Source organism: Myxococcaceae bacterium, assembly GCA_016000045.1.
Classification (GTDB): Bacteria; Myxococcota; UBA727; order UBA727; family JABDBI01; genus AER2-1.
The window spans coordinates 57,672-115,342 of record JAECQY010000002.1; the positions used below are offsets into that span (position 1 = coordinate 57,672).

Consider the following 57,671-nt stretch of genomic DNA (forward strand, 5'->3'; position numbering starts at 1 on the left):
TGATTTTGAACATAGCCCTAGAATAAAAAAACCCGCTCTTAATAAGCAAACCCAAGAGCGTTTTTTTTCATCAAAAGCCTACAAGAAGCTGTCCAGATACTGCCAACGCTCATAGAGCTCGGCTATTTTTTGCTCAGATGACTCCAATGCCTTGGTAGCCTCCGCAAATTCCCCATGCCTTGCAGAATGGGAAAGCGTTTGTTCGAAGACTTGCTTTCGCTCTTCCTCCGCCAAAATCAAGGCCATGATGCTTTCGTATTCTCTTTCTTCGTGGTAGCTGCGTTTTTTCTTTTCGCGGATTTTCGAGGCATGAGACGAAGTAAAAACCTGTGATTCTTGGACAATCGATGGCTTCGTCGACGTTCTCAATCGCTGATAGGTCGTGAAATTACCCGGATAATGGGCAATTTGATCCTTTTCAAAGACCAACATTTGGTTGCAAACTCGATCCAAAAACATTCGATCGTGACTCACAATAAAAGCAACCCCAGATTGCTCCAAAAGCATCTCTTCTAAGATTCCCAACGTAGAACTATCCAAATCATTCGTGGGTTCATCCAGCAATAAGCAGTTGGCCCCTTGTTTCATGAGAAGAGCCATTAAAAGCCGATTCTGCTCTCCTCCAGAGAGGGTACTGACTTTTCGATTAGAGTCCGAAGCCGCAAACAAATAGCGTTCCAGGTAACTTGCAACGTGCAAAGATTGCGTACCCAAAAAAACCACATCGCCTTCATCTGCAAGCGTTTCTTTCAAGCTTTTTGCTGGATCCAGCTGTCCACGATGCTGGTCAAACTGAACCATCTGCGTATGATGTCCGCAAACAATCTCACCCGAACTGGGTTGTAACTTGCCAGAGATCAACGACAAAAGCGTTGTTTTTCCGACACCATTTGGCCCCAATATCCCAAATCTTTGACCTTCGGTGACAATCAAATTAAGGTTTCGAAAAAGTGGTTCAAAAGCAAGTGCTCGAAGCTCCAAAACCGTCTTTGCTAAGCGCCTCGCTTCGGCCGACTCGATTTGAACCGTCTTCTCTTGCGTACGGCGATATTCTCGATCGACTTCATCGATCAAATCCGTAGCCCGAGAAATTCGAGCGCTTTGCTTGGTGGTTCTTGCAGGGGTTCCTGCCCGAAGCCAGACTAATTCTCGAGCCAGTAAGCGATCTTTTTTCTGCAAAGTCCGTGCTTCAATATCGGTTCGAATCAGCTTATTTTCAATGAAGTTTTCATACGAAGCGCCATGAAGAAAAAACTTTCCAGAGTCGAGCTCAAAAATTCGAGTCGCAACTTCGTTAATGAAAGCTCGATCATGAGAAACAAATAATACCGGTTTGGGAGCGCTCTTTAAACGGGCAGCCAAGTAAGCGATTGCTTCAAAATCCAAATGGTTGGTTGGTTCGTCCAACAAGAAAACATCTGGGTCTTCCAATAACACTCTGGCCAGATCAACGCGTCTCTTTTGTCCCCCAGAGAGAGTCCCCACAGTCGCTTGCCGATCGACTATCTGAAGCTGAGAAAGCACACTCTCGATTTCGTAATCTTCTCCCGAAAAGCCTTCTCGCAAGGCCTCCCAAACGGTGTCACTCGGTTGCAACTTCGGTGTTTGAGACAAGTAGCCTATCTTAAGCCCTTTTTGACGAACCACTTCACCAGAATCAGGCTCCAGAAAACCGGCTAAAATATGGAGAAACGTCGACTTCCCCGAGCCATTTTGACCTACCAAAGCGACCCGCTCACCTTCTAGAAGAGTGAATGAAGCTCGGTCCAAGATCCGTTTTTCTCCATAGGAAGCAACTATCTCACGTGCACTTAACATGCTTCCTGTTTGGCATTGCTGAGCGCATTTTAAAAGCCCTGGAAGCAAAACTCAACCAGAAGGCTTCCTAGTGACTGGACTCAAAGCTCGCTCGCATACCGAATCTATGCTAGACTGCGGGATTGTGCGTTTAACTGCAACCGAACAAAATGCCATCAAAGAAGCGCTTCGCAAAGAAGACCCGGTGTTCAACTATGAATTCGCGGATTTGTTTGAAAACACTCCCTTGCTGTTAACCATGGATACAGGCCACCCTGAACTATTGCCAAAAATTCAACAGCTCCGTTCATTAAGCGTTTCTAGTTCCAAGGCGAATTGGTCGAATAAAAGCCAAGGGTTGGCTCTTGAGCTTTTCAGGCTTTTATCCAGCTTCAAGAGGCTCGTCAGTCGTTCAATTTGACGATCAGCGTCTAATTGCTTGGCCATTCGCAGCGCAAAATCCAAGCGATCTCCAAAAAGATGAAGTTTGCTTCCGACTTCTTGCGCCGTTTCCCCTTCGTCAAGCATGAGGCGAGCCCGCAAGACCACACGAAATTGCCAAGCCAACACGCCCAAAAGCCGCAAGGGAACTTCTTGAGCGGCCTTGAGATGAGCCAAGCTCTTTGCGACTTGCGATCGATTTCCCATCAAAATCGCTCGAGCCAAAACAAAGGCATCCTCGTACGAAATTTGAGCCACTTGTTCAAAGACTTGCTCGGCAGTAACGACGTGATCTTGGTAAGCAAGCTCAAGTTTCTCCAAAGCCCTGTCCAGCAAAAGCAAATTGGGGCCCAATTCCAGCTGCAACTGCTGAACTGCGTCTGGGTTCAACCGCAGCCCTCTGGTCTGAGCACGCATTCGAATGATACTGGCCATTTCACGATCTTTGGGGTGGTCAAATCGGTATAAATCGCAAGATGCATCCAGCAACTTCGGTATTTTTTGCCGAAAATCGATTTGTTCAAAGATCAGCACCAAAACCGTGGTCGGATTTTTTTCCAAAAGATATTGCTGCAGAGCAGGCAAATGCTCTTCTTTAAGAGTTTCCGCATCTTTTAATAAAAGCAAACGTTCTTTGGCCATGAAAGGGTGCTGTCGCGCAGCCAACAAAGCTTGCTCGCAGGAAGCTCTTCGCAGAGAAAGAATCTCACGATTAAACTCATCGAAGGGCCCTTGAAAGCGGCTCTTGATTTCTTCAATCGCTTCGTCAACAAAAGCCCGCTCTTCCCCTCCAAAGGCAAGAACGCGCGGCAAATCTGGTTTCGTCAGTTGTTTGAGCCAATCGGCGTAAGTTTTCGGCATTCGTCGCTTCTCTCAGTGGGCCCAACGACCCTTGTCGCTTAAAAACGAACCCTCTCGCCAGGACCCCAATGAAGGTATCGTATCTACGATCGTTCATCCCTGCAACCGCTGTTCTTGAAAAGCGTGCTGAGAAATCTTCAATGATCGCCAAAGCCTTTTCTTGCTTTCTCTCTTGCGGTAGCAATTGCGAATGGTGGTGAGGAAAAATCTAAAAACCCAAGCACGGTATTTTAGGCCGGCAAGGCTTTTGGTGTTCTTTATTTGGGGACAAGCCGCTGTTGCTGCCTGGCTCAATCAAAGCCAGATAACGAATGCCGTGGCCAATCAGGCACTAACGCAGCTCGTTTCGAACCGGACATTGCCTGCCGCCCAGCAAAAACAGTTGTTCTCGACCGGACTGAAGGCCTTGTTTGCCGAGCTAACTCCGGCGATTCAAGCGATACCGGATTATACAGGCCAGTTTGTGGCCAATTGTTCCATTTTCATGAACACTTACATCGAGCGCGTTTTGTGTGAGATCAACTCCACGACCGCTTGGGGGAGACCCGAGAGTTGCGGAGAAAGTTCCTTACTTCCTTTGGAATATGAGCATCAAATTACCGAAAGCGCAATTTTGTTGGTGAGTCTTTACGCCGATTGGACGGGCAAGTCGTCTTTATCCTCCCAGTCTTATGCCGTTCGTTTGTTCGATCGATTGCCAACATGCACCGTGTCTATGAGCGTTTCACGAACCAAGCCAACGCTTAGCCAAACCTTGAGCAAAGCCTCTTTTCGGAATACTTTGAGTTTGCTGGGTACACTCAGTCATTCTTTCGCCCAAAGCTTAAGCCCGAGTCAAAAGCGTACTCCTACGCTGAGCGATGTGGAGTCGGTCACTGGAAGCTCAAGCAGGACTCTTAGTGCGTCTGAGACTTCTTCTTGCACGAGCCAAAGCTTGTCGTACTCCCAAACCTTGAGTCCTACCGAAAGCCCAAGCGCTCCGGTGATTTGGAATCCCGATTGGGCGAATTGGCAAGTGACAACCGGTGTCTATCGAGACAACGCCAATCAAACAGGCCGCTACCTTGAATCGGTTCCGGGGGTTATCACGGATCAGATGACGGGTTTGCAGTGGCAAAAGGTAGGGAGTGCGCCTGCTAGCAATTGGACGGCTGCACAGGCCTATTGCGCAGATTTGTTTGAGTCTGGGTTTGGGGACTGGCGCTTGCCCACGCACATCGAACTTCAGACTTTGGTGGATTATACGATGGATTGCGCTGGTCCCAGCGTGGATCTGAATTTTTTCCCAGGCACTCAAAGCAGTTACTATTGGTCCTCCGACGCTTTGCAGGGTTACCCTGGGAGTGCTTGGTGGGTGAGTTACGGCAGCGGTGCCTATTACGCGGGCCTTGTTTGCAGCCAGGGCTATAGCATCGCTTGTCCTTCGGTGCCCGCGAGCGGTTTTACCCGTTGTGTGCGACCTTCGTCGGCAGAACGAGAAAAGGATCGTTATGCCTTCAATAGCACCCAGGTGCTGGACACCGTAACGGGCTTAATTTGGCAACGGGTGGTTTCCGGAACTTACAACTGGAGTGCAGCTCAGGCTTATTGTGCTGGCTTAAATCTGGACGGTTTGAGCTGGCGCCTTCCGAATGTCAAAGAGTTATCGACGCTTCTGAATGTTCACGTGGCATTCCCGGGTCCGACCATCAACGCAACGGCTTTTCCGAGTACACCGCAGACTGCGTTTTGGACATCAACACCTTATTCATGTGTGTCCTTGTCCAAGTGGCGTGTGGTTTTCAATAGTGGCAACGTCGGCCCGCTTAGCGTCAATAATACAGGCGATGTTCGTTGTGTGCGTTCTCCTCAGGTCTACAATCCCGAGTGGGCAAATTGGCAAGTGACAACGGGTGTTTATCGAGACAGCGCCAATCAAACGGGCCGCTATCTTGAGTCCGTTCCGGGAGTTATCACGGATCAGATGACGGGTTTGCAGTGGCAAAAAGTAGAGAGTGCGCCTGCAGGCAATTGGACGGCTGCGCAAGCCTATTGTGCTGATTTGTTTGAGTCTGGATTTGGAGACTGGCGTTTGCCCACGCACATCGAACTTCAGACTTTGGTGGATTATACGATGGATTGCGCTGGCCCCAGCGTGGATCTGGATTTCTTCCCAGGCACGCAAACCAGCAGTTATTATTGGGCCTCCGACGCTTTACAGGGTTACCCTGGCAGTGCCTGGTGGGTGAGTTATGGCAACGGTGCCGGTTACGCAGGCCTTGTTTGTAGCCAGGGTTATAGTAGTTGTTCTGCAATGCCTGCGAGTGGCTTTACGCGCTGTGTGCGGCCCTCGTCGACGAATCGAGAAGTAGATCGTTATACCTTTAACAACACACAGGTTCTGGACACCGTGACGGGCCTGAACTGGCAACGAACGGTTTCCGGAACTTACAACTGGAGTTCGGCGCAAGCTTATTGTGAAGGTTTAAACCTGGACGGTTTGAGCTGGCGCCTTCCGAGTGTTAAAGAATTATCGACGCTTCTGGATGTTCGTGTGGCATACCCGGGTCCGACGATCAACGCGACCGCTTTTCCGAGTACACCGCAGAGCGCCTTCTGGACATCAATACCTTATTCGTGTGCGTCTTCATCCAACGCTTGGTTGGTCGCTTTCACCTTTGGTAATGTGGTCAGCAATGGCATGGGCGGTAATAACTGTGTCCGTTGTGTACGCTCTCCTCAGGTCTACAATCCCGAGTGGGCGAATTGGCAGGTAGCGACCGGTGTCTATCAGGACAACGCCAATCAGACAGGTCGCTATCTTGAATCGGTTCCTGGGGTTATCACGGATCAGATGACGGGTCTGCAGTGGCAAAAGGTAGGGAGTGCGCCTGCGGGCAATTGGACGGCTGCCCGAGCTTATTGCGCAGATTTGTTTGAGTCTGGTTTTGGGGACTGGCGTTTGCCCACGCACGTGCAACTTCAGACTTTGGTAGATTATACGATGGATTGTGCTGGCCCCAGCGTGGATCTAGATTTCTTCCCAGGCACTCAAACCAGCAGTTACTATTGGTCCTCTGACGCTTTACAGGATTACCCCGGCAGTGCCTGGTGGGTCAGTTACGGCAGCGGTGATTACGCGGGTCTTGTTTGCAGCCAGGGCTATAGCGGTTGTCCTTCAGTGCCTGCGAGTGGCTTTGCCCGTTGTGTGCGACCTTTGTCGGTGGATCGAGAGGTAGATCGCTATACCTTTAACAGCACGCAGGTTCTGGACACTGTGACGGGCTTGATTTGGCAACGAATAGTTTCTGGAACTTACAACTGGAGTGCCGCGCAAGCTTATTGTGCGGGTTTAAATCTGGACGGTTTGAGCTGGCGCCTTCCAAATGTCAAAGAATTATCAACGCTTCTGGATGTTCGCGTGGCATACCCGGGTCCGACAATTAACACGACGGCTTTTTCGAGCCCGCCTCCGGCTCCGTTTTGGACATCAACGCCTTATTCGTGTGCGTCTTCGTCGATCGCGTGGGTGATCGGCTTCGTTAATGGTCAAGTCTACGGCTATTATATGAGCAATACTTACTATGTTCGTTGTGTGCGTTGAAAACAGGATTTTTACTTTAGCGAGACCCGTGCGAAGGAGCACAAAGTTATGAAATGATTTGATTCGCAAGAATTTTATGCGATACCTTTCACCATGGAGACACTTAACGATCTTGGAAAGTTGGCCCTTCGCTTTGGTTTCGGATTGCCCATGGCTTTTGGGCACGGTTTCACTAAACTGTTTAGTTTTACAGAGCAATCTCATTCTTTCCCCGATCCCTACGGAATCGGGCCAGTTCTCAGCATGGGCTTAGTCATTTTTGCAGAGTTAGTCTGCTCTTTGCTCGTGGTTTTTGGCGCTTTTACTCGCCTGGCAGCCATACCGCTTCTCTTTACGATGGGGACCGCTGTCTGGAAAGTTCACTTCGGTCAAGCCTTTAATACTTTTGAACTGCCTTTCATTTACGCAATCGGATTTCTTGCGATTGCTCTTCTCGGCGCAGGTTCTTACTCCTTTGACCGTCTTATTCTAGAAAAGCGCTAATTGATTCCGAGCACGAACCGCAATCGGTAAATGCTCCAGACACTTAAGGGCGAGTTGCTCTTCTTCGGCCAGGCGAATTTCGACTTCTGCCAGGCAAGGAAAGTAACAATCGCGCTGAGCCAAGGCATGCAAATGGCGCAACCAGACTTCTTTTCCTAAAAGCCCTTGATGCCAATCTTTTGCGAAGGATCCCAAACCGTTTCGAAAACCGAACAAGCCCCAAAGCATGGGAACGATAATATCGTTGGTCCCGCTATGATCCAGATTCTGTCGAACCAGCTCTTCGATATCTTCGGACTCCTGAACCGCTTTGAGGCAATAAACAACGAGCTGCTCGGGCGAATCGCGTCCATCAAAACCGATCGGAACTTGAAGACTCGAATAATCGTCTGCCCCTTTCGCCAAGGCAACGTAATATTGCAGAGCTTGTCGAGCCCCTAAGATTGTTTGAGGCGTGTCCGCTTCACGTTTTTCAAAAAGCAGATGCAACACCTGCTCAGCCAATGCTTCGCCTTGCAACAACTGGGTTTCAAGGGACGCCGTAGAATCTTCTAAAAAGGCTTTCATAGCCCCTACCAACAAGGCAACCGATGCAATAACGCGAGGATGTCGATGCGTCACATGCACCATCTCAACCACTTGACTGGCAAGCTCTTTCTCTTTCTTAAGACTAAAGCTCAAGGGCATCATCGCCGGCAAAATATCAGCAACGAGCTTGAGGGTTGGATGGTGATTAAAGACCTCCATCAACGTTGTTCCTAAAGAAGGAAGGCTCCCACGCAGTGCTAAACCGTATCTGGGGGAAGCAAGCAAATCGAGCTTGAGTGAGAGATCGCAATGACTAAAAAGAGCTTGATACGTGGCTAAAAACCAAGTTCCTGTCGCGGAATGAAGATAATGAGGAGGATTTCGAAATCGGTGCATTCGGTTTCTCGAGTCTCCTCGTGCAACTCCCCATACCAAGCCTTCCAAAGATTTCAGATTCGAAGCAATCATGTCATTAAAGTCCCAAGAGCCAAAGTGCTAACACCCTGCGCGTCGCAGGGCTACATCGAATTTAGAATTTCGACTGAATCGTCTCAAGAAGCCGCTGATGAATACCCTCAAAAGGCCCATTCGACATGCATAACAAAACCGTATTCGGGAGCACACCCTCCCGCACTGCCCTGATCAGAGCATCCACAGAGTCAAAAGCTTCTGCCTTAGAACCAATCTGTGTGGCAAGCTTCGCTACATCCAAACTCAGTTCGGGCTCTAACGAGCGCCCAGGAGGCGCTAAAAGCACGCGATCAGCCGAATCGAAGCTCTGCGCATAGGCATCTTGAAAAACACGTCGACAACTGCTTGCAGAGCGTGGTTCAAACAAGGCCCAAATGGATTGATTTTTAAAACGCTTTCGAGCTCCTTCTAAAGTAAGCTGAACTGCCGTGGGATGGTGAGCAAAGTCGTCAATGACCGTAACGCCGCCGAATTGACCCACCACCTCCATGCGCCGCTTGACTCCTTGAAACGCTTCAAATCCATCTCGAATTTGATCATGGCTTAATCCCACGGCTTGCAAAATGCGATAGCAACCCAGCGCATTCTGCGCGTTGTGTCTGCCGGACAACGGAATCCGGATGGCTTGCCCATCCACCGTAAATCTCAAACCTTCTTCATTCTCCCAACAATCCTGAGGCTCTGCGTAAGGGATCAGTTTCGCTTTCAGAGTCGCCTTTTCCAAGGCTCGTTGAAGTTCAGGGTAAAGCGTATTCAATACCACCACTCCTTCTTCTGGGACTAGAGACAGAACCTGAGCAAAACGTTCAACAATCTGATCCACGTTGGCGTAGATATCCGCGTGGTCATGCTCCAATGAACTACACAGCAAGTATTTGGGCCGATAGTGCAGAAATTTAGGCCCTTTATCAAAGTAGGCCGTATCGTATTCATCGCCTTCCACCACAAAGTGAGCGCCTTGCCCTAAGCGAAAGCTTTCGTTAAAATTTTTAGGGATTCCTCCGATCAAAAAGCTCGGATCGAAACCAGCGTGTACGAGCGTGTGCGCCAAAAGAGCGCTAATGGTGGTTTTGCCATGCGTTCCTGTTGCAACAATCGATTGACGATCTTGTAAAAACAAATTGGATAAAGTTTGCGGAAATGAAGCGTACGCAAGTCCCAGGCTTTGCAGAGCCTGGACTTCAGGGTGAGATTGGCTGATGGCGTTGCCAACGACCACCCAATCCAAGTCCATGGATAGGTTCGCAGCCTGGTACGGTGTTTTGACAGGAATCCCCCACTCTTGAAGCTTGGCGTCCATGGGCGGATACACTCCCGAATCCGATCCTTCGACTTCATGCCCGGCTGCTTTTAAAAGACCTGCAAAAGCACCCATAGCGGTTCCAGCCACTCCTATGAGATAGATTTTCATGGCTTTTAATTAGCGTAAAGCTCATAGAAAGCCAAGCTTTGAAGCGTTTTTCATGAATCCAGCAAAAAATTTTCTGCTTTGATCTATAGTCTTAATATGATTCATTTCATCCGCCGCAATTTACAAACCCAAGATCCTTCAAAATTAAGGCCTGAGCATTCAAACACCCCCTCTTTTCGAGACACATTTCATCCGAGTTCAATCCATCGAAATTCTCAACAGAGGGAACCCGCCAAGTTCCAGCCCTCTCGCATTCACGCGTTTTTCAGCTGGCTAGCAGATCGATTCAACCGAAAAACGTCTAAGCCCGTATTGAAGCCATCCAGCCCCATCTCAGCTCAGCCAGAGCTTACAAGCATTAAATCCACGCCCAACCCAGCAGACCTGCAATCCACAATAGCCCCAAGCAAAGCCGCCACTGCCTTCCAAGTCTCAGAAAATCTCAGGCCGAACGAAGAATTCGAAAAAACCGATCGCGTGGAGTGGCGAGCTCCCCAAGATCCGGCAGATATCACGCGATTTAGACAACATGAACTTTTTATCACTAAATCTGAAAAAGACGCTTTATTCCGAGCAGTAGATGAAAATAAATTCGAAATCGTCGTTGATCTCCTCAACAAGAGACCGCTGGTTGAACTGGATTATCTTTTCGACGATCAAGGGCGCTCCATTTGGAAGGCAGCGGAAAATAAAGCCAAAATCACGCAACTGCTGGGAGAATCGAAGTATGCCACTTGGGGAGTCAGCCCCATGGAAGAGCAGATCCTCTCAGAAGCATTTAAGCTACCCTACGGGCAAGTCAAACAAAACGACGGACGAGAGAAAAAAAACTACGAAGTGATGTCTGAGATCCTAGGTAAGCGACCTTACGCAAGCGATCAATTATCCTTGATCAGCGCTATCAAGCTATTTTTGCAATTACGCATGATGGACTTAGGGAATGAATCAAAGCTTCAAATTTTAGCGAAAAAATCACCTAAAAATAAACTCAGCAATGGAGAGAGAAAATTATTTGAATTCGCTTTGAAAAATAATGATCTAGATATTATTAAAAAACTATTTCGACTAAAACCTGCATTTAACTTCCGAAACGCCATCGCCGATCCTTACTCGATTAAGAATCCCGCCATGCGAAAAATTTTAGGACTTGATCGTCGTTAATTTTTATTTTTATCAATCATTTTATCATTTTTGCAAAAATTAATACTTTAAATGTTTTATTGAGTTGTTTCGAATAGAAATTACTCAACCTAGACTGTTCTAATAATTTAATTTTAATGCCTTTTTCTGTTTTTTCATCGACAATCGCGAACCATTGTTCCCCGATTCTTAGATAAAGAAATGGATCTTTTTGAATCCGTTCGCTAACCACACCTTCATGAACTTTCTGAGCCCCTATTTTTGAGGCACCAGCCAGACCTTTGGGGGGAACGGTTGCTTTTTGAGCCTCTGCAGCATGAAGGCTGAGTCCCCATAAAAATAGCACTCCCAATCTCATATTTTTTCCTTGCTTTTAAAGAGTTAAGTGAAAGTCTTGCACCAACGCACCGGGCATATGAGCACTGGCCGTTGATCGTTGTTCATACGTTTGCGCATCCAAAATGAAATCACGCTCTTGAGTGAATGCAAGTAAATTGGACCCCAATAAATCATACAAACAATCGTCAAAGCGCATCACACTCAGAGGAGCCACAATTTGACCTTTCTCCACCCAAAAGGTGGCAAATCGAGTCATTCCGGTAATTCGAGCGGATGAGCGATCCGAAAAATTCAAATACCAAAGATTTCCCACAAAAATCCCGGTTCCAAGCTCCTGCAAGACATTCGCCCGAAAAAGTTCTCCAGGAGCTACAGAGTAAGCTTCAGGGGATTCTTCGAAGCTCGCTCCATTGGTTCTCAGACCGTACTCTTGAGCCGTTCTTGGAGATACTAAGCTTCCCACCAGCCTTCCTTCCCGAATGAGCGGTATCTCAGCAGGCTTGATAAATCCTTCGGATTGAAACAAAGGCCCAATTCCTTGAGCCGTAGCTTCGCTGATCGAAAGCTTTGAGCTTAATTTGAAACCTTGGTCACGCATCTTCACTAAACAAGAGTGCTTGGTTTGCAAGCTTCTTTCGCTCAAGCCACCCCACCCAAGCATTCCGATTAAATCCGAAAGCGCGGAGGGTGTAAAATAAGCCCGATAGCGTCCAGGAGATAGGGTCTGAGAAGGCAGCTTTAAGATGTGAAGCTTTTCTTGAACTTCGACGAGTTCTTGTTCAAAATGCTTTGGATCAAACAAAAAACCCGCGTAACTTGCCTTAACCGCCTTGTCTTTCTCATGGTACACGCTGAAATCAAAATTAAAGCTGGACTTACTCATCCAGTTTCGTTGCCCTGAAGAACTGGCAAAACCGCGATCGATGGATCCTTGAGCGTAAATTCCGACCAAATCCAAATTCCGCGCGAATGTTAAAATTTCGGAAATCGCCGTTTGAGTATTTCCCAACTGAGATTCAGGAGACGATTCGCTGGAATGATTGGCATCTGAAATCAGCAAGAATGGGTCTCTTGGAAGCACTGGAATCATTTCTCGCTGCTGCTTGAGCTGTAAACCAAGTTGCTCGACATCTCGCTCCAACTCTCCAGTCAGGCCAAAAGTCGCACGCACTTGTTTTCCTTCTGCTACCAAACAAAGGCTTAAGAATCTCTGCGACACGCAGCCCGCCTGACGAATGCAAGCTTGATTGATGCGAACAAAATCCGAATCCTCCCCTGAGTACCAAGCCGTGAAACGCTCTCCAGCCAACAGGTTCTGCTGAATACGGTCTGCAAGAACGTAAAAATAATCTCTTCGTTTCATTCTTGGCCCCCGAACACGTCGATACCCGAAAACAAGCAAGCCGGAGAGGCATGACCCACACGAATAGCTTGATTGGGCTCACCCTTTCCACACGTAGGAGTTCCATACATACCGCGCGTTTGTTGATCTCCCACCATCGCTAAATTCTGCCAAAAAGAACTGGAAATCCCACGGTAATTAGGGTTTCGAACCACTCGAGTTAAACGTCCGTTTTCGATGAGCTGAGCCCACTCGCAGCCAAATTGAAATTTATTGCGAGAATCATCAATCGACCAGGACAGATTGGACTTCATGTACACCCCTTTTTCCACGGATTGAATCATGCTTTCCAAAGAGCTGCTTCCGGGTTCTAAGTTGAGATTGGCCATTCGATCAATCGGTGGCCGATTCCAATTGCAAGCTCTTGAATTCGCAACACTGGCTAGACCCGTACGAGCTCCAGACAACGCACTACCCAGTGGGCGTTTGAGAACCCCTTCTTCGATTAAGTAAATTTTTTCAGCCTTCGATCCTTCATCATCAAAGGCATAGCTTGCACATTCACCCGATTGACTCGGATCAAAAGTAACATTCAGCAGTTTAGAACCATAGTGAAAGCTGCCAAACATCTCTTGAGTCACAAAGCTGGTCCCCGCGTAATTGCGCTCATCTCCCAGGATGCGATCGAGTTCCAGAGGATGACCGATGGACTCATGAGTTTGAAGCATCATTTGATCCGGAGCGAGGAGCAAATCCAGAACGCCGGTCGGACAATTTTCAGCCATCACCAATTCCAAAGCTTCTTCCGCCACACGATTGGCAGAATGCAGCCAATCCAATTCCTCTAAAAGCTCTAAACCAGCCTGCCTGGCAACACCATGCCCCGCTAAAGTTCGGGTCTGAGTTTTTGAATTGTGATGCGCAGTGGCACTTAAGGCCGGGTCAAAATAATCAAACTCTTGCACAATTTGGGCTCCCAAAGAACTTTCGAACCGCTGCGTCGAACGAACGTAAGAAAACTGGGTCATCCAGTCGATCACACGAGCATCGTGTTTCAATTTCTGAGATGCCTGAAGCAAAAGATCGATGCGATCCGATAAACTCGCTTGATGCCAAGGCTTTCGAATCGGTGTTTGATAGATGCCCAGCTCCGCGGATTGGGTCATGCAATCGGGTCTAAAAAGACCCTGAGAAGCTGCAACTTCAGCCCAAGATTTGGCACGCTCAAAAGCACTTCGAAGCCCCGCTTGGCTGCTATCTGGCACACACGCGTAACCGGCGCCTCCTCGGTTTAGCACGCATACGTAAACACCTTCGTCCCATCCTTGATAAGGCGGTTCTAAAACACCCTGGCGCACCGTCAACGTTTCCGAATGACGGGTCACTTTTCGAACAGACCAAAAATCAACATCGGGCTTGAGAAAGTGGAGCATTCTCAATCTTTAAATCAATGCTTCTCAATGCACAAGCTTGTACGAAAGGCAGAAGGAACTGGAAATGTTTCGCCGTTTCACTTAAGTTTCTCTGATGCTGCTCTCTAGTTTTATCGCGGGTTTTTTGAGTTGCCTGACTCCCTGCGTCTATCCTCTAATCCCAATGACGCTGAGCGTGATCGGAGTTCGACGCAATGACTCTCATTGGAACGGCTTTCTACTCACAAGCACCTATGTCTCAGGAATGGTCCTGCTCTACTGCACATTGGGAATTTTATTCGCCTCTGTGGGTTGGCTAGCGGGATCCCTCTTGCAAAGTCCCTGGATCAACTTAGCTCTGGCTTCCTTTTTGTTGGCCATGGCGGCCAACTTGTTTGGCCTCTATTCTTGGGCTTTGCCTCCTGCATGGCATGAACGCTTGGATCGCTTAGGCCCGAAGTCTGGCTATCTTCATGCCTTCACAATGGGCCTCTTTGCCGGGTTGATTGCAGCCCCTTGCACAGGACCTATTCTGGCTTTGATTCTTACCAGCATTGCGAGCAAGCATCACTTAGCTCAAGCCATTTACGATATGATCGCGTATTCCCTGGGCATGGGCTTTCCCTTTCTCATACTCGGCACTTTCTCTTCGGCTATTCGCTATCTGCCCAAGAGCGGACACTGGATGAACCGCATTAAATTTGCACTCGGCGCTTTGTTGATTTTTGCGAGCCTGGGATACGGGTTTCGAGCCTACAAAGGATTCTCTTCGCGCTCTCTTCAGGCTTTTGAACAGGTCGAAGCGGAAATACGTCTTGCGCGAAGCCAAAATAAGAAAATCATCCTCGATTTTTGGGCAGAATGGTGCACTTTATGCCAAGAGCTTGATGAAAAAACTCTGAAAAACCCAGAGGTTCAAAAAGTTCTTGAGAATTTTGCTCTGATCCGAATCGACGTGAGCCACGAGACGCCTAAAAGCCTTGGGCTTCAAGAAGCGTACAAGGTCGTAGGTCTCCCGACCTTGGTTTTTTTGGATTCTGGAAGAAAGGTCAGCGGATTTGTAGAACCCAAAACTTTCTTAAAACTGCTCCGACGTAGCTTAAGGCACTAGTCCGTTGTGAGAACAGCTCCCGGCTCTGTGCCTGCTATGAAGGCTTCTAGGATAGCAGACTTGTGCTGGATGGGGTCATCGGATAGAGATTCGCTTTCATCTCGAACGCTTGCAAGAGCTTCTGGATCGTAGGTTTGATTCGATTTGGCCAATTCTCCAGTCTGTTGGTCAATCAGACGCCAAACAATTCCTTCAGGCTGAATAAACTCGCGAGCTGGCATGACTTTCAAGGCATTTCCCATAAACCGCCCCCAGATAGGCAAGGCTGTCCGAGCCCCATATTCCGCAACTCCCAAGGAGCGATTGTCATCAAAACCCACATAGACGCCTGCCGTTAAATCCTGCGAAAAACCTAAGAACCAGGCACTCCGGTATTCATTGGTGGTGCCTGTTTTTCCGGCCAAAGCATCCGTCAAACCCGTGATTCGCCGCCCGGCTCCTGCCATCATTCCACGCATCATATTGGTCATCACGTAGGCGGTGGCTGGTTTGACGACTTCCGATTCTTCTACCCGAGCTTGAAAAAGCAAATTCCCGCGTTGATCGAATATCTTATCCACAAGAACCGGCTTCGCTAACAATCCCGCATTCGGATACAGCGTAAAAGCATTGACGTGTAAAAGTGGAGTGACTTCTCCGGAACCCAAGGCCAATGTCAAATCCTTTGGCATCGAATTATTTTCCGTTATCTCCCCGGCCCGTTCTGCCAAATCCAGGACGGAAGAAACACCCGTTCGCTCCAGCAAATCAATGCTGCACATATTCACCGAAGAAATCAGACATTGTCTTAATGTGATCTTTCCTCGAAATTTGCCATCTGCATTTTTGGGTTTCCAGGATCCATAAACTTTGGGTGCATCGTTGATTAAGGTAGCTGGAGTGACCAGACCGTCTTCCAAAGCAGCTGTATAAACAAAAGGTTTAAACGAAGAGCCGGGTTGGCGTCTGGCTTGCGTTGCACGATTGTAATTGGAAGCTGCAAAATCATAACCACCGACCATCGCAACAATGCGATGACTTTGCGGGTGAATCGCAACCAGAGCTCCTTCTACAATCGGACGTTGCTCCAGAGAAAGCTCAATCCCGGATTCCTTTATCGAATCAACACGAACCCAGATAATATCGCCTACTTTAAACAGGGCCGAAATTTCTTTGGGAGGCAGTGTGTATCCATTGGGATTGTATGGCCTCGCCCAGAGGACTTTCGAAAGGGGAAGGAATCCCTTTTTTCCATTGGCGACTAAAACGCTCGCCCGCTGAGTCGCAGCAGAAACGTTCTCAACCACTCCCATGACGATGGTATCTACTCGGAGATGGCGAACTTTTTCAATTCTCTCGACTGCTTGCTTAGCATCCTCAGAAGGAAATCTAGCAATTGGCCCTCGGTATCCATGGCGCTTGTCAATCACGCGAAGCCCCCATCGCAAAGCTTCATTCGCCGCTATTTGAATGCTTCCCTGGATCCCAGAATGAATCTGAAAACCCTGTTTATAAAGAGCCTCTTCGCCAAATTTTTCGATCATAAACTGCCGCACTTCTTCCGCAAAATAAGGAGCGCTATTGAGGTAAGGGTGCGTTTTTGGATGCACCACAATCGGTTCCGCTCGTGCTTTATGCGCAACGGCTTCCGTGATGAATTTGTGACTCACCATCTGATCCAGCACATAATCTCGACGCTGACGAACGCGTTCAGGATCTTTGATCGGATTAATTTTATTGGGGCTTTTGGGAACCGAAGCCAGCGACGCCGCCTGGCACAAGGTCAGATTTTTAGCAGATACGCCATAATAGGTCATGGCTGCTTCTTCCAGTCCATAAGCTCCATTTCCAAAATAGATTTGGTTTAAGTAGAGATTCAAAATCTCATCTTTCGTTAAAGCGTCTTCAATGCGCTTGGCCATAATGAACTCTTTGATTTTACGCGTGTAAGTTCTCTGGCGTCCCAAAAGCATGGTCTTGGCGGTTTGCTGCGTGATGGTACTCCCCCCTAAACGTTGCCCACCAACAAACTGGTATTTCACTTCGTTTAAAATCGCTCTGGCTATACCAAAATAATCGATGCCTTGATGTCGGTAAAAATCGGCATCTTCAGCCGCTAGAAACGCGTTTCGAACCAATGGAGGAAGAGATTTAATCGCGATGAGCGTCCGTTTTTCAACGTAGAACTCCCCGATCAGTTGATGATTGACATCGTACAGGCGGCTTACCTGGTAAGGCTGATAATCTTCTACTTGATCCAACCTCGGTAAACCGTTCAATATCGCTTCGATGACCGCAACCGATGCCCCTAAAACGAACGCGAAACCCATTCCCAAAACGAGTAAAATTTTTTTTAATTTCTTACTTTTCACTGGCACTGTCTTAGGACGAATCAGCTAACATGATCAAGTACCTGGGCTCTCAGCAGCCCCGAATTCGAAATGAATCACGCCAGGTTCAAGCCCAAGGCGTCGGTATCTGCGACCAATAAAGCAGGCGAAAATTTGAGAAAATCACAGGCCAATAAACGATATTCCACGCCTCGAACCTCTCCCTGGACTGCGGTTCGATGCGATCGTTCACCATGCAAGTGACCATAGACACACAAACGCACAGCGTATTTTTCAAGCAGCTCGGAAAATCCGGTTGGACCATGATTCGCAGCAAAAGGCGGGTAATGGATTGCAGCAATCAAAGGGCGACCCTTCGCGATTTTTTGAGCTGCTTCCAGAGATAAATGAAGCCGAATGCATTCTCGTTCGTAAATTTTTTGATCCTGAGCAGAGTAATCAAGCCCTCCTGGAGCAGCCCAGCACCGACTGCCCGCCACCACAGTAAACCCTAGATCAACACAGTCGTTCTGAAGGGCAACACAGCCACTGGGCAAACTCGCTCGCACTTTGCTGATGCTGCTCCACCAATAGTCGTGATTTCCGCGACCTAATATTTTTTGGCCTGGCCGAGCTCCAATCCACTCTAAATCGGCTTTCGCTTCCTCTAAGCGCATCGCCCACGAAAGATCTCCTGGGCACAGGACAATGTCTTCTGGGGAAACGAGAGCATCCCAGGCCTTGGCCATCTGATCGGCATGACCTCGCCAATGATGGCCAAACACATCCATCGGTTTATTCGTTGAAAAAGAAAGATGTAGGTCGCTAATACCCCAGACTCGCACCATATCCCAGGCCAGTACCCCCTTTGCAAGAATCGAGCAACGCGGGATTTGAAAAGAAATGGTCTGAATTTTCCAGACCCTTGGTGGAAGAAGAGTAACACAAGAAACGGCTTGTACTGGATGAGCGCTTTCTTCAGAAACTCCTCGTTTTGCTCAAGCCTAAGCCAAGAGACTACTTTATGGCGATGGTAAAAATCGGTCACAGGAGCGAACTTTTTCAGCGGATTCAAAATGAAAAGTAAGAAAATCTCGTTTGCAGCGCACAAACCGGACACAACCTGTATGACCGAAATCACTTGAGCTGACGAAGCCAAAATCGAGATTGACGTTCCACGAGCCACCTGGCTCGCACGAAATTGCCGTACTAGACCAATGCAGCCCTTGCAAAAGATCCTCTCCTAAGACATCACGTTGCTGATACAGCGCTTCTAATTCCCAAATCGTTGGCAATCGCCATCCTTCCGACGAACGACTCGCTACGTAAGCCTGTGCCTCTATAAAATTCATTCCTTTAGAACGTCTGGATTCCCACTCTAAAACAGGTACTTCTTTAGCATCGCGCGGGCCTTTATACCAATTGCTAGCTCGCCTGAGCGGATCCGCTCGCATCGACTGCGTACGAACGATATTCCGCGGCAATACACTTTGAGTGGAAACAGAGACGGGAGCGACTGCCTGCGAAGCTTGAGCGTGAACGACTTCCTGCACACTTGAAGCTCCTGTCAATGCGAGACGCACGGATTGATCCACCTCCCCTTGCGCATTGAACAGCTGTGCCAGCTGCCCATATATCTCCAATTGATCTTCTTCCAAGTCATCATCGTGCGCTTGCCGTAAGAGCCGCTCAAGATGCCAATTTAACACATTGCGAAGTTTCTGATCTGCATTCACATCCGCGTGCTGCAACACAAGCATCAAAACCGGAATCAAATCCTCTACAAAGACCGACACTTGGCTTGGGTGCGCCATTGTAGGATGTTCGACTCGCAGTTTCAGCCAAAAACGAGGCAAAAACGGCATATTTTGAAAGGATGCAACGACTTGTTTCCAGCGCTCGATCGGGAAAGCGTGTTGATCCTCTCGAGGCTCCATACCCAAAGTTGGTTGAGTCGTAGCATCTTTCTCAAACCGAACGATGCTCGCTTCAAAAACGCCCATTTGGTTTCGATCATGAATACAATAAACTCGAGAAAGGCCCCACTGAGTTGGTTTGTCATGGTAGAAGCAGCGCCAAATAAAACGCCATTCTGGATCGGTTGGCAGCGCTTCCGCTTTGGCGTAGGCAGCGTTTTGAACAAGCGTCTTGTTCTTAAAAACGCGCTTGCTAATTCCCAAAGGAATCCCAGAATCGGGTAAGTCGTTACGCACGCCTGCCGGCAGCGGCTCTGGTTGAGCCGAGGCGCCGCTCGCCCCAGGAATCCGATGGCATCGGGGTACTGAAACCTTCAACCCAGACACCGGCGATAGTTCACCCGGTACTAGATCCGATAGCCCCAATCCAAGCTGCCCACCTTCTGGATTTTGGGACTTCTCAGGCAAAGCATCGAGCTCAATCAGTCGCAAAAGCTCTTCTTCGGCCTCCGATGATTCCACAGCTTTTCCGACCTGACGCAGCTTGTGGATTTCTTGCCGCAGTTCTTTGATACGCTGAGACCGTTGGGTCATTTGTGCGATGTAGTTGTCCCCAAGGCGAATCAATGGGGCCCAAGCCGAACCCAGCGAAAGGGGCTTCACCTCTCGAACGCTGTCTCGGATCTGTCGACCGATCCGAGCGGCCTCCGAGTAAGTATCCTGCAACCAAGCTAAGCGATGCCCAAATAAGTTCCAAGCCAATAAATTTTGAGGCCAGACAGAAATCAAGAAAATAGAAGCGAAAACTAAATTCATAAAATAATCACTCTCTCCTTGTTAGAGGCAGCTCTTTATACGCCTTCAATATGGATTGATTTTAAACATAATCATTGGCACATGTCGATCTGGTTTGCACTAATTTCTTGAAAAATACAACTTTGCCTACCTTAGCCCTTTCGCAAGAGATTGACGAAACCATAAATTTCTGGGTATCGTGAGGCGCCATTTTTTTAAGAAAGGATCCCAATGACTCGAAAAAGTATTACCACAATCTCTCTTTTGCTCTTATCGCTCCACGGGTTTGCATTGGCTGGCGGCCACAATTGGACCGACCCGAACTCATGGTTGAAAGGATTCGTCCACTTTTTGGAGCATCACCCTTCTGCTTCAACTATGGAATCGATGCTCAAACGTTTGAAGCAGGTCGATGTCACGAAACACCCGCCCGCCATGCGACTGGCTAAGCTTCTTCAAAATGGAAATAAGGGGATCTCCCCCGAAATTGATCAATTGATCGCCAAGAACGAAACGATTGACTGGCACTCGGATGTTGACACGCTTTTGGAATCTTTAAACGCCAAACAATGGACTCGTTCATGGCATAAAGCGAATCAAATTGCAGGTTACTCGAACTCGTTATCGATCCACACAACCGCTTGGGGCCTAGACTTAAACGGCTTAATCAAAGTCCTTCCATTTGGCCCACTGCCGATCACAGAAGGCAACCTAGAGCGAGCACGCCATTCTTCGGAACTTAACGACGCGGTCAAAGTTTCACTGTGGGGCAACTTCATTGCAACCACGCTTAAGATTCCCTTTCACACATTTGATTTTAGTGACTCAGACCAGTTTTTGGAATCGTTTCAACAAAACGCTGGGGAAATTGGTCTCGTGATCATCGGAAAAGACATTCTTGCCGAAATGGTAGAGATTCTGCGTCAACCCTACTACGCCGCCGAATTCCTTCGCTATGGCGAGCTGTCATTAGCGGGTGATTCACTCATCAAAGCTTTAAGCGATCTGCAACAAAGCTCTCGAAGATTAAGAAAATTTATTGGCCTGGTTCCCAACGGCAACGAATTTCTCATCGCATTTCAGAATACGCTTTCCCTTCCTATTTTTTTCCTGGATTACGAAGATTCTTACGTTGACCAAATTAAACACCGCTACGCAAGCCTTCAAGAGCAACCCTACGGATCTGCAAAGTACTACGCAGAGCTCAACTCTCTCGCGATCAAGGCTTTTGAACCCATTCTCGCGAGCTTGCACTTACTCACACACGGATTGGGAACGAAATCCAAGGCCAACTGGAAATGCGGTCGAGCACATCATGTCTTGAATCTTTGCCAATACGCAACCGGCGCTTTATTGGTTTCGGGAATGACATCGTACGCAATCTCAGAACTTGTGAAAGATTCCATGGCTCAAACCAGTGCTGCTTTGCTTCCAGAAAACTTTCAGACCGGTATTTGGCAGGCCCATGAAACGCTTCGAGATACTTTAAAGATAGATGGTGTCGACTACGTGCAAATGACTGAAAACATCGTTTCGGCAACAACGCCCGCGATATTGCTGATTGCTTTGCATCGAAAAAATTTCGGACAACAACCCCTCGATTTGTTCACCAACAGCTTGAAGTCGGTTCTTCCTATTTTGATGATTAACGCTTTGGCAGACGACGTCCTCAAGTACAATCTTAACAGCGAAGTCACTTTCTTGGACAAAGCAGAGATATTATTCATTCTTGCTCAATGGGGCTGGACTCCGGAACCTATCATCGCACTGGGTCAAATCGCTTTAGGCATTCCAGCCATTCTGACAAGCGTCGCTCACATGCAAGGAATTGGAAGCATGATTCCTGTCCCTCGAGCAGCTTGGGGATTTGCCGCCGCCGCTCACCTGGCTTCAAAATGGTTGGCTCCTCGGTAAGCAAAGTCAAAAAAATCCCCCTTGCAAAGAGGGGGATAACATCGCTTCAAAGAAGTCTGGAAACAATCTCAACGACTTCTTCGGCCTTATGAAGAAAATCCTGTCGACTGTCGACAATAAAATGATTGGGATGCCCATCCCAAACTTCTATCATACGTTGATCAAGCTCGGCTGCATGTTCTGGAGCTTCGGTTCGAGCGGGATTATCGTTGTTGTAGCCTAAATCCAAGCTAGGCGTTCTCATGTGGATGACCATCTCATAACGAGCGAGCTCAGCTTCTTTCGTTGTTCCCAGGCTTTTAAAGAAATCATCGGGCTCTCCTGGCCAATAAGCAAGTCCATCCAGAGTTCCTCGATCGCAGAGGCCGACCCGAGCGAATCCCTCCTCTTCAACGATGCGTTCTTGCTCTCGCTGAATATGATAGATGGCTCTCTGGGCACATCGAACCGCGCTGGGTGTGGAACGACGCATAAAGCCACCGTTGTAGATCATGCTAGCAGCCTCATGAAGAACAATCACCCGCTCAGTAAACATGTGCTTTACCATTTCCAAGACCGTTGTTTTGCCTGCCCCCGGTCCACCGGTTAGTACAATTAATTTTGAGCGATTGGGATAAATCATAACTGCTCCCTCTCCTAGCAGATTCATTCCAATTGAGAAGCAGGGTTCCTGGAATAAGCGGGGCACAACGCATGAATTGGACACGAGACGCAATTGGGCTTTCGTGCAAAACAAGTCCTTCGACCGTGAAAAATGAACACATGATGCGCTTCTAGCCTTCGGGATTGGGGCAGTAAACGATTCAAGTCCTGCTCTACTTTCGATGGATCTGAGTGTTTGCTAAAACCCAATCTTCGGGCAATCCGACCGACATGAGTATCGACCGCAATATAGTCCTGACCGTAAGCATTCGCTAAGATAACAGCTGCAGACTTGGGACCCACTCCTGGGATGCGTTCCAGATCTTCGCGGACCGCTGGGACCTGGCCAGCAAAATCTTCGACAATTTTCTGGGCTCCGCGGACGAGATGAGTGGCTTTGGTCTTGAAAAAACCCAAAGTACGAATATGCATGGCCACTTCTTCGATGTTCGCGCCTGCCATGGCTTGAACATTCGGATAGGCTTCAAACAAAGTGGGAGTGACTTTATTCACCGCTTTGTCTGTGGTCTGAGCGGATAACACCACCGCCACTAACAATTGCCAAGGATCGCTTTTATCAAAACAAAGCTCAATTTGAGCGTCCGAATAACAAGCACTCAGGATATCTAAAATGTGCATCGCTCGCGGTTTGGTTGCAGACATGATGAGGGTGATTGTTCACTGCTCATGGCAAAATTTCAACTGAGTAGAAGGAGGGCTTGCGACTGCATGGCAGGCAGAGTACAAGCCTATCATGCCATCTTTCGATATTGTATCTGAAATCGACGAACACGAGGTGCAGAACGCCTTTGATCAGACCGAACGTGAACTCGCACAGCGCTATGATTTTAAAGGAACCGGAGTCCAATTAAAGCGAGTCGATCCAGGATTTCAATTATCTGCCAATAGCGAGGAACGTGTCAAAGCCGCCTACGAAGTCTTGGTAGACAAGTTTGTTAAGCGAAAACTTTCTCTTAAATTTTTAGACAAAAAAGAACCTGCCCCCGCAGGAGGGCAAACCTGGCGCCTCGACATTCATCTCAAGAAAGGCATTGATAAAGAAAACGCCAAAAAGCTGATCCAAACGCTCAACGACAGCTCTTTAAAAGTCACTTCCGCCATTCAAGGTGAAAGTGTTCGCGTGACTGGAAAGAAAAAAGATGATTTACAAGCTGTGATTGCCTTGATGCGTTCCAAAGATTTTGCGGTTGAACTTTCTTTTACGAACTTCCGTGACTAAATCTCTTTCCTCTCTTTTTGGTCTTCAAGGGCCGATGGCTAAGGCTTTGTCTAATTACAAGCCTCGACCGGCTCAGTTAGCGATGGCTCATGCGATTCAGCGATTGCTGAATACCTCCCGGGGGCGCCTCATGATCGAAGCTGGCACTGGAACTGGAAAATCGCTCGCTTACTTGCTGACGACCTTAAACGCAAATCAAAAAATACTGGTCTCTACAGCCACGAAAACACTGCAAGACCAGCTGTTTCAAAAAGACATCCCTCTCGCTCTTAAGATATTGGGAGTCCAGAAAAACGTTGTTCTCATGAAAGGCAGAGCCAATTATCTGTGTTTACTCAAAGCAGAACAATTTAATCCTACTGCCGAACTGATCGATGGCCAAGAAAACAAACGAATCGACGCTGTTCGTTCGTGGATCAAGAAAACCGAAACAGGCGATCGCGCTGAACTCACGGTTTTACCCGAAGACTCTCCCTGGTGGAATGACTTAAACGCCAGCGCAGACACCTGCTTAGGTTCGTCTTGCCCACTCTATGCCGATTGCTTCGTGACCCGCCTGCGAAAATCGGCTCAGGGCGCCGAAGTTTTGGTTGTTAACCACAGTTTGCTTTGTGCAGATCATCGTAGCGACGAACCATTTGGCCGAATCTTACCCAAAGTCGATGTCTGGATTCTGGATGAAGCTCACACACTCGAAGACGTGGCGACCAAAGCCTTCGGCATGGAAATCACCGGTCGACAAATGCGCTATCTAGCTCGAGATCTGAGACAGATATCCCCGCTTATTGCCCAAACAAGCCAAACTCAATTCCTGGAAGCCTGCGAAGCGATCTTACCTCTCTTTACTTCCATTGCTGATCATTGGGAAAAACAAGAAATCGCTGGATTCGTTCAAGAACTGCAGCCCAAACTTGCCTTTTTAGAAATCTGCCTCACCTCAGCCAAGCAGGAATTGCTCTCCAGGCGTCTTCACAAAATCAGCACTGAATTGAATTTTATGTTATCGCCAAAAACAGAACACTCCGGCTTTGTGATATTTTCAGAGCGCGATAGCCGAGGTCAGGTATTGAGCGCTGCTCCGATTGAACCCTCGGAAGTTCTTAAAAACACGCTTTGGGCAGCCGATAACCCGATTGCACTCACCAGCGCAACCTTGGCGCTGAATCGTCGTCTGGAACCGATTCAAAGCCGCATGGGCCTGTCTTGTGAAGGGCTCATTCTAGAGCCTCCTTTTGATTCTCTCAACCAGGCTGCCCTGTACACTCCTGCAAATCCGATGGATTTAGAATCTGAAATCAAACGTTTGATTGATCTGAGTCAAGGCGGAACCTTTGTCCTATTTACCAGCTATCGAGCGATGAATAGCACCTACGAGGCGTTGAAGCATACTCTGGAAAATCAAGGTCTGCTCGTCCTAAAACAAGGAGATGCCCCCAAACTCGAACTCATTGCACGATTCGTAGAGGCCGATAAAACATTTGGAGCAGTCTTGTTCGCCACACACTCGTTCTGGGAAGGCGTGGATGTTCAGGGTAAAACCCTACGAATGGTAATCATTGATCGGCTTCCTTTCAAATCCCCCGAGGATCCCATTCATAAAGCGCGCTGTCAGCTGATGGAAAGCCGCCGAGAAAATTCGTTTTTTGGCCTTTCCCTTCCCCAAGCCGCTTTAAGCTTAAAGCAAGGAGTGGGCAGATTGCTTCGTACCGATACAGACCGAGGCGCAGTTGCAATCCTGGATCCGCGCATTATTCAAAAGGGATACGGTAGACTATTCATGGAAGCTCTGCCTCCTATGACGCGCGTTGATCAATTTGAAAAATTGAAGGAGTTTTGGGGCGATGGCTGGGCATAATAAATGGTCTAAAGTAAAACATAAAAAAGGCGTTGCAGACGCCAAAAAATCCAAAGTTTGGACCAAAATCATACGAGAAATCACCGTGGCTGCGAAGCTAGGAGGAACGGATCCAAGCGGCAATCCACGCCTTCGCAAGGCTTTGGACGACGCTCGAATCAATAACCTGTCGAAAGAGCCGATTCAGCGAGCCCTCGCGAAAGCCACTGGCAAAGAAGATGCTGCCGACTACGAAGAGCTCACCTACGAAGGCTATGGGCCAGGAGGAGTGGCGATTTTAGTCTCCTGCCTGACAGACAATCGAAACCGAAGTTACAGCGAAGTCCGAGCCGCTTTTCATAAAAACGGTGGAAATCTAGGAACACCGGGTTCGGTCGCGTTTGCTTTTCATAAGAAGGGTCAAATCCTTATCGACAAGCAAGAAAACCCCAACTTAAGCGATGAGATGCTATTAGTGTGGGGCCTTGATGCGGGTCTGGAAGAGATACAAGATGAATCCGAAGGCTTTGTTTTATTTTCAGCTCCAGAGCTTTTGATTCACCTCAAAGATGCGATTGAGCACCAAGGCGTCTTCGTGGCTTCTTCTGAAATTGAAATGATGGCTGAAAGCCCGGTCAGCCTTTCAGAAGAAAATTCTCACGCATTGCAAAAAATAGTGGATCTACTAGAAGATTTAGATGATGTCCAAAAGGTATGGACCAATGAAGCTTAGATGGAATCTTTTAATTCAGTTATCAAATTTGACTATTTCTACTTAGCGTTTCTATTAGCCGGTATCATTGCTGCCGCCATCGCAGGAGCTTTAAGAGCCGCCGAAACCAAAATGGATTATACAGGAGCCGTATTTCTCGCCTTCTTAACAGCAAACGGGGGAGGAACCTTACGCGATCTGCTTTTGGATCAGCCTATTTTTTGGATCGACAACACGCTCTTTCTGTGGATTCCTTGTTTCATCGGGTTGATGCTTTTTTTAGGCCGCCAATATGTCATCGATACTTTAAGCCACTACCGTTTGAAAGCCTTGCTTCTTTGGGCGGACGCGATGGGGCTTGCGATATTTACCATCATCGGAGTTGAAAAAAGTCTCGCTCTTGGGCAACCCAAAGAGATTGCTGCCACGATGGGCATTTTGACGGCCATCGGAGGCGGAATCTTATCCGACATTATTTCCAATCGACCTCCGCTGGTCTTCTCGACGCCCAATCACATCGTTGTATCGCTGTTTGGCTCGCTTGCTTACTTGGCTCTAAACAGTTTCTGCAAAGACGACTTATCCGCTATCGTGGCGGCATTTTTCATGCTCTCTTTAAGAGCGTTCTCGATTCGCCAGCAGCTTCAGCGCTCCCCTTTCTAAAATTCACCGAGACCTGCTAGCCGGACTGCATGATTCGCTATTTCGTTTTTATCCTTTTTTTATCTCATTCAGCGCATAGCCAAATCGAATCCATCTTGAGTGGAAGCTTGGTCGGCTATCAATTGGCTGGACTGCAAGGTGCTGCTTGGGGGACTGGGGCTGGATGTGTAGACGAACTTTTGCTTTCTTCAGGCTTCAGCGAAGAACCTTATCTCGTTCCAGCCCTCATTGGAATTGCTTCGCTGAAGCAGCTTCCTCTTTCCAAAGCAACCAGAATCACAGGGGGAGCCATTCTGGGATATTTGCTTATTGACGACCAACTGGATAACGCTTGGGGTATGTTTTCGACTTCGGTTCATGCAGGAGCATTGGGCTACCAATTCGGCCGTTTTCCAGGCGCATTGTTGGGAACTTTGCTCGGCAGCCTAAGCCCCAAGACTCCCATTTTCAAAAACATTTTAGAGGCCAATGCTTTCAACAAAATATTGCCTCGGCAATCTTTTTATACTCTTTCACTGCTATCCACTATTTTCTTCGCGAAAGAAAATCTCCAAAATCGAGCAGAGAGTGCTTCTATTCACCCTCTTCAAAACTCTTTAAAAAACTTATTTGAAGATCTTGGGGAGCCCTCGAACTTCAATCGCCTGAACTTCGCTCATACCGAATTTGTATTATCTTCTCAGCTTCTGCTCATGGACTTCATGAAAAATTCGTTTCCATTTTACACGGCTATTTGGGAACAAGCCAATCGATTGGAACGACCTGCCTACCTCCAAGCCGTTCAGGCATACTTATGTGTCCTTTTGACCGAAGTTCTTTTAAAAGTAGGAACCGACACGGCGTCTTTGCATAATCGAAATCAAATTCTCGCAGAACTTGAGAACCGCACTCAGAATCGATATCTGAACGAAACGGTGATGATGAAGCTGCCAAGCTTGAATCAATCGGATGTGCGAATTCATAATTTGTTTGCTCAACTGGATCAATCGATTCGGAATGCTTATACCCTTCTCGATAGCCATCGCGCTTCAAGGCTCGCTCTATTTTATCATTTGGGAACCCTCTTTTCTCATGATGCACTCGATGCGGTATACCTCTTGAGTGGAACAGAGGAATGTATTTCGCTTTTTTTTGATTGGCTTGGCTCTCAGATGAATGGCGATTATTCATGGCTGCAAGTCCTGAATTCAAAAATCACGATCCTGCAACAAGACCTGATGACTCATGCGGCTCCCATTTATCTGGCCAATCAATCAAACCATGTCATCCATCGTTTAACTGATTTAATCCCGGAACGACAAAAATCTTTCATTCGAACGGATCATTGGAGTTCATTGAAAACAATCTGCTTTGAGTCGCTTGGCAGTCTGCGTTATGTTTTAAAATATCTTTTTATTTCGCTCTTAGGAAATAAACCAACGACCCATACTCACTTAATCGCAGACTCAATCTTTCATGTCGCCAATTCTCTCGGATGGCAAAGCAAATTTTCCTCTGAATTAAACCAAACAAGCCAGATACTCGCCCATTTAAAACAAGCAATTGAGACTCTCCAGCAACCGCTTGAAACTCCAACAGCGTTGATCTCCTATGAAACTTCCCATCCTCTATCCCTCTCACTCGAAGATTTTTCTTTTGGAGTAGCAACCAAAACGTTCTCGCATTCCGTTTCGATCCACATCCCGCAGGCTTACTATGTGCTCAGCGGCTTAAATGGCTGCGGAAAATCGACGTTTTTCAAAATCCTTCTGGGCTTTCGCGATAACAGGCTCTGGAGCGAAGGGCGCATCCTTTGGAACACGGAAGGGCTGCCTCGTATCGCAGCAGTTCCTCAAGAAACCTATCTTTTGCCCGACAGCAACCTCTACGAAGCTATCGGAATCGAAGATCAAGACGCCGAACGCATAGCTTGCGACGAACTTGCCTTGTGCCAAGATTGGAACGAAATGAAAACACGTTGGTCCGACTCCCTCAGCGGTGGAGAAAAAAAGAAATTAGCCCTTTTGAAAGCAGTCTTACTAAACCCGGATATTTTGCTGCTCGATGAAACTTTTGGGCCGATGGATCCAACGTCTCGCCAACTCGCACAGGAGTTGATCCAGAAACGCCTGCCCACAGCCCTCTTAATCTCCATCGATCACCAAGCCCAGGATAGCAACGCTTTCTATGCTGCAGAACTTCGACTTGAAAATCAAAAACTTCTATTCGTCGACCCGTAGCTGGATTCCCAAATCTGTCAATTGTTTTGCATCGACGGGAGTCGGTGCTTGCGTGAGCAGATCGGTTCCTTTTTGGCTTTTAGGGAAAGCAATCACATCTCGGATACTCGAAGACCCTGTCAACAGCATGCAGAGGCGATCCAAGCCCAATGCAATTCCGCCGTGTGGAGGTGGACCATAGCGCAGAGCATCGAGTAAAAAGCCAAATTTTTGCTGCTGTTCTTCGCATGAGATTCCCAGCGCATCGAATATGTTAGATTGAATGACTGGGTCGTGATTTCGAATCGATCCTCCCCCAATCTCGTGGCCATTCACCACCAAATCGTAAGCCCTCGCTTTACAAGCAGCCGGATCCAATCTCAATATTTCAAGACTCTGTGCTTGAGGCGAAGTAAATGGGTGATGCGCAGCAGCATAATTTTTTGATTCATCATCGTATTCAAACAACGGGAAATCGGTAATCCAAAGAATCGACCAGCTATTTTCTGGTATCAGCTTAAACCGATTGCCCAAATTTAGCCTAAGACCGTTCAAAACCGCATGAACCGTTTTGGGTTTGCCCATTTGGAACAAAATAAGATCACCGTCTTCTGCGAAGCAGGCTCGATTGATCGCGTTCAAGCCCTCTTCTGAAATCACTTTCGCAAATGGCGATTGAGTCCATGCCGTGCCAGATTCAGCGACTTTGGCACGCCCCAATCCTTGTCCTCCAAGCTGCTTCACCCGATCTTCCAGTTTATCGACTTCGGTTCGAGAGAGTTCACACGACGCAGGAATACGCATCGCTTTGATCATGCCACCGGCTTTCAAAGTCTGCTCAAACAAAGGAACTCCGGCTCCGTTTCTCGCTCTCAAAATTTCCGTTAAATCGGTGTGCTCCAAGCCAAAACGAGTATCCGGTTTATCGCTTCCATAGCGCGCCATCGCTTCATCGTAAGGCATCCGAGGAAATGAGTCTGGTAATGCGACGTCTATCGCCTGTTTAAAAATGGTTTTTATCAAGCCTTCCGCCATCGCTTGAACCTGATGTTCATCGACAAAGCTCATTTCCACATCGATTTGTGTAAACTCAGGCTGTCGATCTCCTCGCAGATCCTCATCGCGAAAACACTTAACGATTTGGAAATAGCGATCCAAGCCCGCCATCATAAACATTTGTTTGAAGAGCTGAGGACTTTCAGCCAACGCGAAGAACGATTGAGACTGCTGTCGGCTCGGCACCAAGAAATTGCGAGCGCCACCGGGCGTGTACTTCACCAATGCCGGTGTCTCAATTTCCAGAAAGTCATGTTGATCAAAATACGTGCGGGTTGTCTGCATGACACGATGTCGGAGTTTGAAATTAGACTGAAGAGCAGGACGTCGGAGATCCAGAACACGGTGAGCAAGGCGCTTTTCTTCGCTGGTATCAATTCGATTTTCAATCAAAAACGGTGGCGTATCCGATTTGCTGAACACATTCAGCTCTCGGACATCCACCTCGATTTCGCCCGTCACCAAACGAAGATTGGGAGAGCCACCATTTTCGGTTCGGTCCTCGACCATTCCTGCGATTCCAATACACCACTCGCTTCTTAATTCGTGTGCCCAGGTATGCAATTGCGAACAAGTTTCAGGTTTGAAAACGATTTGCGTGAGGCCATATCGATCTCGCAAATCAACAAATCGTCTTCCACCATGGTCCCGAACGGATTGGACCCAACCCATCAAAATAACCCGATCACCCAAGTTGGCTTTCGTAAGCTGGTTGCACGTGTGTGTTCGAGGCTGCGATTCTACCCATTTGGACATCTGGAGTACCTAGTGTATCGGCCCTTAATTTTCAAGGATTAGCGTGCTAAGAAATCAGTCATCCATGACTGCATTGGTTCTTTTTCTCATTGAAGTCTATCAAAAACGAATCAGCCCATTCCTCATGCCCCGTTGTCGCTTCTACCCAAGCTGTTCCGAATACGCGAAGCAGTCATTTCAAAAATACCATTTTGCCAACGCTTTCTACCGAACCGTGAAACGACTGCTCCGTTGCCACCCTGGCTGCCACGGAGGCTTCGATCCTCCTTAGAATGAAATTCTCGCCGCTGGATCCAGACAATTTAAATAAGACTGCACAGTTTGTTCAAGCCCGAAATACAAAGAATCGCTAATCAAGGCATGACCGATGGACACTTCTTGCACACAGCCCACTTCGTTCAAAAAATAAGTCAAATTTTTTAAATTGAGATCATGGCCAGCATTCACGCCAAGTCCGATGCGATCAGCTGCTTCTGCCACGCGCTGATAAACTCCAAGAACTTCTTCTCGAACAGGCAGTTCAAAACATCGAGCGTAACGTTCGGTGTAGAGTTCAACCCGGTCGGTTCCGGTATCCTGAATTTCGGTGAGAGTCGATTCCTGATAATCGAAAGGGTCAATGAACAGGGAAATTCGGGCTCCGCTAAGCTTAAGCTGATGAATTTGATGTTTCAAAAAATCTTGATGAATTCGAACATCCCAACCCGCATGCGAGGTTAGAACCTCTGGAGCGTCTGGCACCAGAGTTGCTTGTTGAGGACGAATGTTTCGAATTAAGTTCAAGTATTCATTGGAAGGATAGCCCTCAATATTGAATTCCGTGGTCACCCTTTGAGCCAAATCGTAAACATCTTGGATGCGAATATGACGCTCATCAGGTCTTGGATGAACGGTAATTCCATGAGCCCCGAATCGCTCGATATCGAGAGCGGCTTGCACAAGATTGGGTAAATCGCCTCCCCGGGCATTTCGTAGAGTTGCTATTTTGTTAATGTTAACACTGAGTCGCGTCATTCAGAATGCTTAAAAAAGAATCTACCTGAAGGGAAGCCCCTCCGACCAAAACTCCATCCACGTGGGCAATTTCAAGAACCAAGCGAGCGTTGCTGGCATGGATGGAGCCTCCGTAGAGAATCGGGGTACTCGGATGGGTCAGCTTACGGATCCGCTCATGCATCTGGGCTATTTCGTTCGAAGTCGCTACTTTGCCGGTCCCGATAGCCCATACGGGCTCGTAAGCCAGGCAGATCTGACTTGGATCAACCTGTTCCAATACCGGTTTTAATTGGCTTTCGATCACCGATTCAGCCAGCCCAGACTCTCGATCGGCCAAGGTTTCTCCCACGCAGACAATCGGCATCACTCGGCCCTCCACACAGGCTCTGGCTTTCCAAGCCACTTGCTCGGAGGTCTCAGCAAAATACCGCCTCCTTTCCGAATGCCCAATAATGGCCCAAGAAACTCCTAAGTCTCTCAAGTGACGGACAGACCACTCGCCTGTATAAGCCCCTGATTCTTGATAAAATACGTTCTGCGCTGCGATTTGAATGCCGCTATTCTGTGAACATTGAACCGCCCAAGACAGCAAGGGTGCCACGGGAGCAATTCCGATGTTCAAGGATTGAAATCGCTCTTTCTGGCAGCTTGTTCGCAGGAATTCAAAAAAACTTTGAGTCTCTAAAAGCCCATGGTTCAGCTTCCAATTTCCAACGATCCATTTTTTTTCGTTCATCCTAGCGTCACTCCAAGACATTCCATTTGCGATCGAGAACCTCTCTTGACAATTTCCGTGGAATTTAGTGGAATTAGGTGGGAATAGCAATTTTTATTGAATCAATTTTATGTTTAGAGGACTGAACGAAAACCTGCTGGATGACAAAGGCCGAGTCGCCTTTCCCCTCGAATTTCGTCAAGTTCTCAAAGCAGATCAGCTGGTCTTAACTCTTTCGCTTTACGAACCCTGTTTGGTAGCTTTAACGTTGCAAGATTTCGAATTGCAGGCTGATCGACTGAAATCGCTGCCCAGCAGCGATCCAGCGATCACTGAATTTAAGCGCTTGGTGATCGCTTCCAGCTTTGTAGCCAGCATTGACAAAGCTGGACGCGTTGCGATTCCCAAAGAGCTTCGTTCTTATGCTGGGTTGGAGAGAGAAATTTATTGGGCGGGCATGCTAGATCGGATCGAAGTTTGGTCTAAAGAGCGGTGGAATGAAAAGAATCGGATTCGTCTCTCCAATCAAGAAGGATTGGAAAGACTGCGTCTGACATTGGAGAAATTTGGATTGTAACCATGTTTGAGCATCTACCCATTATGCCACAAGAGATCCGGACGCTTTTGGCTATCCAAGCGGGCAGCGTTGTGGTGGATGCCACAGCAGGCGGAGGGGGACATCTTCGGATTTTAGCCGAAGCTGTGGGCCCTAGCGGACGGGTGATCGCTCTTGACCAAGATCCCAGAGCCCATGAACTGGATGCCGCGGGTGGAGTCGCTCAAGAATATCCTCAAGTTCGTTTATACCAAAACCGCTTTTCCGAGCTGGCTCACGTGTTAAAAGCCGAAAAAATCCATTCTGTGGATGGGTTGCTGTGTGATTTAGGCGTCTCTTCTCCTCAGTTGGACACTCCGGAACGAGGCTTTTCTTTTCGACAGGATGGGCCCATTGACATGCGTATGAACCCCCACTCCGGGATCTCCGCATACGATCTGATTGCTGAAAGTTCGGAAAGTGAGCTGGCGGATATTATTTATCAATACGGGGAAGAGCGCTTCTCTCGCAGAATTGCACGATCTATTAAAAACCAAAAATCCCTTCCCAACAGCACTCTGGCCTTAGCGAATCGAATCGCTCAAGCCATTCGAGGTCCACGAAGCCGAATCCATCCTGCCACGCGTACGTTTCAAGCTCTGCGAATCGCTGTGAATCAAGAGTTGAAGGAACTGGATACCCTGTTATTGGATCTAGAAAGCCTCACACACCCAGGCTCTCGAATTGCTTTTCTATCTTTCCACAGCTTGGAAGATCGACGCATCAAACAGCATTTAAGAAACCAACCTCATTGCTGGAGAGCCCTTACCAAGAAACCCGTGACCGCATCCGAAACTGAAATGCATCAAAATCCAAGAGCTCAAAGCGCCAAATTGCGCATTGGGGAGAGAATATGAATCCAATCTTATTTGCCGAAGCCGTCAGTGAAATCAAAAGCAACCCCCGATTAAGCGTTATCCACAATTCGAATTTTACGCGCCATTACTACCGCCCCATACGCAAAAGCATCTTCCCGGCTTTATGCGTGGGCGCTCTCATGGGTTCTTTGCTTTTTTTAGTCTTTGTTCAAGTTGGCAATTACATTGAGGGTTATTCGATGGCCTTGCTAGAAAAAGAACAAGATCAGATCCTGGCTGAACTACAGGCGCTTAAACTCGAAGAATCGGTTCTTAAAAGGCCCGAGCGAATACAGCATTTCGCTCTCAAATCACTTCATCTGATACCCCCTTCTCAGGCTCCCAAAGTGATATTGCCGTGAAGCTGCCAACGCGCTTATCGATTGTGGCAGGCCTACTCGGATTAGGTTTGCTGATAGGCGCGGTGAAAGCCAGTATTTTGCAACTTGCCAGAGGATCCGCCCTCAAAGAACTCGCAGAGCGGCAATACCTTCGCTCCATTCGTTATTCTCATTTCAGAGGCGATATTGCCGATCGCAAAGGACGCTTACTCGCTACCAGTGTCGCGCTCCATTCTGTCTACGCCGAACCTCGCAAAATGAACCATCCCGATCGAGTCGCGCGAGCCTTGAAAAGCGCCCTCCCCTCTTTGACGAAGATTGATCTGGAGCGCTTATTCTCGGATCGTTCCTTCAGCTGGCTGGCTCGTCGAATCGATCCGAACACCTCCGCTGAAATTGCCGATTTAAAACTTGAGGGCATTGGCATCTCCGAGGAAGAACAACGCTTCTATCCAAACCATGCTCTCTTGGGACAAACTCTGGGTTTTGTTTCCATCGATGGTGAATCGTTGGGAGGCATCGAACATGCATTCGAACGCTACCTAAAGCCTAAGGTATGGAACACCCTGACCTACCAAGATGCTCGAGCCAAGTCGATCCGAACTTATGTGGCTCCTCATCAAGAAGATCTGAGAGGAGACCAAATCACGCTTACCATTGACCGAAATATTCAATACGAGACGGAAGAGATCCTCAAAGAAACAGTCAAAAATCATCATGCCAAAGCCGGCTGGGCCATTGTGATGAAACCCAAAACCGGAGAAATTCTGGCTCTCGCCAACGTACCACTCGTCAACCCCAATCGCCCGGGGAAAAACCTTTCTCTTTGGCGGAATAACGCCATTAGTCGAACGGGAGAGCCTGGATCGACTTTCAAAATGGTGACTTTTTCAGCCGCGATGGATTTAGGCCTGTTACAGCCAGATGAGAAAATCAACTGTGAAAAAGGCGTGTGGGATCTAGGTTACATAACCATTCGAGATGTTTCCAAACGGGAGTGGCTGACTCCTGGAGAAATTTTTAAATACTCAAGCAATATTGGAACCTTTAAGCTTGCTCAAAGAGTAGGCAAAGAACGTCTGTATGAAATGATTCGCCAATTTGGCTATGGGGAGCTTCCTGGGCTCAACATGGCCGAAGAAGCCAAGGGCTACGTCTCTAAACCCGAAACTTGGGCTTCCTCGCGTTTTGCCAACCTGAGTTTTGGTTACGGCCTCATGGCCAGCAGCCTTCAAGTCGTCAATATGGTCAACACTATTGCGAACGGTGGTGTTCGAGTAGCCCCTCAAATTTTAAAAGAAATCAAAAAATCAAACGGGGAAACTTATCACCCCTTGTTGTCAAACCCTTCGGTTCGAATCCTGAAGCCCGAAACTGCCAAGCTGCTCACCCATTACATGATCCAAGATACCGAAAGCGATGGCAGCGGTAAGCGAGCAGCGATCGAAGGAATTCGGGTGGCCGGTAAAACGGGAACGACTGAAAAGTTAGGCGCTTCGGGTCGATACGCAAAAAACCTGAATATAAGCTCCTTCGTTGGCTTTGCCCCGGCAGAACACCCTGAAATCGTCGCTTTGGTCGCCATTGATGAACCCAAAGGCATTGCCTACGGTGGCTACGTGGCTGCTCCCGCTTGGAAGCGCATCGTTGAAGCAGCTCTCTTACAGATTTAACGGATCCTCAGGATTGTATTTGAAAGCGAACGTGTTACAGGAAACCCTACATCGAATGGTTAATTTCGAGCCTCTCAATTCTCTGGCCATTGCCCGACCTTCGGACCCGATCACACTGGATTCTCGAAAAGCCTCCCCTGGAGTTATTTTTGTTGCGGCGAAAGGGGCTAGCCTGAGTTCTCTCGATGGTCACTCCTTTATTCTTCAAGCTCTTCAAAACGGCTGCTCTGGGCTCATCGTTGAGCGCGTTGATTTTGAGATTCCCTTTCACATCCCAGTATGGCGCACGAATCATGCCCGCATCGCAGCGGCTATCTTATCCGAAGAAGCTTTTCTTTGTCCCTCCCGCCAGCTTGATTTATGCGGCGTCACAGGGACCAATGGAAAAACTTCAGTCACTTTCTTATTGGCTGCCATGGCCGAAGCGTTCGGAAAAAAGTCCGGAGTCCTTGGAACTCTTGGTGCTGGCTCGACCCGAAACTTGACTTATTTTGGCTTGACGACGCCAGAAGCCGAAAATCTGAGTGCGTATTTGGGTCAATTTCGAAACCAAGGCTTCGATCAGATTGCGATGGAAGTCTCTTCGCATGCTCTGGCAACCCATCGAGTGGATGGACTCTCTTTTAAGGCAGCCGCTTTTACCAACCTAAGCCAGGATCATCTGGATTTCCATCAAACTTTTGATCATTACCTGACTGCCAAGGCAAGGCTGTTCCATGAGCTTCTTCCTAACAATGCTTATGCAATTTTACCGAGTACGGACCCCAATCTCAATCAACTAAAACCGCGAAATGCACGAACCTTGCTCTGGGGAACCGACTCGAAAGCCGATATTGCTGCTTCTCAAATCCGTTTCACTCCTCAAGGCCTTTCTTTTACATTACGAGTCTTATCCGAGTCGATTGAGGTTCAAGCCCCTCTTTTCGGACGCTTTAATTTAGAAAACATTCTGTGCGCAGCAGGTCTTGCCTACGCAAGCGGAATTTCGCTCGAAGCCACCGCTCAAGGCCTGCAGAACCCGATCCTTCCCAAAGGCCGACTCGAACGTGTATCTCCTTCCTTGCCCGCTGTTTTTGTGGATTTTGCTCATTCTCCAGACGCCCTCGAAAAAGCTCTGCAAACTTTAAGAGAAATCAGCCAGGGCCGAATTAAATTGGTATTTGGATGCGGAGGAGACCGTGATCGAATCAAGCGCCCTCTCATGACTCAGGTAGCTCATCAAAACGCAGACGATGTCTTCATCACTTTAGACAATCCACGGCATGAAGCACCCAATCAGATCATTGCCGATATGCAGCCTCTTTCAACAATGACGGTTCTCTTGAATCGCCAAGAAGCGATTCGAGCAGCCATTCAAAGCTGCGCTCAGGAAGACATGGTTCTGATCGCTGGAAAGGGCCATGAAACCACTCAACAAATAGGAGATGAGTTTCGTCCGTTTGACGATGCTCGAATTGCACGTGAAATCTTATTCGATCGACACCCGAACTCTTAAACCGGGGGATATTTTTGTGGCTATCCGAGGCCTTCAATCGGACGGACACGATTTTGTTGCAGAAGCCTTTTCGAAAGGGGCCAGCCAAGCCATCGTTCGATCCGATTACCCAGGCCAAGAATCGAATCTCATTCGAGTTTTGGATCCTCTCCAAGAGCTTCAAGACCGAGCTCATCGTCACCTTTTATCCATGCCGGCCAAACGCGTTGCATTAACAGGCTCTTCGGGTAAAACGACCACGAAAGAAATTCTAGCAACCCTCTGTCAAGCATGCTTGAGCACCGAGGCCGTTTGGCTCAACGAGGGCAACCTAAACAACCATTTGGGACTTCCTTTAAGCGCACTCAAAGTTGAACCGCACCATAAAATAGCGATTTTGGAGATGGGAATGAACCACTTCGGAGAAATCGCGTGTTTAGCTAAAATCGCCAAACCCCAAATTGGCCTCATCACCAATATGGGATCCGCTCATGCCGGAAATATGGGCGGTGTGGAAGGCGTTGCCAAAGCCAAAGCGGAGCTTTTTGAAGCACTGGAAGAAAACGATATCGGCGTTGTGAACGCAGACGACCCCCGTTGCGTTCGAGAAGCCGAACGAAAACTACGAGCCCAAGTCTTGACATTTGGACATTCGGCATTAGCTGATCTTCGAATCCTGGATTATCAGTCTCCAACCTTCTCCTACAAGGGAGAAATTGCCTCTGCCAAACTATCTCTTTTGGGAGATCACAATGTCCAAAACGCAGCCGGCGCGCTCGCGGTGGCAGTCGCCTTAGGACTCGACTTTAAGACAGCTGTTCAGAGTTTGGAAAGGCTTCAGCCAACGAGAGGGCGACTAGCACCCTTAACGCTTTCTACGGGATCCCTCCTACTCGATGACACGTACAATGCGAATTCAGAATCCATGGAAGCGGGCATTTCCGTACTTGGCTCCTTTCATGATCGACGGAGAATAGCCGTTCTTGGCGACATGGGCGAGCTCGGAGGCGTAGCGGCAGAAAGACATCATGCCATCGGTGCCGCTTGCACTCAAAAAGGAATTGATTGGATCTTTGCTTGCGGTGAACACGCAAAACACTATGGAGAAGGAGCTTTTGAAGCTGGATTCAACATGCAACATTTTGTGTGGGCCAAAGACAGCGTTCAAATCGCAGAAAAACTGATTGACTTTGTAGAACCGAACGATGCTATCTGGATCAAAGGTTCCCGATTCATGAAAATGGAAAGAGTCATTGAGCGTCTGCTTCAGATAAATTCTGTCCTATAAGAACTTGGTCTCCCAAGATACCTTCGATGAGAGCCGTTTTAGAAATCAGAACCAAGGTAGAACCAAATTCAAATCGACCCAATTCGGCACCTTGTAAGAGAGAGGGCCCTCTATCTGCATATTCTTGAACCCACCCTGTCGATTGAGCAACGTTTGTCGTGAGCGTCGAGTCGAAAACCAGCTTTACTTTCCCAACCATCGTGGCTCCAACTGCTACCAGGATGAATTCGGAGCCAAGCCAGCAAACCATGCGCTCATTGACGCAAAAAAGACGGTCGATGTTTTTTACTGCCCACGAATTGACTGGCCACAGAGTTCCGGGAATGTATCTTACTTTGGTTAAAGAAGCCGTCATCGGCATGTGAAATCGATGATAGTCCCTTGGGGCGAGATAGATGGTCGCGTAAGAAGCATCTGCAAATTCAGCCGAAACCTTCTCTCCAATAAGCTCTTCTAAAGAGTACGACTTTCCCTTGATTTGGAGGAGGCAGTTTTCTGTCACCCTACCGCATTGCCCCCAGCGACCGTCACACGGGCTGACCACCGAAGCCTCTGCAATGGGTCTTAAGCCCGGTCTTAATTCTCGCGTAAAGAAATCCTGCAAACACGAAAAAGAGTCTAGCGAATCCTCTATTTCAAAGAAATTGACTCCAAAAAAATTTCCAAATAGGCGATAAAATACGGGTCGAATGAATTTGGGAATGGATAACTCAGCTATTTTTCCCATCAAACGGGAAAGAGTATTTTTAGGCACTAGCCATAAGATATTTAACATCCGCTCAGCCTATCAAAGCGACCGAAATCGAGCAAGTCCGCTAAGAAGCAATCGACCAAAGATCACACAGATGCACGCTTTCTTCCAGAAAGCGAGAACGCCTGAGAGCGCGTTCTTGCGGATAGCAAAATGTCAAGGAGTCCATCGCACGGGTCAAAGCGACGTAGAATAAACGCCTTTCTTCTTCCACTCCATGAGGCTCTCGATAGGACATAAACGAAGGAAAATGCCCTTCCACCAGCCAAATCACAAACACATGTTTCCATTCAAGGCCCTTGGCTTGATGAATGCTGGCCAAGGTCACGGCCTTTTGACTGCGCTCGGATTCCTGGCCCTCCAAAGACCAATCTCGATTTGGAAGCAGCTCTTCAAAATGAATTCTTTGTTTAGACAAAATATTTTTGACTTCTTGGCTGTGGCGATGGGCACGGTAGAGAACCGCGATATCGCCCGGTAAAACACCTGATCTGATCAGCTCTTCAATGCGTTGTCCTACAAAGAGAGCTTGTTGGAATGAACTTTGGCAAGGCACCAATGCCGGCTTGGCCATGCTCCCTCGATTGGGTATCAATTTCTTTTGTAAAGCCAAAGGAAAGCGCTTCAAAGCGGCGTTAGCCAAACAAACGATTTCTTGAGATGAGCGATAATTCGTGCTTAAGCTGAGGTGGCTTGCTTCGGGATAAGTGGCCTTAAATCGACGCATGTTACCGGTGTCGGCGCCTCGAAAAGCGTAGATGCTTTGAGAGTCATCTCCAACCACCATCAGATTTCGATGCGTACTTGCCAAAGCATCGATCAAAGCTCCCTGCAAGCGATTAATATCTTGATACTCATCCACTAAAAGGGCTTTGCTGCGAACTCGACCTTCGGTGGCAAATTTTCCAAAATTTAAGAGCAGATCATCAAAATCAACGACACCCGCATTTCTTTTTGCTTCTAAAAATGACCCATAGAGTTCCGTCAGCCCACTGGGAATCGGTGTTCTTGTATTCAGCGCAAACGAAATCTCTTCAAAAACCTTATCGAGGCTGGAAGCACTGCTATTTTTAACAAGACGAAACAAAATATTTTTGGCTTCATCTCGAGAAATCAATCGAATTTCCGGATTTTCTTGCCGCAAAAAAGCAAGCGCGACCGAATGAAAGGTACCTCCAATAACACCCCGAGCTACGGGGCCACAGATTTCTTCTACTCGGCTCAGCATCTGGCGAGCCGATTTATTGGTAAACGTGAGCAAAATAATTTGGCCGGGTTCGATCCCTTGCTGAATCAGGTGTGCGACTCGACAAACCAGTGTTCGTGTTTTCCCCGATCCAGCTCCCGCTGAGACTAAAAGAGAAATCATGGGAGCTCGTACAACCGCTTCTTGTTCTGCGTTTAACTCAGGAATCACTGGGGCTCTCCAGAGTAGCGCATCAATACCACGGTCTCAACGGCCGGAGTCCCACCGAAGAAATCCATCGGCACGATCCGAACAACCTGGTAGCCTTGCCGAACAAACTCTAAAAGATCGCGAGCCATCGCATTCGGGTCGCATGAGATCAAAGCCACTCGTTCAGCCTGCAGGGCTGCAATCAAGCAAGCTTCGCTTTGAAGACCCTTCTTAGGAGGATCCACCACAATCCCAGCCCATCGAACCGATGAGCGTTCACTTAGATACTCAGCCATACTTCCTCCGTAGACTTGAATCCCCAATTCGTTCAACGACTCGATGCAGAGTGCATTGCTCTCAACTGCCACCAAATTCGCCTCGCCTTTCTTCAAGATGGCTTTTGAAAAACCACCCACTCCCGCATAAGCGTCACAATAATGACCAGGTCCTTGATACAAAAAATCAGCGACAAGATCGTACAGACGTTCTGCTTGAATGGGATCCGTTTGACAAAACGAGTCTGGGTGGACGCTTGGTCCCCCTTCTAAGCTTGGGACTCGTTGAAGGCCTGTTTGACGTCCTGGTTCACCGGCCAAAATATTATTTGATACCGTCGATTGAATGCGTTCCGAGAAACTCAAAAATGGGTTATCCGTAAACAGGACATCTGGAAGGGGTTGAAGGGTAACCACCACAATCGCCACACCCCCTTGAACGGCTCTCAAAATCACAGCCTGCAACCCTTCGGCTTTGGATTCGTTGAGTTTCGAAAGCAAAATCGGTATCGCCTGGTTGATCGAAGGATCCACATGCGGACAAGCGCTTGCTTCTGAAAACTGGTGAGAATACGGCACATAGACTCCCAAGCGTAAGTCGCCTGGGTCTCCCGCCACCATGAGTTTCACTTTCTGCCGATAGCCTGTCAGGCTTGGATGAGGCACGACAGCTTCAACGGGCAAGTCCAGTGCCACACTTGTCAATGCGGCCTGAATTCGGCTCTGCTTCAGTTCGAGCACCAGCGAGTCTTTCACTCCATGCAAAGGACAAGCCGGACAGGGAAGTTTGTGCCGGCAGGTTCTTGACTCGTGGAACTCCCCCTTACGAGCGAAACGCTTGACTCGGCAGACATAAAGCTTCTGAGCTTTAAAAATACGTTCCACCCGAACTTCAACTTGATCACCTGGGAAAGCGCCTCGAACAGCATAGTTCCAGGCATCGTAAAAAGCCCGCCCACGCCCCTCATCGTCGATCGCTTCGATATTTAACAGTCTCATTTTCACCTATATTTCCGAGCACAGACTGCACGAGTTAGCGCTAAAATGCTAGAGAGTCGGCTCATGAATAAAAAAACCTTAAAAGCTCTATTGGACCTAGATTGATACTCTTCCATCCAGTATAAGGCGCCAATGGCGAATCAGGTCTTCTGGGAACTCAGCAAAAAGTTTAAAAGGCCCTTGACGGCCTTAGGAGTTATTCCACTTTGGGTGTGTTTCTCGATCTCGCTTTCAAGCCCTGCTGAAGTGGTCAATCCTTTTGCCTTAACCCCTTTTTTCACCTTGCCTCATTGGCACGGTGAAACGTGTTCCTATCTTCCGACCGATGGGACGACGGAGTTGGTGCTTCCAGCCAATCTCATGTGCCGTGGCAACGAACCCGGCTGCTACGAACCTCCTCAATCGTTAGAAGTCGGAATTGCGCTTTTAAATGGCTTTTTTAAAGGCTTTAAGTCAGGAGCCAAGTACTTAGGCAAGAACGATATCGCTGCTTTGATGGGCGCATTTAATGCGATGGGAGATTTCAGCATTTTATTTTTAAAAGATCGAGCCAATCTAAGAGAAGGAACCATTTTTGCTCTTCGGCTCGCCCGAGAAGGAGCTCGAGCTGTCACTGGAACAACGATTCAAAGAATTGGAAGCCTGGAAGATCTTTCAAGCCATCGACGGGTTCGAATCTCCATTCCGTCTGCCGAGTTATCCAAAGCCGCTCTGAAAGTTCCACTCATCCTAGAAAAACAGCTCGACTGGGGCAACGCTGAAACCGATTGGGAAGTTTGGCTTCTTTCATCCGCCCCTGGACTATTGTTAGCTCTCACGGAGCACTATGCTAGATACTATAAACTGCCTACCCTAAGACCCATGGCTGGGTTTGGGCTTACCATCGCTGAAACGGCCAGTTTTTTGAGCATGTGCCCTACAGAACCCAGTTTTTATAAGAACTCTCGGCAACTGGCTCGCATTGGGCTTCATTTCGGTCAATGCCTCTCCCTATTCCAAAATAGAGACCAAGCTCCCTCTCAACGATTTAAATTATTTACGCTTTTCACGATGCTCGAACACATCGGAGTTGCCGTAGCCGACTCTCTCTACTACAAGTGGAACCCATAACACATCAACTGGAATCGAATAGCCTCGCAAAGCGACGACAAAAGACGAATAAAAAAACCCTCTCGCCTGGAGAGGGTTGGTTATTCGGCAAGCGAAAGTGGACTAGTAGTCCATGTCCGCGCCGTAGTCACCGCTCGCTGGAGCGGCTTTTTCCGCCTTAGGCTGCTCGGCAATCATTGCTTCGGTGGTCAGCATCAAGGATGCAATCGAAGCCGCATTTTGCAAAGCCGTACGAGCCACCTTAGTCGGATCGATGACACCCGATCGAACCAAGTCTTCGTACTCCTCCGAAGCAGCATTGAAGCCAAATCCGGAACTTCCTTCTTTGACTTTATTGACGACTACAGAACCTTCATAACCTGCGTTCTTAGCGATTTGACGAAGAGGCTCTTCGATGGCTCTCAGCAGCAACTGAATACCTGCATTTTGCTGCGCATTGCCTGTGTCAAGCTCAGCTAACTTCGTATTTTGAGCGGCACGAATCAAAGCCACACCACCGCCTGGAATCACGCCTTCTTGAACCGCTGCTCGGGTTGCATGCAATGCATCTTCGACTCGAGCTTTCTTTTCCTTCATTTCGGCTTCGGTTGGAGCACCCACTTTGATCACCGCAACGCCGCCTACCAGTTTCGCTAAGCGCTCTTCCAGTTTTTCTTTATCGTAGTCCGAAGTAGTCACTTCGATTTGAGCGCGAATTTGTTTGACGCGTGCCTCAATATCGGATTTCCCCCCGAAACCATCGACGATAACGGTGTTATCTTTGTCAATCGTTACCACTTTTGCGGAACCCAGTTCAGTAACAGTCACGTTCTCAAGTTTCCAGCCCTGGTCTTCCGAAATGAATTTCGCACCTGTTAGACAAGCGATGTCTTCCAGCATGGCCTTACGGCGATCTCCAAATCCAGGTGCTTTCACAGCGGCAATCTTCAAAGTTCCACGCAGCTTATTCACGACCAAAGTGGCCAAAGCTTCGCCTTCCACTTCTTCAGCAATGATCAAAAACGGACGTCCACTTTTGGCTACGGGCTCAAGAATCGGCAGCAAATCTTGCATGGCAGAAATCTTCTTCTCGTAAACCAAAATCAACGGATTCTCCAAAACCACTTCCATGCGTTCAGAGTCTGTCACAAAGTACGGAGACAAATAACCACGATCAAACTGCATACCTTCTACAATTTCCAAGGTAGTATCGAGGCTTTTGGCTTCTTCAACCGTAATAACACCCTCTTTCCCTACTTTTTCCATGGCTTCGGCCAAGATATTTCCAATCTCAACTTCACCATTGGCGGAGATCGTTCCAATCTGTGCAATTTCTTTGTGATCTTTGATCGGAGTTGAAAGAGCTTTCAAACCTTCTACTAATTTTTCAACGCCCTTATCGATACCGCGCTTGATATCCATGGGATTGTGCCCGGCAGCCACAAGCTTCAACCCTTCGTTGAACAGAGATTGAGCCAATACCGTAGCCGTGGTTGTACCGTCGCCAGCCTTATCGGAAGTCTTAGAGGCAACCTCTTTGACCATCTGCGCACCCATGTTTTCGAATTTATTCGAAAATTCGATTTCTTTGGCCACAGTTACACCGTCTTTAGTCACAACGGGGGAACCAAAAGGTTTCGAAATAATAACATTTCGACCTTTGGGGCCTAAAGTGACTTTAACAGCATTCGCCAAAGCGTTAACGCCTTTAGCAGCCTTGTTACGAGCATCGTTTGAAAAGCATATTTCTTTTGCTGACATCGCAGTTACTCCTTAAATTTATTGCAAAATCGCCAAGATCTCGTCTTCTCTCAAGATCATGTGTTCGATTCCATCGACCGTTACTTCACTTCCTGCGTATTTGCGGAAAAAAACGATCTGCCCTTCTTTCACTTCAAGCGGACGCAGCGCTCCATTTTCGGTGTATTTGCCTTCACCAACGGCCACAATCAGGCCTTGCATCGGTTTTTCTTGAGCGCTATCGGGTATAAAAATTCCGCCGATTTTTTCTTCGGCTTCCAAGCGCTTTACCAATACACGATCATTCAGCGGTTTAAACTTCATGTGAATCTCCTTAACTTCGTGCTCTTAGCTTAAGCACAAAATTTAGAGAGACAAGCCGATAGAGTCTTTTTGTTTAAAGTACGCAAAGCTCGAGTCGACAGCGCAACTCGGATAAAGCGACCGGATTCAACATCAAATACGCGTTTCGTTTGAACGTTCGCTTTTAGCTTACGCTTCGTCTTGATATTGGAATGGGAGACACGATTGCCATTCATCCAAGATTTACCGGTCAAAGTACAGATTGCCATAAAAGCTCCTTTAAACCGTGGGACCCTATCATTTTTATTCAATTGGGCAATAGGGTAGAGGATTTTAAGCAACCAAGATTCTAAGCTGCGAAAGTTGCGCTCAAATTCAAGACTATTGATCTCTGTCAACAGAATTGAGCAACTCGCAGATCTCTACCTCCCAAACTCCCTTAGGCCTGACGATTTCGACAATATCTCCAATGCGTTTTCCCAGAAGCGCCTTTGCAACTGGCGAACGTTCAGAGATTGCTCGATCGTGAAATTCGGTCTCCCCTTCTCCAACAATGCGAAACGATCGAAACTCATCTTGATCGTCTTTAACCACCACCGTGTGTCCAAAAGAAACCGTGCTTTGAAGCCTATGTTCCAAGCAAATCACTTGAACCTCTTTCAAAAGCTGAGCCAGGTATTGGAGACGTTTATCGATCTCTCTTAAATGCTTTTTTCCGTAGATATACTCAGCATTCTCAGAACGATCACCCTCCGCAGCGGCGTTTGTAATTCCTCGAACCACTTTAGGACGTTCAACGTGAAGCAAATTTTCATATTCGGCTTTGAGAAGCCGATAGCCTTTTGGGGTCAATCGCTTTGACATAGTACTCTTTTCTCGATTATCTTTACACCGATGTTTCATGAATTCATACGAGTTTGGTTCAACTGGCTTGAAATCTCTGGTTATTGGGGGGTCGCGGGTCTCATGGCGTTGGAAAGCTCCATTGTCCCAATCCCTTCGGAATTAGTGATTCCTCCCGCAGCATTTTGGGCCTCTCAAGGACGGCTGTCGTTTGAAGGAGTCGTTCTGGCTGGAACCTTGGGAAGCTACATCGGTTCTTCTATCAGCTATTGGCTTTGCCGATGGCTCGGGCATCCTTTGCTCGAACAATACGGAAGATACCTTGGGATTAGCCCCATCAAGGTTCAAGAAGCAGAAAGGTGGATCCATCGTTTTGGAATTACCGGAATTCTCATCGCACGATTTTTACCGGTTGTTCGACACCTTATCTCGATGCCAGCAGGGCTCTTTCGAATGCCGTTTGGAGCCTTTTCTGGGATGACGATCCTCGGTTCAGCTGCCTGGTGCACAATCTTAACCTGGGTTGGGCAAGAAATTCTAGGTGATCAACCTGAGCTCTTAAACTCCCCCGAAGTGATGATCGCAGTCATTCGAGACAAGCTTCACTGGATTTTGGTTTTCGCCCTGCTTCTCAGCGGATTATACGGCTTAACCCTTTGGTTTAAACACGACCGTCAAGTGGACTAATCGTTCTCCATAAACCAAAACGCTGTTTTATAGGGAAAGCTAGTCTCCGCGTTTGCCAGGATCACGATGCCTAACTTCTTGTCCGGGTTAAAGGCGATAAAGCTGCGAAACCCTTTCACCCAGCCTCCATGAAATACTAAGATTTCGTCATTCAGATCTTCCATGCGACGGAATCCATATCCATAAAAGGTCTTGGGTTTTCGAAACTTAAACGCTCGGAACACAGCATCGCTGTGAGCCGTTCGAACGTATGGCTCCCACAATTTACCCAGCTCTTTGTGCGTTAGCATAAATTTCAAGTATTCCGCCATATCTCGTCCCGTCGAGTTCACTCCTGCAGCAGACGGAACGTTATCGTGGTAAAAATGAGAAAAATTAGAGCTTGGGGTAAATCCTTTGCGATACGGCACGTGGGGCCAAGCCATGTTTTTAATATTGCGAAAATTACTCGAACCGATCGAAGTTCGATCCATCTTGAGTGGCTCAAAGAGATTTTTTTTCATGGCATATTCAAATGGAAATCTTGTCGCAGATTCAATCATTTCTTCAATTTGGCTAAACGCCACGTTATGATAGTCGTAATAGATTCCAGGCGCGCGATGAGTTGTACGCGAGAGTTGCTCAATCAAAGAAGAACGGCCCGTACCGGATTCGATTTTTTTATTCCAACCGCTGCGGCTGTAACCTGTGGTGTGACTTAAGATGTAGCGAGCATCGGATGACTCAATGCTCAGTTGCTCTTTCTGCTCCAGCAATGCTGCGAGTGTCGCACTCATCGGTTTAGAGATTGAGCCAATTTGGAAAATCGTATCTTCGTTCACCGCATTCGATTTACCCTTTTTAATCAGCCCATAGGAACGAACCAGGGAAATCTCCCCGTTTTCGACCACGGCGACAGAGGCCCCGACAAACTGGCCGCGACGCAGCTGGTTTTGGATGTGTGCATCCAGTTCAAAAATGCTCTTCGCAAAAGCCGAACACGCCAACAAAGAGAAAAACAAGAGCCGCATGAAGTCGAGCTTTAGCATAAAATCTAGATTCGCTTAAAGCGACAAATCCAAGAGCCTGCCCAAAGACAAAAGAGGGAAAACAAGCAAAGTGCCCCCAGGCAATATTCAAGGCTCAGGGTGCTTGTCACACTCCCCATCGGAGCAACGCCTCCCGCAAACGCGGCACGAAGGCCTGAAACCAGCCAGGCAATGGGATTGATCAAAACGGCCCACTGCATCCACTGCGTGCTTGGGGGAAACATCGCCCCGGATAGAATCCACATCGGAATCAGAATCACGCTCATCAAAGCGTGATAAGCAGCCGAAGACGTGCTAAGCCAAGCCAATACAAAGCCCAAGCCTGCCATTGAAAAGCCTCCTAAAAACAAAAAAATCGATACTAAGAGCCAATCTGCTTGCATCATCGGAACCTTCAAGAAAAGACCGACCGCCATGAAAAGCAGCGCTTGTATAAGAGCAATGCTGGTAACCCCTAAAATTTTTCCAAGAACCAACGCAAAGCGAGTCCCGGGAGCCACCAAAACAGCTTGCATAAAACCCGAACTGCGATCATCGATTAAAGTGATGGTTGAAAAAATCGAAGCAAAAAGAAGGACCATCGCAATAATGCCAATAAAAAAGAAACTGAGATAATCTAAATCAGCATTTTCAATCACGTGGAAGCTCGGCGAGAATCCAGAGCCAATCACAAGCCAAAAAAGAAGAGGTTGAATCACCACGCCCATCAATCGGGTCGGTTCCTTCTTCATACGCAACAATTCACGAGCCCAAAGAACCCCTATCATTCGAAGATCATTCACGATAGTTCCACCCCTGTCACTTTTAAAAAGGCTTCTCGCAGTCCGGGTGTAGAGCGACGAATCACCTCCGGTTCACTTTCAACCCGTCTTTTGAGTTCTTCCGGCGTTTCAGAAACAATAATCTTTCCATGATGAAGAATAAGAAGACGATCACAGCGCTCTGCTTCTTCCACCTTATGGGTATTCACCAAGGCAGTGACTTGGCTCTGTCTCAGATTCTCCCAAAAATCTTCAAAAGCCTTCAAGTCCAATCCACTGGTTGGCTCATCTAAGAGTGCGATCGAGGGCTCGTGCAAAAAAACACGAGCTAATTCAAGTTTTCGCTTCATTCCACCGGATAGTTCTTTGACCGGACGCAGAAGATCGACACCGGGAAGAAAATTGGGAACTTCGGTCTTTCCATACAAAGCAGCTGCCAAAATCAAATTTTCACGGCCAGTCAATTTAGGATCCAAACTGCATTCCTGAAAAACCGCGCCCAGCTTCCTTCGAACCCAGCGATCCAGTGGCTGACCATCAAACAAAATCTCCCCAGATTGAAGCCTTAAAATTCCGGTCAAAAGTCGAAACAAGGTGCTCTTCCCTGCACCATTGACTCCCAATAGTCCGACAATCTCCCCTCGCTTGACTTCGAACGAAACCGAGTCCAGGACGATATTTTTTCGATACGAGTAGGAGAGTTGATTTACAACAAGCTGCATAACACCACATCCACTGCCAAGAGCAAAAACAAGACCGTTTGATAGACCAGCGAAGCCCAAGTACTTCTGCGTTTCAGGGGTGCATAGATCAAAACATAGCTCAGCAACGCCATGAGCGTAATTCTAGGTTTTGTAAGTGCAACGAGGTTTAAGGTCATGGCAGGTAGGAGACAGGGGTAGCAACAAGGTTTCAATGCGTCAAGGTCAGCAACTCACGATACTGACTGCTCACACGTTTACCGTCAAACGCTATCGAATAAGCTTGAATCTTCGAACAGCCAGCGGTTCGCAAAGCGTAACAATACGCTTTCTCTTCGGGCAATTTATCGGCGGTCAGGCAATCTTGAATCAAGTCGTTGCTGGAGGTATTGATCCAATACGGCTTTAAGGCATAGTGGTGCTTCAGAAAGTTCAGAATAGACCACGGATTGTAGATCGTCTGTCTCTTTCCACCAAAATAGTAACCATTGTACCAAGACTTCAACTCTTGCAGGTGTTCTGCAGGGCACATGGCTCCCACTTCTTCCTCGGTAAATCCAAAATAGTCTAGTTAAAAATCTTCGCTAATATCATACACGCTGATGTTGTTCAGATCCGAGAACAAGCTTTCTTTGGAAATCCGGGTAATGCCAGTGATCACAGCTTTGTACAAAGCCGTGTTGGATTTGAGCACCGCTCCTAGGACTTGCTTCAACAAAGCCACGGCTTCTGGAAAAAATCCGTTCAAATAAGCATACTGCAAAGGCGTGTCGTATTCGTCAATCAGCACCCAAACTTTCTGGCCATGGTGCTTTTCCAAAAGCTCCGTCAAGCACATCAAAAAAGGGCCTATTTCAACACTGGGAAAGTCTCTCTGGGAATAGAGCTGCAGAGTTTGCTGGTCAAATAGACTCAATTGTTTCGAATGCTTTAAATACTCAAACTGACGATAGCAAGCGGAGATAGGGCTCTTCAAAGAAGCCTCGAGGTTCTCGATGCTCTCTGCTTTTAAGCCCTTAAATCCCAACATCATGACCGGGAACTTCCCCTCCAGCCCGCTAGAATCTGGGGGTATTGCTCGATTGCTAAGCCATCAAACAAAGGCTCATCACTACCCATAAAGTATTTGAGCATCGACAGATTCAGCGATTTGCCAAAACGTCGGGGTCTGGTTAGTAAAAGAACCGAGGAACCATCCCGAATAACATCGCGAATGAAGAGGCTTTTATCGCAATAAAAAAGCGGAGTTCCAGTATCGTCTACTGAAGTTCTCAGTTGTTTAAAATCATCGATGCCAATCGCATAACGCATAACGCATAACGCATAGGCTATGATTCTCTCACGCCTGGACTGATTAATCAATCGCTCTCCAGATACTCTTGACCAGGTTCGAAAACGGGTGAGACGAGTACCAGACCCTTCGAATCCAAAACGCCCTGAACCCCAGCGGTTCCCGCGAACTTAGAAAAATGGCAAGGCATGCAAGAGCAATCCCTTATTCTTGAGAAAAATACCTCATTTTGACCAACTCAAGCACGGGAGAATAAACCGCCCCTGGATCCTCAAAAAAAGGAGATTACGAGCCAGAACAGACTGTGGCACAACCTCAGCTACTGTTGCATCGATGCTGCGGTAGGATTTTCAAATACAGACCTTCAAAACTCTCGAGCATAAAAACTCAGAAACAGTCCGCAGCCCTTCCTAATAAAAAAAGTAATGCTTTTAGTTGATATTGATTTTGATTTTGATCCTTGAAGTTGGTGTTTTTACGCATCTCACGTAGATTGCAAGCCCAACATTACACCATTGTGTCATACAGCCATAGATTGGATTTGTGGGCGATATGCAAAAATAGTCTTGAGCGTCTGCCTGAGTAGAGGTCCATGAAGGCCCTTCCCATTCTTGCGAGAATGGATGTTGCACCGTGTACTGATACAATTCCCATGCATTTGGAAGGCGCCAGCCATCTCCTAAATTGGCGCAATATGCTTCTGCATTCAGGTAATTGTATGACAATGAATTACAATTCCCTTCCTCAAACAGCAGTTCACCTACATTTTGGCACGAAAGCGTACAGTCACTACAGCTGTAAGGACTTATATTTGTGCAAGGACAAGAATTTCCTGGATTTGAAATTTCTGGTTTAGAAGCATTGCAACACAATGCTTGGTTTTGCCAGAAAAAAACAGATAAAATCGATATAAAAATAAATTTTTCGATTGACATGTCGGCCGTTTTATCATTTTTAACTTATTTGTCAATGTATATTTAACGTCGTGTAGATGGAAAATATGCCTATGACTTGTAATTCTTAAGGGGACTATTGGTGCTGTTTTGAACGAGCCATTTCAAGTCTTAAATATTTGAATCCCGATAGTACTTGAGTCAAGTCCGTGATTGTTTAGTCCCAGATTGTGATGGCATCTATGATGTGCCACAAGCAACTTGGGAGAGAATATGGGACAAGTCCTTCATGGATGCGCCAGAACGACCAAGGCGGTGCGTCGAGAGATACAAAAACAGCCAAACGAGCCTAGCAGCGCTTGCAAACTGATACTGTCTGAACGTTAAGACGGTTGCCAAATGGGAGAGGCGAGATTTTGTAGAAGATGTTTCGATAGGCCCCCAAAAGGGTCTATCCACTGTTCTGCGCCCAGAACAGGAAGCTGCCATTGTAGCGTTTCGTAAACACACGCTATTGCCTTTGGATGACTGCCTTTATGCTCTGCAACGCAATCCCAGAACTGACTCGTTCGTCTCTTCATCGATGTTTGCAGCGTCATGGGATTAGTCGACTGCCCAGCACTGTCGAGCAGCCAAACAAGAAGGAGAAATTCAAAAATGATCCCATTGGCTATTTTCATATCGATATTACGGAGGTGCATACAGAAGAAGGTAAACTTTATAGGTTCGTAGCGATTGATAGAACCTCGAAGTTCGCCTACGCTGAACTCTTATGAAAAGTATGGAAAAATAGAAGCTGCCGAGTTTCTTAAACGCCTTGTCCAGGTTGTTCCCTATAAAATCCACACCCTTTTAACAGACAATGGTGCACCAAGTTCAACAAAACTTCTATTTTTTCCGGACTCAATAATCTCGCAGATTTGACTCTCAGCGACCGAGCAGCCACTTTATTGGGCCTCACTTTCGAAGAGCTGCAGCACTTTTTCTCCGATCACATCCAGCAAGCTATCCATCAAAACACTCTTTCAAAAGCCGATTTTATGCAATCCATGCAAGATTGGTACAACGGATACCGTTTCTCGCCTCACCTTCCTACTCGGGTTTATAATCCTTGCTCCGTCATTCGATGTTTACTCTCTGGCCGTTTTGAAAATCATTGGTCACAAAGAGGAAGACTTCGGCACTTTTGACCTCGATCGAATTCAATTGCCCACCTTGCTCTTTCAGACTGGCTATTTAACGATTCAAGACTACGACCCAAGAACCAAGAACTTTCATTTGGCTTACCCGAACAAAGAAGTTTTTGAAACCATGATCAAAATATTGGCTCCCATCCTTACAGGGAGTCTAGCCTTTGATCCGAAAGCCAAAAACATCGTCGACCACGTTTGGAGACATCTGTAGACACGCTTCTGCCAAGCCTCTGCTCACTCGATTCAAACTCCTCAACATTTTCTAAGAAGGCTTAGGCATGCATTTGACCAAATTCAGAGCATTTGCTAGAAATACAAGCGATGAGTTTGTTTGCTAATGGCTTGAAAAATTTCAAGTCTGATCGAGGTCCTCTATGAATAAAATAAGTTGTCTTTCAGTCTTGGTTTTCTTAACTTCTGCCTTCGGTCATGCAGATGTTGCACTGCCTCGTCCAGCTTTTTTTCGCGATGGTTTGATTGGTTCGTCTGAAATCATCCGCTGGGGTTCGTCGGCCCTCATCTCAAAGATTGCCTTACTCGTTCAAAGCGGATTTGAGAACTCGGAGAAAATTAGAGAAGAAGCTGCTGTACGATCTAAGTTCTTAAAGCAGATCTTGAAGCATAAAAAATCATACGAAGACCTCGAAAAAGAGCGCATTCAAAAAATTAAAGAGCTTAGAAAAAAAATATGGCAGACCCGTTCTCATCTTCAACTTGATGAAGAAGAATCTTTAGGTGACATGCTGACCGAGCTATCAGAACTCTTGGATAATCCTGCACCATCAGATTCTAACGAGGACGAGTCTCCTGAATTCGATCTCAATCCAAAATCTGTCAAAGGCTTATCTCCTTCTAATCATTTTATCATCCCAGGAATACGGATGGCGGCACCTAAAAAAAGCGGCGGCTCGGGTGGTGGTAAAAAGTCAGAAGTTAGAAAGGATAGCAGCGCTCAAGCTCAGACTGAGACTGAGACTCAAACTGGAGTCACAGTCGTTTCGGCAGCTCAGCCATCCACACTAGCCCCTGCTTCGGGTTTTATACAGGTTTCTGGTCCCGCTCCCGTTCCCATGGAGCTTCAGACTGTTCTTAACCATATAATAAACGAAAATATCGCTTTAAAAAATGAAAATGCAGCTTTAAAAAATGAAAATACAGCTTTAAAAAAGGAAACTCAGGATCTTAGATTAGGACTACAACGCGAAACAGATCGCAGTGCCATTCATGAGCGTGATTTGCAGCTTGTGCGCAACGAGTATCGAACTTTACTAGAAAGCTACGGGGTTCTTCAGGCCGAAGTAGCTCGATTAAGAACTGAAAACGAAGCATTAAGAATCGAAAACGAAGCATTGCGTCAAGATAATAAGCAGCTAAAAGAGCGGCTCACCACCGCTGAAAGCCAGCTTCAAACTCTGCAATCTGAACTTCAAATTTTGAAGCAAAGATCCGACCAGCAACAATACATGCTAGAAGTTGGGCAAGCACTGGGCTACATAAACGATGAGATTCGCAGAGTTTTTGACGATCCTGCAAGCCCAGGATTTCCAGGCATTCAAAGAATGGCTAGAAGAGATGAATTCCGAGGCGAGGAGTCCCGTATCTGGGCTGAGTTTCTTCGAGCACATCCTGGTGCAGATGATATGAGCTTTGCACGAGTTTTTGCGGAAATCATGGGCGACCGAGTTGGCGTAGCGCATCCTGGACGACGCGTAGATACCATGAGAGAAGAAGAATTATATCACCGTATTTTAACGATCAAACCGAATTTGGAAGAATCTTTTGTAAGAAAGTTTGTTGACTTTATCTTTACATTCCCTGTGCCTGATCAACGGCGTTAACCCCAGGACAAGGGAACCAGGCCTTTGCATCGCTGAAATAAACACGCTCGCTTGCCTACGAGAAGTCTCGTTTTTATTCGGCACCTGGTTATTTCGCGCTTGAGCCGATTCATCCACTGCTCTCAAGATACTCTCTTGATCGAATCGATTCCAAATGGCAGACGTGACGGACTTTATGCTCTTTCTAGAAGGCAACATCGGTGCCGGAAAATCAAGTTTTTTAAAGCTTCTTGGCGAAGATTTGGACTGCCGCATTGTTTTCGAGCCACATCAACGTTGGCAGTCCCTCCAAGGGGACCAAAATCTACTGGAACTCTTTTACAAAAGCCCAGAACGTTGGGCTTATACTTTTGAAACCTATACCTTGCTAACTCGCCTCATCGATCAGGAGCCGTTTCGGTCTCTAGAAGATCACCGAATGGTGATCAACGAACGTTCGCCTTATTCCGGATGGTATTGTTTTGCTCAAAATACGCACGCCCAAGGGTGCATGAATTCTTTAGAATGGGGCCTCTATCAGTCTCTTTGCAAGCACCTTCTTCACCAGTATGCCATCGCTCCAACTGGATTTATCTATCTCAAAACCGATCCAGAAATATGCCTCCAAAGACTCCAAAAACGGGACCGTCACGAAGAAAGCAACATGCCTCTTAGCTATCTCGAGCAAATCCACGATCAGCATGAATCCTGGCTTTCTCAAGAGTCTACGATCCCGGTTTTAACCTTGGATGGAAACCTGCCCTACCTAGACGATCTCGCAGCCCGCGATCACCTGGTGCAACTGGTGAGTCGTTTTTTTGGCGTTGGAAAAAAATCATGAACAATAAGAAGCAGTACTTTGTCGAAGGCAATATTGGAGTTGGAAAATCAACGTTTCTTCGACTGGTTGAAAAAATGCTGAATTGCCAAATGGTTTTTGAACCACACGATCAATGGCAAGACATCAACGGCGCCGGCAATCTATTAGAGGCTTTCTACCAAGACACACCTCGTTGGGCTTACACATTTCAATCCTACGCTTTTATTACTCGAATCTTGGAACAAAATCGAAAGGCTACCCTTAGCAACCACGAAGCCCAGATTATCGAGCGTTCTGTATTTTCCGATCGGCATTGTTTTGCTCAATTGGCCTTTGAAGCAGGCAACATGAGCATTTTGGAGTGGCAAATTTATCAGCATTGGTTCGATTGGCTCGTCGGCGGCCATCATGCCTCTCCTGCAGGCTTTATTTATCTACGAACCGACCCAGAAATCTGCTTTCATCGCTTAAAAAAGCGAGCTCGTGCAGAAGAAATAGGCGTCTCTCTGGATTATTTAAAAGCCCTGCATCAAAAACACGAAGATTGGTTGCTCAATCAGGAAAAAGCTCCTGTTTTGGTTTTAGATTGCAACCTTGAGTTTGAAAACGATGCCAAACGCCAAGAAGAGCTTATGTCTTCGATTGTCGAGCGCTTCGCACCTGTTATCCAAAGAAAGTAACCTCAGTACGAACCATCTTAAAGATGCACAAGATGCTTTTAGGCGTCTTTCTTTACCCAATAAGAGTGCAACAAAATTCCAATCGCTCCGACTACAATGCAGGAATCTGCAATGTTAAACGTCGGCCAATGCGCATGGGGATAACCCAAAAATCCAGCATGCACATCCAAAAAATCGATCACATAGCCCATGCGAAAACGATCCAAAAAATTTCCAATCGCTCCTCCAATCACCATGGAAAAAGAAGATAAGATCAGCCAATCTGCTTCTTTGAGTCGAAAATACCAAATCAAAAATAAGAACGTGGCTAGGATGCTGACCGTCAAAAGGAAAGGCTTGCGAAACCAATCGGGGATCGAGCTAGTAATGCTAAAAGCCGCTGCGGGGTTTTCTTTGTAGATTAAATTGAAGAAGTTTGAAACAATCACCCTTTCATGCTGACCGTAGAATTGACCCGGTTGATATTCGTAGGCAAGCGTATCTTGAGCCCAAATCTTGCTCACCTGGTCTGCAGCCACCGAGACCAAAACAATACTTAAAAGTAAAAAAATACGTGCTTTCAGTGAAATCCCCATGCGTTCGACCTAGCACAAAATCTTCTCTAGGAAACCAAAAATGTTCGCTCGACCCCTCAGATGGATTAAAAAATAACAAAGCTCTCTTAATGTGGTACAGCAAAACCCATGAATTCTTTATTTCAGGGCACTTACGACTCCTTTTATCTTTCGCCCGAGTTAACACTTGGCCTTCAAGAGTTAGGGTACACAGCTCCTACTTCTGTTCAAAACGAAGTCTTTAAGCCCATTCAAGAAGGCCAGGATTTGGTGGTCCAGAGCCACACTGGTTCCGGTAAGACAACCGCCTTCTGCCTTCCTCTTCTAACGCGTATCCACCCTGAAAAATATCCACAGGTGCTCGTTTTAAGTCCTACTCGAGAACTTGCCAAGCAAGTTTCCGTTGAAGCCACTCGGCTGAGCCATCACACTCCGATCCAAGTAACCGCTATTTATGGCGGTGTTTCTTTCGAAGCCCAGTTGGCTGCACTGAAAGCAGGAGCCCAATTTATTGTTGGAACCCCGGGACGAATCAAAGATCTGTTTGAAAAAAAACGCTTAGATCTTTCTCGAATTCATACAGTCGTTCTGGATGAAGCAGATGAAATGCTTTCCATGGGTTTTTGGGACGATGTCACTTACTTGCTCAATCAAACCCCTCAAGCACGGCAAACGTTGCTTTTTTCAGCCACCCTGCCTTGGGTGATCGAACAAGCTCTCTCAAAAATCACACGCAACCCAAACACCATCCAATTGACTTCAGACCAAGCCACGGCTCAGTCGATTCGACACGTGGTTCATGTTGAAGATGATCGACAAATTAAATCGCGCAGCCTGCTCTATGCCATTGAGCTTCACAAACCCAAACGAGCCATCGTTTTTTGCAATACCAAAGAAGAAACCGAGATCTTAGAAAATTATCTGAAACGATTCTCAATTCATGCCCAGGCCCTTAAC

Annotated in this window: 57 protein-coding genes and 1 pseudogene (2 of these 58 cut by a window edge); 26 read left to right on the forward strand and 32 right to left on the reverse strand. The window is 47.3% G+C overall.

Going from position 1 to position 57,671, the window contains the following annotated elements; translation table 11 throughout:
- From I8H75_01490 to holA, 3 genes are all read right to left on the reverse strand, one after another.
- Positions 1-13, reverse strand: the beginning of a protein-coding gene (locus I8H75_01490; protein MBH2006012.1) for a hypothetical protein. 2,213 nt of this gene lie to the left of the window's left edge; only the first 13 of its 2,226 coding nucleotides appear in the window; its start codon is at positions 11-13; the stop codon falls past the left edge of the window.
- 65 nt (positions 14-78) lie between these two features.
- Complete coding sequence (locus I8H75_01495; GenBank protein ID MBH2006013.1) at positions 79-1,818, reverse strand: ABC-F family ATP-binding cassette domain-containing protein; 1,740 nt, start codon at positions 1,816-1,818, stop codon at positions 79-81.
- Between the two features lie 273 nt (positions 1,819-2,091).
- Positions 2,092-3,099, reverse strand: coding sequence for a DNA polymerase III subunit delta (gene holA / locus I8H75_01500; protein MBH2006014.1), 1,008 nt, complete (start codon positions 3,097-3,099; stop codon positions 2,092-2,094).
- Between the two features lie 196 nt (positions 3,100-3,295).
- Between holA and I8H75_01505 the strand changes: the two genes are divergently transcribed.
- Both I8H75_01505 and I8H75_01510 read left to right on the forward strand, forming a co-directional pair.
- Positions 3,296-6,682, forward strand: a complete 3,387-nt coding sequence (locus tag I8H75_01505; protein ID MBH2006015.1) for a DUF1566 domain-containing protein — start codon at positions 3,296-3,298, stop codon at positions 6,680-6,682.
- A 93-nt stretch (positions 6,683-6,775) separates the two neighbouring features.
- Entirely contained in the window at positions 6,776-7,165 is a 390-nt protein-coding gene (locus tag I8H75_01510; protein MBH2006016.1) for a DoxX family protein, read from the forward strand.
- Here the strand turns inward: I8H75_01510 and I8H75_01515 are convergent.
- Both I8H75_01515 and I8H75_01520 read right to left on the reverse strand, forming a co-directional pair.
- Positions 7,151-8,161, reverse strand: coding sequence for an ADP-ribosylglycohydrolase family protein (locus I8H75_01515; protein MBH2006017.1), 1,011 nt, complete (start codon positions 8,159-8,161; stop codon positions 7,151-7,153). The two genes, I8H75_01510 and I8H75_01515, sit on opposite strands and share 15 nt — an antisense overlap.
- 61 nt (positions 8,162-8,222) lie before the next feature.
- A complete protein-coding gene (locus I8H75_01520) occupies positions 8,223-9,575 on the reverse strand; it encodes a UDP-N-acetylmuramate dehydrogenase (GenBank protein MBH2006018.1) in 1,353 nt (450 codons plus the stop codon).
- A gap of 96 nt (positions 9,576-9,671) precedes the next feature.
- Here I8H75_01520 and I8H75_01525 point away from each other — a divergent pair, with 96 nt between their 5' ends.
- Positions 9,672-10,736 carry a hypothetical protein gene (locus I8H75_01525; protein MBH2006019.1) on the forward strand — a complete coding sequence of 355 codons (1,065 nt, stop codon included), beginning with the start codon at positions 9,672-9,674 and terminating at the stop codon, positions 10,734-10,736.
- A 16-nt stretch (positions 10,737-10,752) separates the two neighbouring features.
- On the opposite strand, the gene I8H75_01530 is transcribed toward I8H75_01525, so the two are convergent.
- The 3 genes from I8H75_01530 to I8H75_01540 are packed head-to-tail and all read right to left on the reverse strand — an operon-like array spanning position 10,753 to position 13,829.
- A complete protein-coding gene (locus I8H75_01530; protein MBH2006020.1) occupies positions 10,753-11,061 on the reverse strand; it encodes a hypothetical protein in 309 nt (102 codons plus the stop codon).
- A gap of 27 nt (positions 11,062-11,088) precedes the next feature.
- On the reverse strand, positions 11,089-12,417 hold the full coding sequence (locus I8H75_01535; GenBank protein ID MBH2006021.1) for a hypothetical protein: 1,329 nt from the start codon (positions 12,415-12,417) through the stop codon (positions 11,089-11,091).
- Positions 12,414-13,829, reverse strand: a complete 1,416-nt coding sequence (locus I8H75_01540; GenBank protein MBH2006022.1) for a TldD/PmbA family protein — start codon at positions 13,827-13,829, stop codon at positions 12,414-12,416. Before I8H75_01540 ends, I8H75_01535 begins: the two co-directional genes overlap by 4 nt.
- 94 nt (positions 13,830-13,923) lie before the next feature.
- On the opposite strand from I8H75_01540, the gene I8H75_01545 reads away from it, so the two are divergent.
- A complete protein-coding gene (locus tag I8H75_01545; protein MBH2006023.1) occupies positions 13,924-14,919 on the forward strand; it encodes a thioredoxin family protein in 996 nt (331 codons plus the stop codon).
- Here I8H75_01545 and I8H75_01550 read toward each other — a convergent pair.
- The 3 genes from I8H75_01550 to I8H75_01560 form a co-directional block, all read right to left on the reverse strand.
- Positions 14,916-17,270, reverse strand: coding sequence for a PBP1A family penicillin-binding protein (locus I8H75_01550; protein MBH2006024.1), 2,355 nt, complete (start codon positions 17,268-17,270; stop codon positions 14,916-14,918). The two genes, I8H75_01545 and I8H75_01550, sit on opposite strands and share 4 nt — an antisense overlap.
- Before the next feature lie 74 nt (positions 17,271-17,344).
- Entirely contained in the window at positions 17,345-18,076 is a 732-nt protein-coding gene (locus I8H75_01555; protein MBH2006025.1) for a metallophosphoesterase, read from the reverse strand.
- A 174-nt stretch (positions 18,077-18,250) separates the two neighbouring features.
- Positions 18,251-19,960: a DUF1566 domain-containing protein gene (locus I8H75_01560; protein ID MBH2006026.1), complete on the reverse strand. Its 1,710-nt coding sequence runs from the start codon at positions 19,958-19,960 to the stop codon at positions 18,251-18,253.
- A 210-nt stretch (positions 19,961-20,170) separates the two neighbouring features.
- On the opposite strand from I8H75_01560, the gene I8H75_01565 reads away from it, so the two are divergent.
- Entirely contained in the window at positions 20,171-21,853 is a 1,683-nt protein-coding gene (locus tag I8H75_01565; protein ID MBH2006027.1) for a hypothetical protein, read from the forward strand.
- 46 nt (positions 21,854-21,899) lie between these two features.
- Here the strand turns inward: I8H75_01565 and I8H75_01570 are convergent, their stop codons facing one another.
- Both I8H75_01570 and nth read right to left on the reverse strand, forming a co-directional pair.
- Entirely contained in the window at positions 21,900-22,475 is a 576-nt protein-coding gene (locus I8H75_01570; protein MBH2006028.1) for an ATP-binding protein, read from the reverse strand.
- Positions 22,476-22,498: 23 nt separating this feature from the next.
- Positions 22,499-23,158 carry an endonuclease III gene (gene nth / locus I8H75_01575; protein MBH2006029.1) on the reverse strand — a complete coding sequence of 220 codons (660 nt, stop codon included), beginning with the start codon at positions 23,156-23,158 and terminating at the stop codon, positions 22,499-22,501.
- A gap of 91 nt (positions 23,159-23,249) precedes the next feature.
- On the opposite strand from nth, the gene I8H75_01580 reads away from it, so the two are divergent.
- From I8H75_01580 to I8H75_01600, 5 genes are read left to right on the forward strand one after another with little or no spacing between them, the layout of a single operon-like run.
- Complete coding sequence (locus tag I8H75_01580) at positions 23,250-23,735, forward strand: YajQ family cyclic di-GMP-binding protein (protein ID MBH2006030.1); 486 nt, start codon at positions 23,250-23,252, stop codon at positions 23,733-23,735.
- Positions 23,728-25,590, forward strand: a complete 1,863-nt coding sequence (locus tag I8H75_01585) for an ATP-dependent DNA helicase (GenBank protein ID MBH2006031.1) — start codon at positions 23,728-23,730, stop codon at positions 25,588-25,590. The genes I8H75_01580 and I8H75_01585 overlap by 8 nt, the downstream gene beginning before the upstream one ends.
- Positions 25,577-26,302 carry a YebC/PmpR family DNA-binding transcriptional regulator gene (locus I8H75_01590; protein MBH2006032.1) on the forward strand — a complete coding sequence of 242 codons (726 nt, stop codon included), beginning with the start codon at positions 25,577-25,579 and terminating at the stop codon, positions 26,300-26,302. The genes I8H75_01585 and I8H75_01590 overlap by 14 nt, the downstream gene beginning before the upstream one ends.
- The gene (locus tag I8H75_01595) at positions 26,303-26,944 is read left to right on the forward strand and encodes a TRIC cation channel family protein (GenBank protein ID MBH2006033.1); all 642 of its coding nucleotides are present in this window, start codon (positions 26,303-26,305) and stop codon (positions 26,942-26,944) included.
- Between the two features lie 29 nt (positions 26,945-26,973).
- Complete coding sequence (locus I8H75_01600; protein MBH2006034.1) at positions 26,974-29,163, forward strand: ATP-binding cassette domain-containing protein; 2,190 nt, start codon at positions 26,974-26,976, stop codon at positions 29,161-29,163.
- Here the strand turns inward: I8H75_01600 and aspS are convergent.
- Positions 29,146-30,954, reverse strand: coding sequence for an aspartate--tRNA ligase (gene aspS / locus I8H75_01605; protein MBH2006035.1), 1,809 nt, complete (start codon positions 30,952-30,954; stop codon positions 29,146-29,148). The genes I8H75_01600 and aspS overlap by 18 nt on opposite strands.
- A 64-nt stretch (positions 30,955-31,018) precedes the next feature.
- Here aspS and yidD point away from each other — a divergent pair, with 64 nt between their 5' ends.
- Positions 31,019-31,225 (forward strand): membrane protein insertion efficiency factor YidD, encoded by a 207-nt coding sequence (yidD, locus tag I8H75_01610; protein ID MBH2006036.1) that lies wholly within the window; start codon positions 31,019-31,021, stop codon positions 31,223-31,225.
- Here yidD and I8H75_01615 read toward each other — a convergent pair.
- Together I8H75_01615 and I8H75_01620 are read right to left on the reverse strand one after the other, a co-directional pair.
- Positions 31,222-31,968, reverse strand: a complete 747-nt coding sequence (locus I8H75_01615; GenBank protein MBH2006037.1) for a pyridoxine 5'-phosphate synthase — start codon at positions 31,966-31,968, stop codon at positions 31,222-31,224. The genes yidD and I8H75_01615 overlap by 4 nt on opposite strands.
- Complete coding sequence (locus tag I8H75_01620; protein ID MBH2006038.1) at positions 31,949-32,686, reverse strand: triose-phosphate isomerase; 738 nt, start codon at positions 32,684-32,686, stop codon at positions 31,949-31,951. Before I8H75_01620 ends, I8H75_01615 begins: the two co-directional genes overlap by 20 nt.
- 109 nt (positions 32,687-32,795) lie before the next feature.
- Here I8H75_01620 and mraZ point away from each other — a divergent pair, with 109 nt between their 5' ends.
- Genes mraZ through I8H75_01650 form a run of 6 tightly spaced genes read left to right on the forward strand, consistent with a single transcriptional unit; the run spans position 32,796 to position 38,893 of the window.
- Complete coding sequence (gene mraZ, locus I8H75_01625) at positions 32,796-33,242, forward strand: division/cell wall cluster transcriptional repressor MraZ (GenBank protein ID MBH2006039.1); 447 nt, start codon at positions 32,796-32,798, stop codon at positions 33,240-33,242.
- Positions 33,243-33,244: 2 nt separating this feature from the next.
- Entirely contained in the window at positions 33,245-34,117 is an 873-nt protein-coding gene (rsmH, locus tag I8H75_01630) for a 16S rRNA (cytosine(1402)-N(4))-methyltransferase RsmH (protein MBH2006040.1), read from the forward strand.
- Positions 34,114-34,479, forward strand: coding sequence for a cell division protein FtsL (locus I8H75_01635; protein ID MBH2006041.1), 366 nt, complete (start codon positions 34,114-34,116; stop codon positions 34,477-34,479). Before rsmH ends, I8H75_01635 begins: the two co-directional genes overlap by 4 nt.
- Complete coding sequence (locus tag I8H75_01640; GenBank protein MBH2006042.1) at positions 34,476-36,131, forward strand: penicillin-binding protein 2; 1,656 nt, start codon at positions 34,476-34,478, stop codon at positions 36,129-36,131. Before I8H75_01635 ends, I8H75_01640 begins: the two co-directional genes overlap by 4 nt.
- Positions 36,132-36,186: 55 nt before the next feature.
- Entirely contained in the window at positions 36,187-37,626 is a 1,440-nt protein-coding gene (locus I8H75_01645) for a UDP-N-acetylmuramoyl-L-alanyl-D-glutamate--2,6-diaminopimelate ligase (protein ID MBH2006043.1), read from the forward strand.
- Positions 37,556-38,893, forward strand: coding sequence for a UDP-N-acetylmuramoyl-tripeptide--D-alanyl-D-alanine ligase (locus I8H75_01650; GenBank protein ID MBH2006044.1), 1,338 nt, complete (start codon positions 37,556-37,558; stop codon positions 38,891-38,893). The genes I8H75_01645 and I8H75_01650 overlap by 71 nt, the downstream gene beginning before the upstream one ends.
- Here I8H75_01650 and psd read toward each other — a convergent pair.
- Genes psd through I8H75_01665 form a run of 3 tightly spaced genes read right to left on the reverse strand, consistent with a single transcriptional unit; the run spans position 38,856 to position 42,314 of the window.
- Complete coding sequence (gene psd / locus I8H75_01655; protein ID MBH2006045.1) at positions 38,856-39,668, reverse strand: phosphatidylserine decarboxylase; 813 nt, start codon at positions 39,666-39,668, stop codon at positions 38,856-38,858. The two genes, I8H75_01650 and psd, sit on opposite strands and share 38 nt — an antisense overlap.
- 40 nt (positions 39,669-39,708) lie before the next feature.
- Positions 39,709-41,061, reverse strand: a complete 1,353-nt coding sequence (locus I8H75_01660) for an ATP-dependent helicase (protein ID MBH2006046.1) — start codon at positions 41,059-41,061, stop codon at positions 39,709-39,711.
- Entirely contained in the window at positions 41,058-42,314 is a 1,257-nt protein-coding gene (locus tag I8H75_01665; protein ID MBH2006047.1) for a class I SAM-dependent RNA methyltransferase, read from the reverse strand. The genes I8H75_01660 and I8H75_01665 overlap by 4 nt, the downstream gene beginning before the upstream one ends.
- Positions 42,315-42,446: 132 nt before the next feature.
- On the opposite strand from I8H75_01665, the gene I8H75_01670 reads away from it, so the two are divergent.
- Positions 42,447-43,424, forward strand: a complete 978-nt coding sequence (locus tag I8H75_01670; protein ID MBH2006048.1) for a hypothetical protein — start codon at positions 42,447-42,449, stop codon at positions 43,422-43,424.
- Positions 43,425-43,526: 102 nt separating this feature from the next.
- On the opposite strand, the gene groL is transcribed toward I8H75_01670, so the two are convergent.
- The 4 genes from groL to I8H75_01690 form a co-directional block, all read right to left on the reverse strand.
- On the reverse strand, positions 43,527-45,164 hold the full coding sequence (gene groL / locus I8H75_01675; protein ID MBH2006049.1) for a chaperonin GroEL: 1,638 nt from the start codon (positions 45,162-45,164) through the stop codon (positions 43,527-43,529).
- 18 nt (positions 45,165-45,182) lie between these two features.
- Positions 45,183-45,467: a co-chaperone GroES gene (locus tag I8H75_01680; GenBank protein MBH2006050.1), complete on the reverse strand. Its 285-nt coding sequence runs from the start codon at positions 45,465-45,467 to the stop codon at positions 45,183-45,185.
- Positions 45,468-45,496: 29 nt separating this feature from the next.
- Entirely contained in the window at positions 45,497-45,715 is a 219-nt protein-coding gene (gene rpmB, locus I8H75_01685) for a 50S ribosomal protein L28 (GenBank protein MBH2006051.1), read from the reverse strand.
- Between the two features lie 112 nt (positions 45,716-45,827).
- Positions 45,828-46,349 (reverse strand): GreA/GreB family elongation factor, encoded by a 522-nt coding sequence (locus I8H75_01690; protein ID MBH2006052.1) that lies wholly within the window; start codon positions 46,347-46,349, stop codon positions 45,828-45,830.
- Between I8H75_01690 and I8H75_01695 the strand changes: the two genes are divergently transcribed.
- Complete coding sequence (locus I8H75_01695; protein ID MBH2006053.1) at positions 46,341-46,976, forward strand: DedA family protein; 636 nt, start codon at positions 46,341-46,343, stop codon at positions 46,974-46,976. The genes I8H75_01690 and I8H75_01695 overlap by 9 nt on opposite strands.
- Here I8H75_01695 and I8H75_01700 read toward each other — a convergent pair.
- The 8 genes from I8H75_01700 to I8H75_01735 form a co-directional block, all read right to left on the reverse strand.
- Positions 46,973-48,004, reverse strand: a complete 1,032-nt coding sequence (locus I8H75_01700; GenBank protein ID MBH2006054.1) for a beta-lactamase family protein — start codon at positions 48,002-48,004, stop codon at positions 46,973-46,975. The genes I8H75_01695 and I8H75_01700 overlap by 4 nt on opposite strands.
- Before the next feature lie 5 nt (positions 48,005-48,009).
- A complete protein-coding gene (locus I8H75_01705) occupies positions 48,010-48,786 on the reverse strand; it encodes an ABC transporter permease (GenBank protein MBH2006055.1) in 777 nt (258 codons plus the stop codon).
- Positions 48,783-49,487, reverse strand: a complete 705-nt coding sequence (locus I8H75_01710) for an ABC transporter ATP-binding protein (protein MBH2006056.1) — start codon at positions 49,485-49,487, stop codon at positions 48,783-48,785. The genes I8H75_01705 and I8H75_01710 overlap by 4 nt, the downstream gene beginning before the upstream one ends.
- Positions 49,472-49,645, reverse strand: coding sequence for a hypothetical protein (locus I8H75_01715; protein MBH2006057.1), 174 nt, complete (start codon positions 49,643-49,645; stop codon positions 49,472-49,474). Before I8H75_01715 ends, I8H75_01710 begins: the two co-directional genes overlap by 16 nt.
- Positions 49,646-49,677: 32 nt before the next feature.
- A complete protein-coding gene (locus I8H75_01720) occupies positions 49,678-49,998 on the reverse strand; it encodes an AAA family ATPase (protein ID MBH2006058.1) in 321 nt (106 codons plus the stop codon).
- 39 nt (positions 49,999-50,037) lie between these two features.
- Positions 50,038-50,499, reverse strand: coding sequence for an AAA family ATPase (locus I8H75_01725; protein MBH2006059.1), 462 nt, complete (start codon positions 50,497-50,499; stop codon positions 50,038-50,040).
- Positions 50,496-50,777, reverse strand: a complete 282-nt coding sequence (locus tag I8H75_01730; GenBank protein ID MBH2006060.1) for an AAA family ATPase — start codon at positions 50,775-50,777, stop codon at positions 50,496-50,498. Before I8H75_01730 ends, I8H75_01725 begins: the two co-directional genes overlap by 4 nt.
- Before the next feature lie 411 nt (positions 50,778-51,188).
- Complete coding sequence (locus I8H75_01735; protein ID MBH2006061.1) at positions 51,189-51,692, reverse strand: hypothetical protein; 504 nt, start codon at positions 51,690-51,692, stop codon at positions 51,189-51,191.
- Between the two features lie 231 nt (positions 51,693-51,923).
- On the opposite strand from I8H75_01735, the pseudogene I8H75_01740 reads away from it, so the two are divergent.
- From I8H75_01740 to I8H75_01765, 6 genes and pseudogenes are all read left to right on the forward strand, one after another.
- Positions 51,924-52,517: pseudogene (locus I8H75_01740) on the forward strand (IS481 family transposase).
- Between the two features lie 23 nt (positions 52,518-52,540).
- Positions 52,541-52,840: an AAA family ATPase gene (locus tag I8H75_01745; GenBank protein ID MBH2006062.1), complete on the forward strand. Its 300-nt coding sequence runs from the start codon at positions 52,541-52,543 to the stop codon at positions 52,838-52,840.
- Positions 52,797-53,054, forward strand: coding sequence for a hypothetical protein (locus I8H75_01750; GenBank protein ID MBH2006063.1), 258 nt, complete (start codon positions 52,797-52,799; stop codon positions 53,052-53,054). The genes I8H75_01745 and I8H75_01750 overlap by 44 nt, the downstream gene beginning before the upstream one ends.
- Positions 53,055-53,457: 403 nt before the next feature.
- Positions 53,458-54,681, forward strand: a complete 1,224-nt coding sequence (locus I8H75_01755; protein ID MBH2006064.1) for a hypothetical protein — start codon at positions 53,458-53,460, stop codon at positions 54,679-54,681.
- Positions 54,682-54,835: 154 nt separating this feature from the next.
- Positions 54,836-55,501, forward strand: a complete 666-nt coding sequence (locus tag I8H75_01760) for a deoxynucleoside kinase (GenBank protein ID MBH2006065.1) — start codon at positions 54,836-54,838, stop codon at positions 55,499-55,501.
- Positions 55,498-56,160 (forward strand): deoxynucleoside kinase, encoded by a 663-nt coding sequence (locus I8H75_01765; GenBank protein MBH2006066.1) that lies wholly within the window; start codon positions 55,498-55,500, stop codon positions 56,158-56,160. The genes I8H75_01760 and I8H75_01765 overlap by 4 nt, the downstream gene beginning before the upstream one ends.
- Positions 56,161-56,198: 38 nt before the next feature.
- Here the strand turns inward: I8H75_01765 and lspA are convergent, their stop codons facing one another.
- Positions 56,199-56,735, reverse strand: coding sequence for a signal peptidase II (gene lspA, locus I8H75_01770; protein MBH2006067.1), 537 nt, complete (start codon positions 56,733-56,735; stop codon positions 56,199-56,201).
- A 108-nt stretch (positions 56,736-56,843) separates the two neighbouring features.
- On the opposite strand from lspA, the gene I8H75_01775 reads away from it, so the two are divergent.
- Positions 56,844-57,671: the 5' portion of a DEAD/DEAH box helicase gene (locus tag I8H75_01775; protein ID MBH2006068.1), read on the forward strand. 855 nt of this gene lie beyond the right edge of the window; 828 of the gene's 1,683 nt are visible here — the first part of the coding sequence; the start codon lies at positions 56,844-56,846; its stop codon lies off the right edge, out of view.

Coding starts and splice junctions, on each gene's coding strand:
- I8H75_01495 (MBH2006013.1), bottom strand. CDS start 1,818: ATGTTAAGTGCACGTGAGATAGTTGCTTCCTATGGAGAAAAACGGATC.
- holA (MBH2006014.1), bottom strand. CDS start 3,099: ATGCCGAAAACTTACGCCGATTGGCTCAAACAACTGACGAAACCAGAT.
- I8H75_01510 (MBH2006016.1), top strand. CDS start 6,776: ATGGAGACACTTAACGATCTTGGAAAGTTGGCCCTTCGCTTTGGTTTC.
- I8H75_01515 (MBH2006017.1), bottom strand. CDS start 8,161: ATGATTGCTTCGAATCTGAAATCTTTGGAAGGCTTGGTATGGGGAGTT.
- I8H75_01520 (MBH2006018.1), bottom strand. CDS start 9,575: ATGAAAATCTATCTCATAGGAGTGGCTGGAACCGCTATGGGTGCTTTT.
- I8H75_01525 (MBH2006019.1), top strand. CDS start 9,672: ATGATTCATTTCATCCGCCGCAATTTACAAACCCAAGATCCTTCAAAA.
- I8H75_01535 (MBH2006021.1), bottom strand. CDS start 12,417: ATGAAACGAAGAGATTATTTTTACGTTCTTGCAGACCGTATTCAGCAG.
- I8H75_01540 (MBH2006022.1), bottom strand. CDS start 13,829: ATGCTCCACTTTCTCAAGCCCGATGTTGATTTTTGGTCTGTTCGAAAA.
- I8H75_01545 (MBH2006023.1), top strand. CDS start 13,924: ATGCTGCTCTCTAGTTTTATCGCGGGTTTTTTGAGTTGCCTGACTCCC.
- I8H75_01555 (MBH2006025.1), bottom strand. CDS start 18,076: ATGGTGCGAGTCTGGGGTATTAGCGACCTACATCTTTCTTTTTCAACG.
- I8H75_01560 (MBH2006026.1), bottom strand. CDS start 19,960: ATGAATTTAGTTTTCGCTTCTATTTTCTTGATTTCTGTCTGGCCTCAA.
- I8H75_01565 (MBH2006027.1), top strand. CDS start 20,171: ATGACTCGAAAAAGTATTACCACAATCTCTCTTTTGCTCTTATCGCTC.
- I8H75_01570 (MBH2006028.1), bottom strand. CDS start 22,475: ATGATTTATCCCAATCGCTCAAAATTAATTGTACTAACCGGTGGACCG.
- nth (MBH2006029.1), bottom strand. CDS start 23,158: ATGTCTGCAACCAAACCGCGAGCGATGCACATTTTAGATATCCTGAGT.
- I8H75_01580 (MBH2006030.1), top strand. CDS start 23,250: ATGCCATCTTTCGATATTGTATCTGAAATCGACGAACACGAGGTGCAG.
- I8H75_01590 (MBH2006032.1), top strand. CDS start 25,577: ATGGCTGGGCATAATAAATGGTCTAAAGTAAAACATAAAAAAGGCGTT.
- I8H75_01595 (MBH2006033.1), top strand. CDS start 26,303: ATGGAATCTTTTAATTCAGTTATCAAATTTGACTATTTCTACTTAGCG.
- I8H75_01600 (MBH2006034.1), top strand. CDS start 26,974: ATGATTCGCTATTTCGTTTTTATCCTTTTTTTATCTCATTCAGCGCAT.
- aspS (MBH2006035.1), bottom strand. CDS start 30,954: ATGTCCAAATGGGTAGAATCGCAGCCTCGAACACACACGTGCAACCAG.
- yidD (MBH2006036.1), top strand. CDS start 31,019: ATGACTGCATTGGTTCTTTTTCTCATTGAAGTCTATCAAAAACGAATC.
- I8H75_01615 (MBH2006037.1), bottom strand. CDS start 31,968: ATGACGCGACTCAGTGTTAACATTAACAAAATAGCAACTCTACGAAAT.
- I8H75_01620 (MBH2006038.1), bottom strand. CDS start 32,686: ATGAACGAAAAAAAATGGATCGTTGGAAATTGGAAGCTGAACCATGGG.
- mraZ (MBH2006039.1), top strand. CDS start 32,796: ATGTTTAGAGGACTGAACGAAAACCTGCTGGATGACAAAGGCCGAGTC.
- rsmH (MBH2006040.1), top strand. CDS start 33,245: ATGTTTGAGCATCTACCCATTATGCCACAAGAGATCCGGACGCTTTTG.
- I8H75_01635 (MBH2006041.1), top strand. CDS start 34,114: ATGAATCCAATCTTATTTGCCGAAGCCGTCAGTGAAATCAAAAGCAAC.
- I8H75_01645 (MBH2006043.1), top strand. CDS start 36,187: ATGGTTAATTTCGAGCCTCTCAATTCTCTGGCCATTGCCCGACCTTCG.
- I8H75_01650 (MBH2006044.1), top strand. CDS start 37,556: ATGAGTTTCGTCCGTTTGACGATGCTCGAATTGCACGTGAAATCTTAT.
- psd (MBH2006045.1), bottom strand. CDS start 39,668: ATGTTAAATATCTTATGGCTAGTGCCTAAAAATACTCTTTCCCGTTTG.
- I8H75_01665 (MBH2006047.1), bottom strand. CDS start 42,314: ATGAGACTGTTAAATATCGAAGCGATCGACGATGAGGGGCGTGGGCGG.
- I8H75_01670 (MBH2006048.1), top strand. CDS start 42,447: ATGGCGAATCAGGTCTTCTGGGAACTCAGCAAAAAGTTTAAAAGGCCC.
- groL (MBH2006049.1), bottom strand. CDS start 45,164: ATGTCAGCAAAAGAAATATGCTTTTCAAACGATGCTCGTAACAAGGCT.
- I8H75_01680 (MBH2006050.1), bottom strand. CDS start 45,467: ATGAAGTTTAAACCGCTGAATGATCGTGTATTGGTAAAGCGCTTGGAA.
- rpmB (MBH2006051.1), bottom strand. CDS start 45,715: ATGGCAATCTGTACTTTGACCGGTAAATCTTGGATGAATGGCAATCGT.
- I8H75_01695 (MBH2006053.1), top strand. CDS start 46,341: ATGTTTCATGAATTCATACGAGTTTGGTTCAACTGGCTTGAAATCTCT.
- I8H75_01690 (MBH2006052.1), bottom strand. CDS start 46,349: ATGAAACATCGGTGTAAAGATAATCGAGAAAAGAGTACTATGTCAAAG.
- I8H75_01700 (MBH2006054.1), bottom strand. CDS start 48,004: ATGCTAAAGCTCGACTTCATGCGGCTCTTGTTTTTCTCTTTGTTGGCG.
- I8H75_01710 (MBH2006056.1), bottom strand. CDS start 49,487: ATGCAGCTTGTTGTAAATCAACTCTCCTACTCGTATCGAAAAAATATC.
- I8H75_01715 (MBH2006057.1), bottom strand. CDS start 49,645: ATGACCTTAAACCTCGTTGCACTTACAAAACCTAGAATTACGCTCATG.
- I8H75_01720 (MBH2006058.1), bottom strand. CDS start 49,998: ATGTGCCCTGCAGAACACCTGCAAGAGTTGAAGTCTTGGTACAATGGT.
- I8H75_01725 (MBH2006059.1), bottom strand. CDS start 50,499: ATGATGTTGGGATTTAAGGGCTTAAAAGCAGAGAGCATCGAGAACCTC.
- I8H75_01730 (MBH2006060.1), bottom strand. CDS start 50,777: ATGCGTTATGCGATTGGCATCGATGATTTTAAACAACTGAGAACTTCA.
- I8H75_01735 (MBH2006061.1), bottom strand. CDS start 51,692: ATGTCAATCGAAAAATTTATTTTTATATCGATTTTATCTGTTTTTTTC.
- I8H75_01760 (MBH2006065.1), top strand. CDS start 54,836: ATGGCAGACGTGACGGACTTTATGCTCTTTCTAGAAGGCAACATCGGT.
- I8H75_01765 (MBH2006066.1), top strand. CDS start 55,498: ATGAACAATAAGAAGCAGTACTTTGTCGAAGGCAATATTGGAGTTGGA.
- lspA (MBH2006067.1), bottom strand. CDS start 56,735: ATGGGGATTTCACTGAAAGCACGTATTTTTTTACTTTTAAGTATTGTT.